A 56223-nucleotide genomic window follows, 5' to 3' on the forward strand; every position below is an offset into this window, starting at 1 on the left:
GTGTCGACCCTGTCTCCCCTCACGCTCGCCCTGGCCAACCTGGTGGCGACCGAGGCCGAGCACCGGGAAGAGGCGCTGGAGACCCTGGAGAACCGCCCGGCGCGGGAGTTGCGCGAGGTCATCGAGACGTTCGCCGCCGGACGGGCCGCCACCCCGCGCGCACTCGGCCGTGCGGCCAAGAAGGACCTCGTCCGGCGACTGCACCGTGACGGCTACTTCGACACCCGGGGTTCCACCGAGGCCATCGCCGACCTGCTGGGAATTTCGCGGAGCACCGTCTACAACTACGCCAGGCGGCCCTGACGGCCCGTCAGGCTCACTTCGCGGGGGAGAACCTGCCGCACCCTTCGTGAGCCGGGCGTCACCCGTTTCCCGCGGACCCCTCCAGGTGGCGCAGCGTGAACTGGGCGGACGCGAAGTCGCCGCCCTGCGGAACGCCGTCGCCGACGAACGTGTCGGGGATGCCGTAGGAGGCGGCGTCGTCGTGGGGCGCGTAGCCGAGCCGCTCGTCGAGCTCCCAGAACCGGCGCGCGTTGGCCGACACCGCGTACGCCGCGAGGAACCCCGGCGACGGGACGGTCAGCGCCGCGAGGACGAAGCCCGCGCAGTCGCGGTGGCTCAGCCAGGTCGCGAGGTGGCGCGGCTCGGTCGGGTGCAGTTCGAGGCTGCCGATGCGCAGGCACACCACGTCCATGCCGAACTTGTCGGCGTAGAGCCGGCCGAGCGCCTCGACCGCGACCTTGCTTACCCCGTACAGGCCGTCGGGCCGCGGCGGCATGGCGGGCGACACGGTCTCCGTGGACGGGTAGCAGCCGGTCAGCCGGTTGCTGCTGGCGAGGACGACGCGCGGCACCCCGGCCACGCGGGCGGCCTCCAGGATCCGCTGGGTGCCGAGGATGTTGCCCTCGACCAGGTCGGGGAACGGCGCCTCGTCCGGGACGCCGGCCAGGTGGACGATCGCGTCCGCGCCCCGCACGATCCGCGCCGTGTCCGAGAGGTCGCCGCGGTGCACGACCTCGTTCGGCGCCTCGACGTGCATCGGCGCGAGATCGGCCAGCACGAGCCGCTCCGCCTCGTCGCGCAGCGGCGTCCGCAGTGCGGTGCCGACCCGTCCGGCGGCGCCGGTCAGCACGATCGTCCCGAGAGTCATGCGCACAGTGTTCCATCCGCCGGTGTCCCCCGCGCCGGTGCCAGGGGACGGGTCCCGCCACCGTCTGCAACTACGCCAGGCGGCCCTGGGGGCCCGTCGGGCTCACTTGGCGGGGGAGAACATCGGGCGGAAGCCCGCGACGAGCTGGCGGATCACCGGCCGCTGCTGGGCCGGGGTGCGGCCGCGCAGGTCGTGGATCGGGTCGAGACCGTCGTAGTAGGGGGCGAGCGCCAGGAACGGCAGGATCATCATCAGCCAGGTGGCGAGGACCTCCAGGTCGGCGTCCTCCCCGATGGCGCCCTGCCCCTTCCACAGCTCCAGCGTCGGGTGGATGACCAGCAGGTAGTGCTGGTTGGCCGTGTCGCGGACGACGGACCGGACGCCGTTGTCGAGCTCGAAGTTCGTGGCCGCGGTGACGCCGCGCTCCAGCGGGTGGTCGGCCATGTACTCGGTCCAGTCGCACAGGACGTCGACCAGCCACTCGTCGAAGGACTGGTCGAAGTCGATCCGCTCGATGCGGCGCTCCATCTCCTCGCGGATGCGGCGCGACGCCTCGTCGCACACGAACGCGAAGAACTCCAGCTTGTCGCTGAAGTACTGGAACAGCGAGCCCTTGGCGATGCCGGCCTCGCGCGCGATCGTGTTGAGGCTGCCCGTCGAGTACCCGTGTTCCCCGAACTCGCGCATCGCCACTTCGAGCACGCGCTCACGCTTGGCGACGTTGAGGCGGAACCAGGTCGACGTCGGCATGGACCCCTTCGACTTTCCGTCAGGAACCGGTAACCAGGAGGTCAGGATAACGGCCTCCGGCACCCCCTGTGACCCGAACGTCACCCGCGCCCCTGGCGGATCCCGGTCACCGTGCGCCGGGCCGGCCCCGGCGGGCGCGCCGGCGACTGTACAGACTCGCGGCGCGGAGGGTGGCGTCGAGGGAGAAGCGGGCGTCGGCGTTCTCGAGGCTGTCGCCGAGGTAGCCCTCCAACTGGCGGAGCCGGTACCGGACGGTCTGCGGGTGGATCTTCAGGCGCTCGCCGATGTCGACGGCGGTCGCCCGGGTGGTGACGGATTCGGTGAGCGTCTCGACGAGGCGCTTGCGCTGCCCGTCCGACACGTCCCGCAGCGGTTCCAGGTGCCGGCGGGTGAGCTCCTCGACCAGCGGCGGATCGGACAGCAGCCACATGGTCATCAGGTGGTCCTCGCAGGGGATGAGGGAGCCGTCCGGGATGACGCCCTCCTCGGCGAGGTCGAGGACGCGGCGGGCCCAGCGCACCGAGTGGGCGGCCCGTTCCAGCGGCAGGGTGAGGCCGAGGACGCAGCTGGCGTCCGGCAGCGCGGCGCGCAGCATGGTCCGCCGGTCGGCGGTGAGCGGCCCGGGGACGAGCAGGCACGGTTCCGCCGAGTCGAGGTCGGTGAGGATGTCGGTGTCGAGCGCGGAGCGGGTGCAGGGCGCCTCGGGGTGGACGGCGACGAGGGTGGCCTCGGCCGGCAGCGGCCACCAGCCGGTGGACTTGGCGAGGTCCTCGATGGCCTCGGGGACGACGGCGGGCCGCTGCAGGATCAGGTGCAGCAGCCGTCGCCGCTCCTCACGGCGGCGCAGGTCGGCGTGCCCGGTGGCCTGCTGGTAGCCGAGGCGGGCCTGGGCGACGGACTCCTCGAGGTAGACGAGCATGGCGTCGACGGCGGCGGACACGACGAAGGTGGGGACCTGCGCGCGCTCGGCGAGGACGGCGGTCCGGCGCCACGCGACGTGGAAGGCGATCCGGGCCGCGGCCTGGAGGTGGTCGAGGCTGCGCCCCTCGATGGCCTCGAAGCGGCCGAGGGAGCGGCAGGTCTCGTCGCGCTGGTCGGTGGAGGCGTCCGGATCGGAGATCCGGTCCAGGAAGGTCGGCAGCAGGATGTCGGCGCAGAGCCGGAGGGTCTGGTCGTAGGCGGGATCCGTCCGGTCGTACTCCGGGACGCTCCGCTTGATCTCGGTGATGATCTCGTTCGTGACGTCGGACAGTTCCGCGCGCAGCAGGCCGAGGAATTCTTGGAAGTCAGTCTGACTCCGGTCTTGTTCAGACAATTCTAATGCCTGCGACATGGGAAAGCGAACCTCCACATCGAGTCGGCCGGGCGCCGTGGCGCCGTCCTGCCGGCGGCGCTGGACGGGGTGTGCCCGGACGGGAGGCGAACACCCTGGAATGAGATCGATAACACCGTGAACATAAAGTCGCCAGTCGAAGGTGGCAAGGGTCTTCGGCTCGATCGGCCGCATGGCGCCGCATCTTTGCGCGCGATGTGACAAGAACGACGTTCGGTTGCTGGGCGGGTGACAAAACCGCTTGCCTGGAAGGGGGATCGCGCCGCCCGCCCGCTCCATGTTACCGACCGGTAGGCAGGTGGTGACGGTTTCGGGGAAGGGGAAGGCTAAGTCGGTGACAAATTTCTGAGGCCATTTACCGAATTGTGCCGAAGAGCCTGCGATCACCTATTGAATACTGTGTCTAGTGCGCCGTAACGTCCTCGAAACCTCCTTCCTAGCGCGAGCGGTGGTGTCGTGGGAATTGAAGTGGTCGTCGAGGGGCTGACGAAAGTCTTCGGCCGTCAGACGATCTGGCGCGATGTCACGCTCACTCTCCCGCCCGGTGAGGTGAGCGTGCTGCTGGGCCCCTCAGGCACCGGCAAGACGGTCTTCCTCAAGTCGCTCGTCGGGTTGCTCAAGCCGGAGGAGGGCCGCGTCCTCATCGGCGGGGTCGACATGGTCAACGACCGCGACCGCGACGTGTTCGAGGCGCGCAAGCGGTTCGGGCTGATGTTCCAGGACGGCGCGCTCTTCGGCTCGCTGCCGCTGTTCGACAACATCGCGTTCCCGCTCCGCGAGCACACCCGCAAGAAGGAGCCCGAGATCCGGCGGATCGTGATGGAGCGGATGGAGATGGTCGGCCTCGCCGGCGAGGAGCGCAAACTGCCCGGCCAGATCTCCGGCGGCATGCGCAAGCGCGCCGGCCTCGCCCGCGCGCTCGTCCTCGACCCGGAGATCATTCTGTGCGACGAGCCCGACTCCGGCCTGGACCCCGTCCGCACGGCGCACATCTCCCAGTTGCTGATCGACGTCAACGCGCGGATCGACGCGACGATGCTGATCGTCACGCACAACATCGACATCGCCGCGACCGTCCCGGACAACATCGGCATGCTGTACCGCCGCGACCTCATCGCGTTCGGCCCCCGCGAGGCGCTGCTGACCAGCGACGAGCCGGCCGTCCTGCAGTTCCTGCACGGCGACACGCGCGGACCGATCGGCATGTCGGAGGAGAAGGACGCCGCGCTGCTCGCCGCCGAGGCCGCCGGCCCCGTGCCCCTCCAGCGCACCCTGGAGATCCCGCCGCAGCTGCGTCCCACGCCCGGGGCGCCGCCCCGGCAGGGCGAGCTGCGGCACGCGCGGCGCCTCGACGAGATGATGCCGCGCCTCTCCCGCCGCGCGCAGGAGGCGATCCACGCCAACCGCAGGCACGCGCCGGAGGGCGGCGTCCCCGATGCGAACTGACCGCCCTCGAACCGACGAGCCGACCGCACCGCGCGGCGACGCGCGCGTGCCCGAGGAAGGAGACGCGCGTGGCGGCACCTGACTCCGCCGTTCCCGGCGCCGGTGCGCTGCGCCAGACCGGGCGGCTCTTCGCGCTCGCCGCGACGGTACTGGCGCTGTCGTTCCGGCGCCCGTTCCAGCTTCGCGAGCTGGTCCAGCAGTTCTGGTTCATCGCGTCGGTGTCGATCCTGCCGACCGCGCTCGTGTCCATCCCGTTCGGCGCGGTCATCTCGCTCCAGGTCGGGTCGCTGGCCAAGCAGCTCGGCGCGCAGTCGCTCACCGGCGGGGCGAGCGTCCTCGCCGTCGTGCAGCAGGCCAGCCCGCTGATCGTGGCGCTGCTGATCTCCGGCGCGGCCGGGTCGGCGATCTGCGCGGACCTCGGGTCCCGGACGATCCGCGAGGAGATGGACGCGATGGAGGTGATGGGCGTCTCGCCCATTCAGCGCCTCGTGGTCCCGCGCGTCCTCGCCTGCATGGCGGTCGCGGTGCTGCTGAACGGCCTGGTCTCCGTCGTCGGGGTCGCGGGCGGCTACTTCTTCAACGTGCTGCTGCAGGACGGGACGCCCGGCGCCTACCTCGCCTCGTTCTCCGCGCTCGCGCAGCTGCCCGACCTGTACATCGGCGAGTTCAAGGCGCTGATCTTCGGATTCATCGCCGGCGTGGTGGCCGCCTACCGCGGCCTGAACCCGAACCCCGGCCCGAAGGGCGTCGGGGACGCGGTCAACCAGTCGGTCGTCATCACGTTCCTGATGCTGTTCTTCGTCAACCTCGTGCTGACCGCCATCTACCTGCAGGTCGTCCCCCCGAAGGGAGCGTGACATGGCGGTCCCCGGGGTTCGCCGCCTCCGCCCGGTGAAGCTGGTCTCCTGGCTGGACCAGCCCGGCGACCAGCTCGGCTTCTACGTCCGGGCGCTGCTGTGGACGCCGCGCGCGCTGCGCCGGTACCTGCGCGAGTCGCTGCGGCTGCTCGGCGAGGTCGCGTTCGGCAGCGGCGCGCTCGCCGTCATCGGCGGCACCGTCGGCGTGATGATCGGCATGACGGTGTTCACGGGAGTCGTCGTCGGCCTGTCCGGCTACGCCGCGCTCGACCAGATCGGGTCGGCGGCGTTCACCGGCTTCGTGTCGGCGTACTTCAACACCCGCGAGATCGCCCCCCTGGTGTCCGGGCTGGCCCTGTCGGCGACGGTCGGCGCCGGGTTCACCGCGCAGCTCGGCGCGATGCGGATCAACGAGGAGATCGACGCGCTGGAGGGCATGGGCATCCAGTCGGTGCCCTACCTGGTCACCACCCGGATCATCGCGGGGACCGTCGCGATCGTCCCGCTGTACGGCATCGGGCTGCTCAGCTCCTATCTGGCCTCCAGACAGGTGACGCTCTGGTTCAACGGGCAGTCGGCCGGCACCTATGACCACTACTTCGACATCTTCCTCGCTCCGGAGGACGTGCTGCTCTCGTTCGCCAAGGTGCTGATCTTCAGCGTGATGGTGGTGCTCGCGCACTGCTACTACGGCTACCGCGCGGTCGGCGGCCCCGCCGGCGTGGGCGTCGCCGTCGGCCGGGCGGTCCGCACCGCGATCGTGCTGATCAGCGTGACGGACTTCTTCGCCAGCCTCGCCATCTGGGGTGCCACGACCACCGTGAAGGTGACGGGCTGACATGGGGCCGAACTGACATGGGGTGGATCTGACATGGGGTGGATCTGACATGGCTCGGCGTACCACCCGGCACGTGGTCGGGCAGCGCCTCACCGGGGTGGTGTTCCTGCTCGTCCCGGCGCTGCTGGTCTGGTTGTCGATCGCGATCTACGACAAGCGGTTCACCGACGCGACGATGGTGACGCTGCGCACCTCGACGGCCGGGCACGAGATGCACGCGATGGCGGACGTGAAGGTCCGCGGCGTCGTCGTCGGCGAGGTCCGGTCCATCACGGCAAACGGGGCCGGCGCGAAGCTGGAGCTGGCGCTGAAACCGGGAATGACCGACCGGATCCCGGCGGACGTCCAGGCGCGGCTGCTGCCGACGACGGTGTTCGGCGCCCGGTTCGTCTCGCTCGTCCCGCCGCCCGGGTCGGCGGGACGGCCGATCGCCGACGGCGACGTGATCTCCGAGGACCGCAGCCGGAACGCGGTGGAGCTGTCGGAGGTCCTCAACCACACGATGGACCTGCTCGACACCGTCCAGCCGGCGAAGCTCTCCGCGACGCTGAACGCCATGGCGCGGGCGCTGGAAGGGCGCGGCGACCAGATCGGCCGCAACTTCGAGCAGCTCGACGCGTTCCTGACCAGGCTGAACCCGGAGGTCCCGGCGCTCGCCCGCAACCTCCAGGAGCTGGCGACGTTCACCCGGCACGCCTCCGACGCGGCGCCCGACCTGCTCCAGGCGCTCACGGACTTCACGGTCACCAGCCGGACGATCGTCGACCAGCGCACCGCCCTCGCGACCCTGTACGACGCGGTGTCGGGATCGTCCACCGACCTCGAGGACTTCCTGCGTGCCAACTCCGGCAACATCATCGCGCTGGCGACCGAGAGCCGGGGGAGCCTGGACCTGATGCGCCGCTACGCCCCGGCCGCGCCCTGCACGTTCCGCGCGCTCGCCGGCTTCATCCCGACGATGAACAAGGTCCTCGGCAAGGGGACGAACGAGCACGGCGTCCACGGTGTGGTCGTGCCGGTCACGAGCAAGGGCCGCTACGTCCCGGGCAAGGACGCCCCCCGCTACGACGGCGGCGGCGGCCCGCGCTGCCCGGGCGTCCCCTACCTCGGGACCGGGGACGGGGTGCGGGTGCTGCCCGCCGGCGGCGCGCCGGGCCAGGGCGGCGCGGCCGGCAGCGGCCTCGGCCCCGCGAACTCGGCGTCGGAGAACGACCTGGTCAACGAGCTCGCCGGGGCGCCGCTGGACGAGGTCCCCGAGGAGCTGCCGGACTGGTCCAGCGTGCTGGTCGGGCCGATCTACCGGGGCACGGAGGTGACGGTGAAGTGAGGCTCACCGGTCAGGGGATCAAGGGCATGGGCTTCCCGCTCGTCAGCTCGCTGATCTTCATCGTGGTCACGGTGCTGGCGACCGCGCTGCTGGCGTCCAGCATCACCGGCGCCACCAGCGGCGACCGCGTCACCTACTACGCCAAGTTCACCGACGTGGCCGGGCTCCATCCGGGGCACGGCGTGCGGATCGCGGGCGTCGAGGTCGGCCAGGTCGAGGAGATCGAGGTCAGCGACCGCCGGCTCGCCCGGGTGAAGATCTCCGTCGACCGGGACCGGCGGATCCCCGCGTCGGCGACCGCCGCCGTCAAGTACCTGAACCTGGTCGGCGGCCGGTACGTCTCCCTCGGTCAGGGCACAGGCTCGCCCGGCCAGGTACTGAGGCCCGGTGGGACGATCCCGGTCGAGCACACCGCCGGGACGCTCAACCTCACCCAGCTGTTCCAGGGGTTCCAGCCGCTCATGCAGGCGCTGTCGCCCGGGGACGCCAACAAGCTCTCGGAGTCGGTCGTCAGGGTGCTCCAGGGCGAGAGCGGCACCGTGGAGAGCCTGCTGCGCACCGTCGGTGAGCTGACGAGCACGCTCGCCGCCAAGGACAAGGTGATCGGCCAGCTCATCGCGAACCTCGACAGCGTCGTCCAGACCATCAACGGGCGGGACCGGCAGCTCGTCGACCTGGTCACCACGCTGCGCCGGTTCACCTCCGGCCTCGCCGCCGACCGCGTCCCGATCGGCGAGGCGCTCGGGTCGGTCGCCGACCTGACCACCGCCACCGCCGGGCTGCTCCAGGTCTCGCGGGACCCGCTGAAGGACGACATCGTCCAGCTCGGCCGGCTCAGCGACAACCTCAACCGCGACGAGCCGCTGCTGACGCGCTTCCTCCAGCGCTCGCCCGGGAAGATGGCGACCTTCGGCCGCCTGGCCTCCTACGGCTCGTGGGTGAACTTCTACCAGTGCGAGGTGAAGTTGATCGGCGTCAGCTACGCGGGCTCCGACCTGTCGGACCAGCCGCCTCCGACCGGCCTGCCGATCAAGGACGCGAGGTGCCGCGGATGACGCCCCCGACCCCGCCCCCCGGCGGCCCGCCCCCCGTCCCCCCGGCGGGCGGGCCGCCCCGGCCGCTGCCGCGCGCCCTGCCGCGCCCGAAGCGGGGCCGGCCGCGGCTGAAGCCGTTGCGCGACCGGAACCCGATCGGGGTGGCGGTCGTCGGCATCGTGATCCTGCTCGTCCTCGGCACGCTCGCCTACCGCGCCGACCGGCTGCCGATCGTCGGCGGCGGGACGACGTACAGCGCGTACTTCTCCGAGGCCGCCGGGCTGGACCCCGGCCAGGAGGTCCGTGTCGCCGGGGTGAAGGTCGGCAAGGTCACCGGCGTCTCGCTCAAGGGGAACAAGGTCGAGGTCACGTTCCGGGTGAAGGACACCTGGGTCGGGAACGCGACCCGCGCCACCATCATGATCAAGACGCTGCTGGGGTCGAAGTACCTCCAGCTGGACCCGCTCGGCTACCGCGGGCAGAACCCGAAGGAGCCGATCCCGCTCGACCGGACCGTGGCCCCCTACGACGTCACGACGGCGTTCCAGGACCTCGGCCGGACGTTCGAGCAGCTCGACACGACCAAGCTCGCGCAGAGCCTGGAGACGATCTCCACGACGTTCGAGGACACCCCGGCCGACGTCCGGGTCGCGCTGCGCGGCCTGTCGGCGCTGTCCACCACGATCGCCTCGCGGGACGCCGAGCTGTCCCGGCTGCTCGCCGGGACCAAGCGGCTGTCCGGCACGATCGCCGCGCAGAACTCCCAGTTCGAGACGCTCTTCAAGGACGGCAACCTGCTGCTCGGCGAGCTGCGCCGGCGGCGCGACGCCATCCACGCGCTGCTCGTCGGCACGCAGCGGCTCGGCGGGGAGCTGGTCGGCCTCGTCGACGACAACCGCCGCACGCTGGGCCCGACGCTCGCGTCCCTGGAGCGGGTCGTCGGCGTCCTCCAACGCAACCAGAAGAACCTGGAGCGCGTCCTGACGACCGCCACGCCCTACATCCGCGTCCTCGGCAACGCGACGGGCAACGGCCGCTGGGTGGACGGCTACCTGTGCGGGACCGTCCCCGACGAGTACCTGAAGAACGGCAGGTGGCAACCGGAGGACCCGGACCGCTGCAAGCCGCCGCACCTGACGGGAGGACGGTGACATGGCGTCCCCCTCGACGCGCCCGGTGAAGCTGCCGAAGCTCGGCTCGCCGATCCGCGACCACCGGACGCGGGTGCTGCAAGCGCTCATCACGGTCTTCGTCCTGCTGGTCGCGATCGCGCTGGTCCCCTTCCTGGCCGGCGGGCCGACGCACCGGATCACCGCGTACTTCGCCACCGCGATCGGCGTCTACCCCGGCTCCGACATCCGCGTCCTCGGCGTGAAGGTCGGCTCGATCGACTCCGTCGAACCGCTCGGCGACAAGGTCAAGGTCGAGATGCGGGTGGACGGCGACGTCGACGTCCCCGCCGGCGCCCGCGCCGTCGTCATCGCGCCGAACCTGGTGTCGGACCGGTACGTCCAGCTCGACCCCGCCTACGACGGCGGCCCGAAGATGGCCGACGGCGCGTCGATCGGTGTGAGCAACACCGCGACCCCACTGGAACTAGACCAGCTCTACGCCGCGGTCCGGAAGATCTCGGGCGACCTCGGCCCGCGGGGGGTGAACGCGCAGGGCGCCCTGTCGGACGTCATCCGGGTCGGCGCCGCCAACCTCGGCGGCAACGGGCAGGCGCTCAACACCATGATCTCGGGCCTCGGCAAGGCGTCGCAGACCCTCGCCGACAACAGCGGCGACCTGTACGCGACCGTCGCCAACCTCAACAGGTTCAGCGAGATGCTCCGCGCCAACGACGGGCAGATCCGCCTCGCCGAGAACCAGCTCGCCGAGGTGAGCGGGTTCCTCGCCGCCGACCGCGACGAACTCGGCGCGGCCCTGCGCGACCTCGCGCGGGCGCTCGCCGAGGTGAAGGGGTTCATCCAGGACAACCGCGCGGCGCTGAAACGGAACGTCGGCAAGCTCACGGACGTCACCCAGGTCCTGGTCGACCAGCGGGCGTCGCTCGCCGAACTCCTCGACACCGCGCCGCTGGTGACGCAGAACGCCCTGAGCGCCTACGACCCGAAGACCCGGACGCTGATGGCGCGCGGCAACCTCCTGGAGATCACCAAGGCGTTCGGCAGCCTGGACCAGCCGGGCGTCGACCCGATCGCCGCCGACCAGCGGCCGGTGTGCGCCGCGGCGGCGTCCGCCACGCGGACGCTCCGCGAGCAGTGCGACCGGCTGAAGAGGGGCGGGCTGGTCGCGGTGGCGCCGGCCCGGGAGACAGGCCTGCCGGCGCTGCCGCTGCCGCCCGCGGGCAAGATCTACGCCGGCACCGGCGGGAAGGCGGACCGCTGATGCGCACGCCCAAGCTCGTCGCGGCCCTCGCCGCCGGTGTCCTCCTGACGGCGGGCTGCTCGGTGCGGCTGGAGGACGTCCCGCTGCCCGGCGGCGCCGACCTCGGCGACCACCCCTACACGGTGAAGGTGCGGTTCGAGGACGTGCTGAACCTGGTCCCGCAGGCCGCCGTCCGTGTCAACGACGTCCCGGTCGGGCGGGTGAAGAAGGTGTCGCTGCCGGCGGGGGCGTGGCAGGCGGAGGTGACACTCGTCGTGAACGGCGACGTGCACCTGCCCGCGAACGCGACCGCCAACCTGGAGCAGTCGAGCCTGCTGGGGGAGAAGTACGTCAGGCTCGCCGCGCCGACGGCGGCGCCGTCCCCGCAGCGGCTCTCCGACGGCGCCGTGATCCCGGCGTCCCGGACGACGCGCAACGCCGACACCGAGGAGGTGTTCGGCGCGCTGTCGCTGCTGCTGTCGGGAGGCGGGCTCCCGCAGATCCGGACCATCAACCGGGAACTGAACCAGGCGCTGGGCGGGCGCGAGGACAAGGTCCGGTCCGCGCTGCGGAACCTCGACACCTTCACCGGCACGCTCAACCGGAACCGGCGGTCGATCGTGAACGCGCTCGACGGGCTGAACCGGCTGTCGTCCACGGTCAGAGCCCGCAACGGGCAGGTCGGGACCGTCCTGGACGACCTGTCGCCCGGCCTGAAGGTGCTGGAGGAGCAGCGCGGGCAGCTCGTCGAGATGCTGCGCCGGCTGGAGAGGCTCTCGGACGTCGCCGTCAAGACGATCAACGCCAGTAAGGAGGACACGGCCGCGAACCTGCGCTCTCTGGCGGTCGTCCTGCGCAAGCTCGCCGACTCCGGCCGCGACCTGCCGAAGTCCCTGGAGATCCTGCTGACCTACCCGTTCACCGACGAGGCGCTCAAGGCGATCAAGGGCGACTACCTCAACGCCTACGTCACCGTCATCGCCGCCGACGGCTTCGAGTGCGTCGTCCCGCCGGTGAAGGAGGAGGGCCCCTTCGACGGCCTCGACGACGAGGAGGGGGCGCGGGCGCGCGCCCTCGCCGCGACGCCCACGGTCCCCGGCCCGCAGCCGGCGCCCTGCCCGGACACGGCGGCGGGCCGCGGCTCCGGAGCCGCCGTGCCCGGCGCCGGGACTCCCACCGCGGGGACTCCGGCCACCGGGGCCCCCGCCACGGGGACACCGCGACCGGTGACGCCGAGCCGGGCACCCGGGAACGAGAGTCCGAGCAGCGAGCCCGCCCTTCCGCTGCCGACGCTCGGGGAGGGGAACTGACATGCTGACCCTGGTCACCCGCATCAAGATCGCCGCGTTCGTCGTGATCGCGATCGTCGTGGTGTCCTACATCGGCGTCAACTACGCCGACGTGGGCCGCTACGTCGGGCTGCGCGGGTACTACACCGTCCGGCTCGATCTGCCCAGCACCGGCGGCCTCTTCGAAGGGTCCGCGGTGTCGTACCGGGGCGTCACGGTCGGCAAGGTCGGCAAGCTCGACCTGACGCGGGACGGCGTCATCGCCGAACTCCGGATCGACGACTCGGCGCCGCACATCCCGCGCGACCTCCAGGCGATCGTCGCGAACCGCTCCGCGGTCGGCGAGCAGTACGTCGACCTGCGGCCCCGCGCCGACGCCGGGCCCTATCTGGCCCAGGGCACCACGATCCCGCGCAGCGTCACCACCACCCCGGCGCCGGTCGACGAGACGCTCAAGAGCGTCAACGACTTCACCGCCTCACTCCCGCTGAACGACACCAAGATCCTCATTGACGAGCTGGGGCTGGCGTTCGCCGGGCAGGGCCCGCACCTCCAGCAGCTCCTCGACACGAGCTCCCGGTTCATCTCGGCGTCCGACGCGGCGTTCCCCGAATCGCGCGCTCTGATCCACAACGGGGAGGCGGTGCTGCGGACGCAGAACGAGATGTCGGGGGCCTTCAAGGCGTTCGCGACCGACTCCAGCCTGCTCGCGCGGCGGCTCCGCGACTCCGACACCGATCTGCGCGAGCTGATCTCGGCCGGCCCCGGCGCGGCGGCCGAGCTGTCCGGCCTGCTCCACGACCTGGACCCGAGCCTCGGCGTGCTGCTGGCGAACCTCCTCACGACCGCCCGCGTGGCCGAGCCGCGCCAGGCCGCCATCGAGGAGATGCTGGCCAATCTCCCGCGGGTCGCGGCGATCGGCCCCAGCATCGTGGACGGGGGCAAGCTCCGGATGGGCCTGGTCACCACGTTCTTCAACCCGCAGCCCTGCACGCGCGGTTACGGCAAGACCAGGTACCGCGACGGCCTCACCCTGTCGCCCGCCCCGTTCAACACCGAGGCGCACTGCGCGGAGAGCCCGAGCAGCGGCATCAACGTGCGCGGCACCGCAAACGCGCCGCGCAAGGGCGTCCCGGCGCCGGCCAAGCCGGGCACGCTGAGCGGCCCTGAGGCGACCGGCCTGCTCGCCTCGCTGGGCCTGGCCGGGCTGGCGCGGCAGCAGGCGCCGCCCGGCGACCTCGCCGCCCTGCTCGGGCTCGGGGGTGTGCGGTGACCTTCGCGGCGACCGTGCTGCGCAAGCCGACCGGGATGATCCGGTGGATCCGTCCGGCCGGCCACGCCCTCACGGCCGCCGCCGCCGTCCTCCTGCTGCTGTCGTTCTGGTCGCTGATCCAGTCCGGACGGGGCGCCGACCACGACCTCGCCACCGCGCGGGACGAGGTGAGCCGGACCGCCGTCCGCGATCTGGCGCTGATCAACAGCATCGACCCCAAGGTGGCGGAGCTGGACATGACGCACTGGCTGGACGTCGCCACCGGCCCGTTCGCCGACGCGCTGAAACGCGACATCCCGGGCGCACGCGCGAGGTTCGCCGGGCAGAAGGCCCCCTCGCACGGACGGGTCACCGCACTCGCCGTCACCGCTCTCGACCGGTCGGCGGGCGAGGCGACCGTCCTCGCCTCCGTCCGGATCTTCACCGAGGCGGTCGGTGACGCCGCCCAGGGCACCGAGCAGCGCAAACGCTACGAGGTCGGGATGCGGAGGGTCGGTGGCGTGTGGAAGATCAGCTCGCTGAAGGCGCCGGCGCCCGGGGGGAACGGCCCGTGAGCATCACCGAGGAGCGCCCCGCGCGCCGCGACCCCGCCCCGCGGAAGAAGAGCGGGACGGCCCGGCGCCCGCTCGTCTCCCGACTCAAGCGGGCTGCCGGGCTCGGGTGGCCGGTGGCCCTCGCGCTGGCGCTGTGCCTGTCCGCCCTCGCCGTCGACGGCTGGGCCGGCAGGCGAAGCGAGCGGTCACCGGCCGCCAACCGCGCACTCGTCGACAAGGCCCGGACCGGTGCGGTCGTCGCCGACGTCTCGGCGAAGGTCGCGCGGATCTTCACCTACTCCTACACCGACCCGGCGGCCACCGAACGCGCCGCGAACGACGTCCTCACCGGCCGCGCCGTCGGCGACTACCGCAAACTGTTCGGCCTCGTGAAGCAGAACGCGCCGGTCATGAAGCTCGCCCTCACCACGAAGGTCGCGAGGGCCGGGCTGATCAGACTCTCCCGTGACGGGACGGCGGTCCTGCTGGTCCTGCTCGACCAGCAGGCCACCCGGGCCGGGAAGCCGACCGGTTCGCCGGTCGCGGCCCAGCTCATCGTCACGGCCCGCGACGAGCACGGCTGGCGCATCAGCGACCTCCGGGCCGCCTGAACGAAGGGTGGAAATTCAGGTGACCAAGACCAGGACGAAGACCGCCGACCCGGCGGCCGACGAGCCCGAGGCCCCGGCCGACGAGGCGTCCGAGCCCGAGACCCCGGCCGGCGAGCCGCTCGAACCGGAACCGTCCGCGGACCAGGCGGCCGGGACCCCGGAGCCTGCGGGGGAGGAGGCCGCCGAGGACCCGGAGCCGTCGCCGCCCGAGAAGGAGACCGGTGAGGCGCCGGCCGCGGGGCCGGCGGCGAAGAACGCGGCCGACGGGTCCCGGCGCCGCCTCTCCAAGGATCCGCTGATCCAGGTCGCGTCGCTCGTGACGCTGATCGCGGCCGGTGCCGCCGCGTGGTTCGGCTGGTCGTACCACGCCGCGTCCGGCGACGACGCGATCGGCTACGCCGCCGAACGCGACCAGGTGCTCGCCGTCGCGGGGCAGGAGATCGTCAACCTCAACACCCTCGACCACCGCCGGATCGACGAGGGCCTCAAGGTATGGCAGGACTCGGCGACCGCACAGCTCTACGACCAGATCGTCCAGGGGCAGGCCCGGCTGAGGACCGAGGTGCAGGAGGCGAAGACGACCAGCACCGCGAAGATCCTCGAATCCGGGCTGACCGAACTCGACTCCCGCGCGGGCAAGGCGGCCGTCATCGCCGCCGTCCGCATCACCATCACCGGTGCCGACGGCAGGCCGGTCGACAACACCCGCCGGTTCGCCGGCCAGCTCACCCGGACCTCGGACGGCTGGAAACTGTCGGCGCTCGGCCAGGCCCCCACCGGTACGCCCTGATCGGGGAGGAGAGAACGACATGGCAGCGATCACTTCGGCCGGACGGTTCGTCCCCGGCACCGCGCGCACCCGGCTGGTCATCCTCCTCGGGGCGCTGACCATAGCGCTCGGCGGAGCGGCCGCCTGGTCGAACGCCCAGGAGCGCGACCTGACGGGCGCGGCATCCGCGCAGAACGACGCCCTGAGCGACAACGGCCGTACCGCCGAGGTCAAGGGCCAGGTGACCACGGCGGTCAACACGGTGTTCTCCTACAACTACGCCGACGTGGCCAAGACGGAGAAGGCGGCGCAGGAACTGCTCACCGGAAAGGCCGTCCAGCAGTACAACCAGCTCTTCGCCCTGGTACGCAAGCAGGCTCCGCAGCAGAAGCAGGTACTCACCACGGCCGTCACCGACTCGGCGGTGAAATCCCTGGCCGGCGACCGCGCCCGCCTCCTCGTCTTCGCCGACCAGCGCAACACTCGCACCGACACGGGCAAGACGAGCTACTCCGCGGCGGTCTTCGCCGTCGACGCCCTGTACGCCGACGGCAAATGGAAGATCTCCGCCATCGACACCCTCGGCGCGTGACAGGAGCAGCATGCTACTGACAGGTGTTCGCCGATTAAAGAATCGGTAGGACTGGGTGATTTGAATGGAGTCAACGGTGTTACTCGGAAAGATCGCCAGAATGGCCCTGACCGTCACCGCGGTCACGGCCACCGCCGCCGCTCTCACCGCGACCCCCGCCTGGGCGGACGGTCACAGGGTCTTCATGCCCGGCGTGCTCTCGCCCTCCACCCAGCCCGTCACTGGAAAGAGCAGCGGTTCCATCGCGCTTGCCACCAGTAGCGGCGGGGTCATGACCTGCGTCGACACGGGCCCTTCGAAGGCCTTGACGACCACCGGGACGGTGAGGGTCGGCACCGTCGTCCCGGACCCCCCGCCCACCGGCTGGGTGACCGGTCAGTTCTTCAGCAACTGCACGATCTCCGGCCTGGCCGCCACGGTGACGCCTCAGCCGTGGTCCCTCTCCCTCCCGGGCCCGACCTTTTCCGGAGTCACGGCCGCTCAGTTGGGCAACGTCAAGTTCACGGTGAACATCCCCGCCATCCCGTGCTCCGCGACGTTCCAGGGCTGGGCCAATTCCGACGGATACATCAACGGTAAGCACACCAACCCGACGAGCGCGGGAGCCGCCAGCACCCTCACGCTGCCGGTGGGGTCCACCAACAATCTCGTCGCGACCGCCGTCTCCGCGACGTGCCCCCCCAACATCGTCAAGGGGGGTGACCTGGTCGCGCTCGGCGTCGTGATCGAACTGAGGGGTGTCAACTCCACCGCGAACGAGGGCCCGACCATCACGTGAGAGCACGCCGCCGGCCGAATGAGTGCGAGCGAGGGGGACGCCGCGATCGGCCGCGAGTCCTGAATCGTCACCGGACCCGAATCCGGTGATAAATCTGGCTTGATCGAAGACTAATCCGATGACAAATCTCGCAAGGACCGCCGGCGTGCTTTAAGGGGAAGTCGAACAGTCTCTTGAGAAGTTCACTACTGGCGGGTATATTTCGATTTTAGTACGGCAGGACTGGGTGGTCTTGTGGTGAAGTCGACGGAGTTCGGCTTTCGGGGTTCTGCTCTCGTCAACCTGGAGGAGTTCGACCTGTAGAACGCGGTCAGTGTCCCTACGAGAAGAAGAAACCACCCCCGTGAAGGGAAAACGAACTGACATGCGAAAGATCACGAGAATGGCCCTGACCGTCACCGCGGTCTCGGCCACCGCCGCCGCGCTCACCACGACCCCCGCCTGGGCGGCCGGTATCAACGTCACCATGCCCGGCGTGCCCACGCCCTCCACCCAGGCCGTCACCGGAGAGAACAGCGGTTCCGTCGCGGCCGCCAGTAGCAGCGGCGGGGTCCTGACCTGCGTCGACACGGGCGCTGCGAAGGCCCTGACGGCCACCGGATCGGTGAAGGTCGGCACCGGAGTCCTGGACCCCATCGGCTCGGTGACCGGTCTGACGTTCAGCAACTGCACGGTCTCCAGCCAGATCGCCACGGTGACGCCCCAGAACCTGCCGTGGTCCCTCTCCACCACGGGCGTGACCGCTTCGGGAGTCACCCCCGGCCGGCTGAGCGGCGTCAGGATCGTGGTGAACATCCCCAGCATCCCGTGCTCCGCGACGTTCCAGGGCTCGACCAGCACCAACGGATTCATCAACGGCACGCACACCAACCCGACGAGCGCCGGAGCCGCCAGCACCCTCTCGCTGCCGTTCGGGTCCACCAACAACCTCGTCGCGACCAGCGTCTCCGCGACGTGCCCCACCAACATCGTCAAGAACGGTGACACGGCCACGCTCGCCGGCGTGATCAAGCTGAGGGGCGTCAACTCCACCGCCAAGGAGGGCCCGACCGTCGTCCGCACGTGACGTGAGAGCACGCCTCTGACCGAAGCCGCACCCGGGCGCTCGCCGCCCGGGTGCGGTTCCCCGTCGATCAAGGATGTGAAATGCATCGGATGTTCCGAGGCGCCGCCCGGCTCGCCGCGGTCGCGGGCCTTGCCGTGAGCGGCGGCGCATTGGTGGCGGTCCCGCCGGCGATCGCGGGCATCGGCTTCGACACGGGGCTCGTCTGCTCCGGCAAGTCCGGAACGCACGATGTGGCACTGCGGATCGAAACGACCGTCCCGTCGGCCGGGGCCGTCGGCCAGCCGGTCCAGCTGGGCACCATCAAGATCGACGTCGGTCTCCCGCCCGAGTTGGTGAAAGAGGTCTCGGCGGCTTCCCCCGCCTGGGCGTCGACACCACCGGCGACGAGCGCCTCCCCCTCGTCCACGCCTTCCCCCGCGCTCGGAGGCGTCGCGGAGATCCAGGTCGCGCTCCACGGGCCAGGGGGCGACCGGCGCGCCGGGTGGCCGGCCTTCGCTCTGGCGGCCACGCCGTCACGGGGTGAGGGGGCCGTGCACCTGACCGGCAGCGGGGTGGCGCCGCCGGTGGTCCCCGAAGCGCCGGGCGAGCTCTCATGGTCCGCCGGGGCGGTCGACTTGTCGCTGGTGCCGGGTGACGCGGCGACGGGGAAGGAGGCGCCCGAACTGGCGCTGCATTGCGCGGCGGAGAAGGCTCCGGTGCTCGGAAGCCTGCGGGTGCGGCGCGCGAACGAGCCGGTGATCCCCGGCGCGTCGAGCGCGGCCCCCCGTCAGCCCACCGCCTTCCCGGAGGGATTGTGCAAGCTGATCCCTGCGCGGGGGCAGGATCCGCGGTACGCCATCAGCGACGATCCCGAACTAGCGAAGATCTTCGAATCCCCGACAAATCCGGACGGCCTGAACGCCGACACCGGTGATGGACTGATGTACTGCGTCAAGGCGACGGGGTTCTTCAACATCAAGAAAGTTGGAAACGCCGCTCCCGTTGCTTTCGAGAACAATGTTCGGGCACTGACCGAAAGCTATATGGGGAACATATTCTTCGGACCGAACTGGACGGATTTTCGCGGATACTTCATCAACCGAACCTATCCGACCCCCGCCACGATGCTGGGTTTCGGCTTCATGCCGACACGCGCGGTGGCAGAAGCTGTTCAGGTCGGCTCCCCGCGGGGCGGCGGGACCGGTCCGATCACCGGCAACATGCGGATTCTCCAGCAGCTTTCGACTGAACTTGATATCTCGGGTCCGACTGTCGACAGGCAACAGCTCAAAGCCAGTGCATACGTGCGCATCAAAGCGGGTAAGGCCGAGGTCAACGGAGTTCCCCTCGATCTCGGCACCAAATGCATGACCAGCCCCACCTCGCTTTCCGCGACTGGATTCATGGGGACGCTGAGAACAGGGACGACTCAGTACGAGAGCGGGCAGCCGCTTATCGCCCAGAACGTCACGATCCCTTCCTTCTCCGGCTGCGGAGTGACCGAAGATCTCAGCCCGATCCTTACCGCGAGTGTCTCCGGAGCGGGAAACTATGCGAATCTCGAATCGGGACTCTGGTGCGAGGTCACCACTGGCAACCGTTGCGTGGACGGCGCCGGGGCGTTTCCTCAGACCTTCACCGTGGCGCCGGGCGGGGTCGTCACCGCGGTCGCGAAGCCGTTCACCCTGGGATACGCCGGGGACAACGCGGAGTTCAGGTGCGAGTCGGCGACCATGCGGCTCGATCTCGAACGGGGACGGTGGCAGTCGCGCTTCAGGCTGGGCAAGGGCGACATGTCCCTCCACGGCTGCGAGGTGGAGGCGTCGGACGGCACCGTCCACCCGGTGAGGGGCGAGGTCACGCAGGACGGCTCGTTGTGGCTGAACATGACCATCGATGCGGCGACCGGGCGACCGGCGATGAGGATCAACGGCGTCGTGCTCGACGCGACCGTGGACGTCGGCGGAGGGGGGCGGTGCACGCTGCGGATATCCCACAACCTGGGGGGAATCTTCCTCCCGGGGCAGCGTGAGGTTCCCGGGCTTCTCGAAGGCTCCTATGACAACGGGACCTTCTCCATGAACTCGCACACGTTGAAGCCGTCGGGGAAGTCGACGTGCGAGATCCCGGGGTTCACGGACTTCCTCAGCGTCTTCAATTCATACAAGGGCGATTTCGTCTTCCATCCGACTCAGCGGATCACCTCGCCCTGACCGGACCTTCCCCTCGCCATGGGCCTCTCGTTCCGGCGCGATCTGATGTCGTTCCGGAAGCCTCCGGGGCCCTCCAGGACTGGTCGCATCGTTGCCCGCACCACCCCGGGCGACGGCAGGGCCAGGCCGGCTCGCTGCAGGCCGTCGCCGGCCTGCGGCGAGTACGGTGGCTCCTCTCGCTCCCCGCCATATGAAGCAGGCGGGCGAAGGGTCCGGGCGGAGGGGCCGGCGCTCCCAGTGATATGCGGTCGATGACAATACCGGCTACTCCCGGGCCGCCGTCATTGATATTCGCTTACAAGGCGAGAAAATCTCCATGCTCGTGCGTTGTGGTGTATTGAAACGGCATTGTTTCAGTATTATTCTCCGATTGGGAATCGAGGATCTGTCTCGTTGGGGATCCGCTTCACGGTTCCGCGTCGGCTGGGATCACACTGTGGCTGTCCGGCGCTCTGTGTCCGTTTCTCCCAGCAAGAAGAAAGGACGAACTGGTGAAGTCCATTCGTTTCCGGAGAAGCAGTTCCCGGCTGGCGCTTCCCGCCGTGCTCGGTGCTGCGCTGCTCAGCCTCGGCCTGGCCTCCCCCGCTTCGGCGGCCAACCCGGACCCGATTCCGTCGAGCTTCAGCTTCTCCGACTGCCCGCCCCTCCCGGACGGTGCGTCGCCGGACTACTCGCAGTGCTGGGTGGGTGTCGTCACCAGCGGCACGTTCAAGGTCGGCAGCTTCGACCAGAAGATCGAGGAGCCGATCAGGATCACCTGGGCGAACACCTTCAACCCCAGCACCTTCGAGACCAAGACGGTCTTCGGCGCGATCAACGCCCCGAAGATGCTCGTCCAGCCCGGGCCTGTTCGGTGACCCGCTCCTGTCGGCCGTGTACGCCAAGGTCGAGTACGCCGGCGTCTTCGAGATGCCGGTCAGCAGCAGCTTCGAGATCAACATCGGGCTGAAGGTCCGGCTCATCAACCCGTTCCTCGGAAGCAACTGCACGGTCGGCACCAACAGCAACCCGATCAGGGTGGCCCTCACCACCGGGACCACCAGCCCTCCGGCCCCCAACACGCCCATCACCGGCGAGGGTCTCTCGATCGCGCGGCCGGACTCGACGCCGCCGGTGCTGCAGGCCAAGCACGTCGGCAACTCGTTCGCGGTGCCCGGCGCCAAGGGCTGCCTGTTCGGCGGCGGCGTCGCCGACTGGCTGGTCAACCAGGTGGGTGGATTCCCCTCGGCGGCCGGCAAGAACACGATGATCCAGAACGAGTACCTCGTGTCGAAGAACTACAGCCAGCTCTGAGGCCGAGCCCGTTCGACCGGTACCGTGCCCGCGGCGATCCCGCGGGCACGGTACCGCCGTGATGTCGTCCCGTCCTTGAAGCACTCCGATCCGAGCGAGATGTATTCGTCTTCGGGGTTTTGATGCGGCGACGCCGGGGCGCGGTGCTTCTCCGGATTGTCTCCGACTGATCATTCGATCCGGCCATTTTTGTTCGCCGGTGAGTTTCGCGGCCATTCAGGTGCGAGATCTCCTCCGTAATGATGTGCGGCGGCCGTGGTGTGAGTTACATTCTGTCGAGGCTTTTCTTGAGAACGGTGCGCGGGAGGAATGAATGACGAGGGCCCTCGTTGGGGGAGGGAAGCGTCCCGGAGCTCTCCCGCCACAGGTCATCGCCATTCTGAGTGCCGAGCTGCCCTCGCTGGCCGAGGAGATCCTCGAGGAGGTCCAGCGGTCGGTGCCCGAGTACGCGCGGCAGGAGGGGAGGCCCGAACCGGCCGCGTACCGGATCACCGTCGAGCAGGCCATGGCGGCCTTCGTCGACCAGGTCTCCGGCGGCGTCGACGGCTACGAGCGGCGCGACGAGCTGTGCCGGGAACTCGGTCGCGGCGAGGCCTACCAGGGGCGCACGCTGGACGCCCTGCAGGCGGCCTACCGGGTCGGGGTGCAGGTCGCGTGGCGGCGGGTGGCGGCCGTGGCGCGGACGCGGCGGCTGCCCGCGGAGGTGACGACGCGGCTGGCCGAGGCGCTGTTCGCCTACATCGACGAGCTGGCCTCCCTGTCGGTCGAGGGCTACCTGGAGGTCCGGTCGTCGGCCGACGAGCTGCCCGGCGACCACCGGCGGCTGCTGCGCATGGTGCTCGGGCCCGGCGCGGCGAGCGGTGCGCTCGCCGAGGCCGCCGAGGCCGCCGGCTGGGCGGTGCCGCGCACGGTGACGATGGTCGCGATGCCGGCGCGCGCGCGGTGCGTCCGGGAGGCGATGGACCGCGACGTGCTCGTCAACCTCGCGGACACCGAGCCCCACCTGCTCATCCCCGGCGGATACGGCGCGGAGCGCGCGGCGATGCTGAGCCGCGCCCTGCCCGAGCGCCGCCACGCGGTGGGGCTGACCGTCCCGCTGGGGGAGGCGGCCGACTCGCTGCGCTGGGCGCGCCGGGCGCTGGCGCTCGTGGAGGCGGGCTGTCTGGAGGACGGCGGCCCCACGCTGTGCGAGCGGCACCTGCTGGAGCTGTGGCTGCTCTCGGACGGACCGCTGCTCGAGCAGCTCGCCCGCCGGGAACTGGGCGCGCTGGCGGAAATGCCGCGGACCCGGCGTAAGCGCGTGACCGAAACCCTGTGCGCGTGGCTGGACGCGCAAGGGAACGCGGTGGAGGCGGCGCAGCGGCTCCGGCTGCACCCGCAGACCGTCCGGTACCGGATGCGGCAGATCAGCACGGAATTCGACCGGCAGCTCGCCGACCCGGCGGCGCGTTTCGTGCTGGACGCGGTGCTGCGCGCGTACCGGTTGCGGGAGCGCGACCCCGCGCTGAAATGAACCCGCCCCTATTGGGCGCTGAAAGTGACGACAGGGCCACAGCCTGCCGAATTTGCCTTCCCTTTACCTTCCCGGATTTCGTATGATCTAAGTTCAACGTGTTTCAGCTCACGGAATGCGGAGGGTGCGCAGGGTCCCCGCTCGGCGTGCCCTCGGTCTTGACGCCATATGGCCGATCATCCGTACGAACGGGTGCCCCGCCCGGAATTCCCCTCGTTCGCGATGGCGGTGTCTGGAGGTGTGCCGACCCCATGGCACAGCGGACGTTGACGCGGGAGGCGGCGAGTCGCCCGAGCCGGCTGCCGCGCCGGCTCGCCCTGCTGATGCGGCCGGAACTGCCCAGCCTGGCTGGGGAGATCATCGACGAGGTGCGCCGGTCGATCCCCGAGTACGGGCGGCCCCTCAAGGGCCCCTACGTCGAGGCACTGCGCATCGGGGTCGACCGTGCCCTGACGGACTTCGTCGACCGGATCGCCAACCCGCTGGAACCGAGCGCGCGCCACCGGGAGACCTACCGCAGGCTCGGCCGCTTCGAGGCCCAGGAGGGCCGGACGCTCGACACCCTCCAGGCCGCGCTGCGCATCGGCGTCCAGGTCGCGTGGCGGCGCATCATGAAGGTCGGGCCGCGCCGGCGACTGTCGCCCGAGGTGATGGCCCAGCTCGCCGACGCGCTCTTCGCCTACATCGACGAACTGGCCGCGCTCGCGCTGGAGGGTTACCTGGACGCCCGCCCGGACGGCGAGGCCGAGGCGCACCGCCGCCGCCTGCTGGAGCTCCTGCTCCGCCGCGACGTGTCGTCCCGCGTCCTGGCCGAGGCCGCCGAACGGGCGGGATGGCCGCTGCCGGACGAGGCGACCGCCGTCGTGGCCCCTCCCGGCGCCCGGTACGTCCGGACCGTCCTGGACGAGGACGTGCTCGCCGACCTCAGCGCCACCCAGCCGTTCCTGGTCGTTCCCGGAAGGCCGACCCCGGAGCGCCGGCGATCCCTGCTCCGCGTCCTGCCCGACGGGCAGCTCGTCATGGGCCTCACCGTGCCGATCGCGGGCGTCGCCGACTCGCTGCGCTGGGCGCGGTGCGCCCTCGGCCTGGTGGAGACCGGTGTGATCGAGGACGCCCCGGTGACCGACTGCGAGGAGCACCTCATCACCCTCTGGCTGCTCTCCGACCAGGCCCTCATCGACCAGCTCGCGCACCGCCACCTCGGTGAGATGGGCGGCTTCAGTCAACGGCAGCGCGACCGCCTGCTGGAGACCCTGTACGCCTGGCTGGTGACCCGCGGCACCGCCAACGACATCGCCAGGGAGCTCGGCATCCACCCACAGACCGTCCGCTACCGGATGCGGCAGGTCGAAGGAGTCCTGGGCGACCGGCTGACCGACCGCGAGGCGCGCTTCGCGATCGAGGCCGTGCTGCGTGCGACGCGGTTGCGCGAACGCGCCGCCCCGCCGCCCGGCACGGGTGTCGCATGGAATGGCGCCGTCGCGCGGGAACGAGCACCGATTGATAATCGCCCAATATCCGATCGGCGCGATATGAGCACCTGAAGCGAACCTTGACCTGCGGGGTTGATTCCCCGAATCGCTGCATGCTTCCATCCAATCCAGCGCAATTCGGTGGAGTAGTCGCAATGCGGTGGAGGTGCGTTCGGGGTGCGTTCACGATCGGCTTCGCTCCTGGCCGGATTCGGAGCGGTGACGCTCATCGGCATGGCGGGCGTCCATCCGGTACTCGCGGACGAGCCGGCCCCCACGCCGACCACCACCGTCACCGAAACGCCGACGGATCCGCCGACGGATCCGCCGACCGATCCGCCCACCGATCCACCGACCGATCCGCCCACCGATCCGCCCACCGATCCACCGACCGATCCGCCCACCGATCCGCCCACCGACCCGCCGACGGACCCGCCCACCGATCCGCCGACCGACCCGCCGACGAATCCGCCGACCGATCCCCCCACGAAGCCGCCCACTCATCCGCCGACGAGTCCGCCGACCGGCCCGGGCAAGCCCAGGACGCCGGTACTGTCCCTGGGGCTGACGGTGTCGGCGGCGACGATGCGGCCCGGCGGCTCGGTAACCGCGACCGTGCGGGTGGCGTCGGCGAACGCCACCGCGAACGGGATCGTCCTGCGGATGTCGGCCTCGGGTGCCACGGTCGGTCCCCGGACGCAGTCCCTCGGCAGTGCCGGATCCGGCGGCGCCTCCGCGATCGCGACCGTGCGGGCCCCGTCCGGTGCGGAGCCCGGCGTGATCACCCTGCGTGCGGCGGTCTCGGCGGCCAATGCCAGGAGCGTGTTCCGCAGCTACAAGCTGATCATCACATCCGCGTCCGGGGCGCTGCCGCCGGGGCTCGGCCCGACGACGCCCGGCGTCCCGCCGCTGACCCCGCCCGACTTCGACCCGCTGGCCGGCATGACCGGGCCGCAGGTGGCGCTGCCGCCGATCGTGCCCGCCGAGTCCCCGCAGATCGCGCCGGACTCCGGGCCCCTCGTCCCGGTGTCGAATCTGCGCGAGCTTCCCCCCGAGCCGTTCACCGTCGAGGAGCTGACCGCGCTCCAGGCGGGGTTCCTCGCCGCCCTGGGGGCCGGGGTGGTGCTCCTGCTGCTCCGGATGCGGCTGATCCGGCGCTCCGGCGGCCGCGTCCCGCTCGCCGCGCGCCGCCGCCTGCGCGCCGCCGGCTCGCGAGTCGCCGACAAGCGCCCCACCGCGGCCCGGCTCCGCACGCTCCCGCCGCAGCCCGCCCGTGCCCGGCATCCGCGCCCGCTCCAGCCGGTCCCCCCGATCCGGCTCTCCGTCCGCCGGGTCCACACCGCCCGCCCCTGACCGCCGCGTCCGCCGGGACACGGCTTCCGGAGTCCGCCATGGCGCCGGCGGAGGCCCCGCGCCCAGGAGGTCAGCGGGCCAGCCGGATCAGGATGCGGCACACCTCGTCGATGATCTCGGCGGCCTCCGCCTCGTTCTCGGCGGTGGCGATCTCCCGTCCGGCCTCGCCGATCACCGTGGTGAGCACGAGGCTCAGCACCTGCTCGGGACGCCCGGCGGGCGCGTCGCCGGACGGGCCGCGCAGCAGCTTGGTGTTCTGCGCGATCCAGTGCTGGGCGCGGCTGCGGCGCATCAGCGACGACCCGGACGGGCCCTCCCCGGCGAGGAACAGCCGGGCCGCCTCGCGCCGCTCCCAGCACACCCGCAGGTAGGCGCGGGCGCCCGCGATGAACAGCGCGATCGGGTCGGACTCGCCGTCCTTGCGGGCGGCCGACACCGCCTGCGCGGCGCTCGCCTCCTGCTCGGCGGTGAGGTCCTCCCACAGCGCCACGTACAGCCCGGCCTTGCCGCCGTAGTGGTGATAGAGGCTGCCGACGCTGATGCCGGACCGCTCCACGATCTCGGCGATGCCCGCGTCGGCGTAGCCCCGGTCGGCGAAGACCCGCAGCGCCGCGGTCAGCAGCGCCTGGCGGGTCGCGTCGGCGCGTGCCCACTGGCGGCCTCCGCCGCCCTCGCCGCCGGCGCCCTCACCCGTGCCGTTCGCCCGCTCGTCGCCGGCGCGGCGTGCCCTGCTCGTCCGCATCCCCCCATGGTGCCAGGCCGGGCCGCCCCGCCGGGCTCAGTACCAGTTGTGCGCCTGCCACCAGGACCAGGCGCCGCACGGGTCCTTGTAGCGCGCCTTGATGTAGCCGAGGCCCCACGCGATCTGGGTGGGGGAGCTGGTGCGCCAGTCGGGGCCCGAGCTGGCCAGCTTGGAGCCGGGCAGCGCCTGCGGGATGCCGTAGGCGCCGCTGGACGGGTTCTCGGCCCGCTCGTTCCAGCCGCTCTCGTGGTTCCACAGCGTCAGCAGGGACGGCCAGCAGCGGCCCCATCCCTTGAGCTCGTTCATCTTCTTGCCGTACGCCTTGTTCTGGCCGGCGCTCGGGTTCGACTTGGCGAGCCGCTCGCGCTCCTGCTGGGCCTTGAGCTTCTTGCGCGCCGCCGCGTCCCGCTTGGCCTTCTCCTTGAGGCGCTTGAGCTCCCGCTGGTGCTCCTTGTAGGCGCGCTCCTTGGCGACGGCGACCGCGTCGGCCGCGACCTTGTCCATGTCGGACGCCGAGGTCAGCTTCGCGAGCATGTCGTTGGTGGACAGTCCCGCGCTCGCGGCCTTGGGCGGCTTGCTGGCGTCGTCGACGAAGCTGCCGAGGTCGACCACCGTCAGCGCGCCGCCGACCACGCCGATCGCCGCGATCGTGATGGTGACGTTGCTCGTGAGGACCCGCCGCACGCGCCGCCCGCCACCGCGCGCCTTCGGCTCCTCGTACGCGGCGGGGGAGTCGTCAGGCCCCGGCGGTTCCGGACCGTAGGGTCCTCCCGGGCCGTGGCCGTCGGACGACTCGCGGGGCTCCGGCACGCGCGTGGCGCGCCTCGTGCCGGCCCTCCTGGAGCCGCGACGACCCCCGGCGCCCCCCGTAGCGCCTCCGGCTTCCTCGGCGGGACGTCTGCGTGTGCCGTGACTCTGTGGCATAGGAGAAGACTGCCTTATCGCCCGGGTGTGGTGCTCTCGAAGAGCAAGTACGCAGGCCGGACGATACCCGGTTCACCCGGCCCGTCGTCCACGGCCGCGTCCCCCGCCGGGGTTCAGCAGTTCCACGTCGCCCGCGGCCAGGCGCGCGGGCTGCAGCGCCTCGAACAGCTCGCGGTGCATCCCGTCGAACGCCGCGAGCGCGCCGCCGGGCGCTTCCAGCGCCAGGCTCACCTCGTTGGCCCGCTGGCGCCCCGTCGCGGTGATCTCGACGAGCGTGGCGCGCCGGTCGCGGGGATGCGGGGTCCGGCCGACGAGCCCGGCCGCCTCCAGCTGGTCCACGGTGAGCTTCACCGTCGTGGGGTGCATCATCAGGATCCGGCCGAGCGTGCTCAGCCGGGCCCGCCCGTGGACGGTGAGGGCGAGCGTGGTCAGCAGGAACCAGCCGGTCTGGCTGAGATCCAGCCGCTTCAGCTCCACGTCCAGGGCCTTCTTGAGCAGCTGGTTGAGCCGCCCGACCGAACAGATCGCCAGGAACGGCCACGGATCGCCGAGCAGGCCCTGGCCCTCCCAGCGGTCGCGCACGCCCATGACCAGCGGGTCCACGCCGTCGTCCATCTCGTCTTCTACGCCTCGTCGCGCCTCGGTCTGCACCGGCTGATCGTAGCTTCGGACAAAACCAGATGTAAGTACTCGCTTCTTAGACCTTCTTCCAATAGAGTGCCTCAAATCACAGGCGGAGCCCGTGTGCTCTGGAGGGTGCGCGGAGTCGCCTGTGGTACCGGTCTCGGCCGAGACCGCTGTGGCGCGCGAACGAGCATGACGAGGGCGCCTCCGCGGTACCGGCAGGATCCGGTGTTTCGGATGGGCGCCGACGTCCGAGCACGAAGGAGGCTGGAGTGACCCTTCTCAACCCCGCCCCGGGGGAGGGCACCGGCTGATGGCCCTGAGCCTGAACAAGGCCCCGGACCTGGCACGCAGACGCGTCGGGAGAGCACTCGACGAGACAGGACTGCTGTGCGTGACCCTTCTCGAAGGGCTGCGCCGCACCTGGGACCTGCGCCAGTGGTGGGGCGAATTCGTCGAGCAGTGCTGGTTCCTCGCACGCGTCACGAGCGTGCCGGTCATGCTCATCGCCGTGCCGCTCGGCGCGACCATCTCGCTCCAGGTGGGCGACATCGCCCGGCAGCTCGGCGCGCAGTCGGGCACCGGGGCGCTGCTCACCGCGGCGATGATCCAGCAGGTGGCGCCGCTGGCCGCGGCGCTGCTGGTCTCCGGCGTGGGCGGGTCGGCCATCACCTCCGACATGGGGGCCCGCAACATCCGCGACGAACTCGCGGCGATGGAGGTCATGGGCATCAACCCGATCCACCGCCTGGTCACCCCCAGGCTGTGGGCGGCGAGCACGGTGTCCGGACTGCTCTGCTCGGTGGTGATCCTCGCGGGCGTCATCGGCGGGTACTACTTCAACGTCATCCAGCAGGGCGTCAGCCCCGGCGCGTTCTTCGACGGCGCCACCACCCTGCTGCAGTTCTCGGACCTGATGATCACGCTGTTCAAGGCGTGGGTGTTCGGATTCATCGCCGCCGCAGTCGCCTGCTACATGGGCATGAACTGCGACTACGGCCCCGTCGGCGTCGGCCGCGCGGTGAACCGGGCCGTGGTCGTCACCTCGATCGTGGTGTTCGCGACGAACTACATCCTCACCATGATCTACCAGGTCCTCTTCCCCCCGAGGTTCTGATGGTCGCCATATCCCCCGTCCGCAAGCTGGGCCGCGCCGTCCGGGGCCGCACCGCGGGCCTGGCCGCGTCGGCCGACCTGCCGGTGTTCCTCGGCCGCGTCCTGTACCACCTGCTGTTCGACATCATCATCCGGCGCAAGTACGGCAAGACCCTCGCCAAGCAGGTCAGCGACATCACCGTCGGCGTGGGCGCGCTGGTCATCGGCGGCGGCATGATCTTCGTGATCGCGACGATGTCGCTCGCGACCGGCGCCATGGTCGGCCTGCAGGGCTACCCCGGGCTGGAGCGCATCGGCGCCGAGGCGTTCACCGGACTGGTCGCGAGCTACTCCAACGTCCGCGAGGTCACCCCGATCATCGCGGGCGTCGCGCTGGTCGCGCAGGTCGGCACCGGGTTCACCGCCGAGATCGGCGCGATGCGGATCTCCGAGGAGATCGACGCGCTGGAGGTCATGGGCATCAACTCGCTGGCCTACCTGGTGTGCACCCGGGTCGCCGCCGGCGTCATCGCCCTGGTGCCGCTGTACCTGGTCTCGCTGTTCATGGCGTTCTTCGCCACGAGGTTCATCACGATCCAGTACTTCGGCCTCTCGCCCGGCATCTACGACTACTACTTCCACCTCTACCTGCCGCCGATCGACGTGTTCTACAGCGTCATCAAGGTCGCGGTGTTCGCCTTCATCATCATGTTCATCCACTGCTACCGCGGCTACTACGCGGCGGGCGGCCCGGTCGGCGTCGGCGTCGCCGCCGGCCGCGCCATCCGGGAGTCGACCATCCTGATGATCCTCATGAACCTGGTCCTGTCGTACATCTTCTGGGGCCACGGCAGCACGGTGAGGCTGACCGGATGAGCGACGAGTCACTGTCCACCCGCCGCCGGACGATGTTCGGGCTGGTCGGCGCCGGCGTCATCGCGGCGGCCGCGGTGTTCGTCGCGGTCGGGTCCACGCCGTCCCACGCGGGCTCCACCTACTACGACGCGACGTTCGGCCGCGCCGGGCAGGGCCTCGACCCGGGCAAGTCGGAGGTGAAGGTCCGCGGGATCGCGGTCGGCGACGTCCAGGAGGTCAAGCTCGACGGCAACGGCAGGGTCACCGTCCGGATCCGGGTCGACAAGGGCGTCAAGGTGGCCGACACGGCCATCGCGACGGTCGAGCCGGTCTCGGTGTTCGGCCCGAAGGACCTCGCCCTCGACCTCGGCGCGCACGAGCTCTCCGGCCCCTACATCGACGACGGCGGCCGGATCGCGAAGACCAACGACCCGAAGGAGCTGTCGGACACGGCCTGGCCCACCTACCGGCTCACGCGGGCGATCAACCCCGACGACGTGGCGACGATCCTGCACACGTTCGGGGCCGGGCTCTCCGGGCAGGGGCCGGCGCTGCGCCGGACGATCGACAACGGCGCGATCGTCGTCGACGCGACCTACCGGGACCGGGGCCGCGATCCAGTCGCTGCTGAACGACGTCAACGGCCTGTCCGGGACCTTCGCGTCGCGCGGCGACACCCTCACCCGGTTCGCCGGGGACTTCAACCGGCTCGCCCAGGTCGTCAACGAGCGGCCCGACAAGGTCACCCAGCTGCTGGACGAGTCGGCGCGGCTCGGCCAGACGGTCGGCACGAACCTGGAGCAGCACGGCCGCAACCTCGGCAGGATCATCGACTCGGGCGGCGAGGTGGTGCGCGTGTTCAACGGGCAGCGCCGCAACGTCCCGGTGCTGCTCGACAGCCTGACCGGGTTCTTCGGCCTGCTGGCGCAGATCATCCGCATCCCCGGCCCGGAGGGCACCCTGATCGCCCAGGCGCGCGACGACCTTCCGCTGGACATCTGCCAGATCCTCATCGACGTCTGCTCGGTCAAGCCCAAGGCGACCGCGTTCGACGTCCCGCTCCCGGGCGCGGGCGGGCCGGGCCGCACGGCGACGGGAACGCGGCCGTGAGCCCGCTGCTGCGCGGCAAGACCGCGCGCGGGCCCGAGTACTCCACGATCCTGAAGTTCCTGGTGTTCGTGGCGCTGACGGGTCTGCTCACGTTCTACATCGGCCAGCAGATCCTCGGCACGAGCTTCAAGTCCCGCTACCGGCTGTCCGCCACGTTCGACGACGTCACCGGCCTGCTGGAGGGCGACGCCGTGAAGGTGGCGGGCACGCCCGTCGGACAGGTCGAGGGCATCAAGGTGGTGCGCGGCAAGGCCGTGGTGAAGATGGCGGTCGACAAGGAGGTCCGGCTGCCGTCGGACTCCACCGCCGCGATCCGCTGGCGCAACGTGATGGGGCAGCGGGTCGTCTACCTGGAGCCCGGGTCGAGCCAGGGGAGGCTGGGCGACGGCGACCGCGTCCCGCGCACCAGGTCGGTGGTGGACCTCGGCGACATCGTCAACAGCCTCGGCCCGCTCACCCGCAACCTGGACCCGAACCAGCTCAACAAGATCCTGTTCGCCTTCTCCCAGGCGCTGGACGGCAACGAGCAGAACATCTCGCTGCTGACCGAGAACCTGGACATGCTGCTCCAGACGTTCGCGGCCCGGAAGAAGACGATCAAGGGGATGATCGACGACTACGAGACGGTGAGCGACGCCATCGCCACCCGGGACCGGCAGATCGCGGCCAGCGCCGACAACCTGGAGTCGCTGACCCGGGTGTTCGCGGGCAACCGCAAGCTGCTGGAGAGCGCGGTCGTGGAGATCTCGGGCGTCACCACCAACCTCAACCAGGTGCTCGGCGGCAACGACGCGCAGCTCGCCCGCATCATCGCCAACCTCGGCAGGTTCAGCGAGACGTTCCGGCTGAACGTCGACCAGCTGGAGAAGATGGTGCAGCAGCTCCCGCTGACCCTCCGGCAGCTGTTCGCGTCCGCGAACGGCGGCCACTACCTGCGCACCAACGCGCTCTGCCTGAACGTGGTGCAGGGCCCCTGCCCGTTCCCGATGGAGCTGCCGAAGTCGCCTGGGGCGGGCCAGCCGAGCAAGGACGATCTCACCAAGCTCAGGAAGATGCTGCTGGGGGGTGGCGGCTGATGGCGCTCAAGTCGCTCCGCGACGTCAACCAGAAGGTCGTCGCGATCGTCACCCTGACCGCGCTCGGCGCGGCCTGCGTGTTCGCGTTCGCCCTCGGCCAGCTGCACCTGCTCGACCGCGGCTACACGATGAGCGGGGAGTTCAGCGACACCGCCGGGCTGAAGAAGGGCCAGGACGTGCGGGTCGCCGGGGTGAAGTCCGGCCGGATCACCGCCGTGGAGCCCGACTTCGCCCACGGCAGGGTCATCGTCTCCTGGCACGTGAACGCCGGCATCGACCTCGGCCCGAAGACCCGCGCCGAGATCCAGACGACGACCCTGCTCGGCGGCCGGTACCTGCGGCTGTCCGGCCCGGTCTCCAAGCCCTACCTGGCGGACGTGCCGGAGTCGCGGCGGCGGATCCCGCTGTCGCGCACCAGCGTCCCGTTCACCGTGCCGGAGGCCCTGGAGGGCGCGCAGAACATCGTCGGCAAGCTCGACCAGCGCAGCGTCGACAAGCTGCTCACCGAGATCACCAAGATCAAGTCGCCGGGCGCGGTGAAGCTGCGCCGCATCCTGGTCAACATCCAGGAGCTGTCCCGGACGCTGAACGACTCCTATCCGCAGATCCAGCGGCTGATCGAGAACAGCAAGACGATCACCGGGACGCTGGCGGGCAAGGACGAGGAGCTGCGCCAGATCATCGACGCCAGCCAGGTGCTGCTCCAGTCCCTGGTGCGGCGCCGCAACGAGCTGGCGGCGGCGATCGGGCAGGGCAGCCAGACCGTCCGGACGCTGTCCAACGTGATCTCCAGGAACCAGAAGGAGCTCGACACCCTGCTGGACAACCTGCACCTGCTGACGACCAGGCTCGCGCCCAACATGGACGCGCTGAACACCGACTTCTCGCTGCTCGGCCCGACGTTCCAGCAGGTCGCCAACCTCAAGGGCAACGGCCAGTACATCGAGGGCCTCCTCACCGGGCTCGGCCCGCTGCAGCCGGCCGGTCCGATCTCCACGCGGCGACCGCAGGGAGGCAACTGATGAGCGGCGACGCCACGGGGGGACGGCCCCCCGGAGACTCCGGCTCCGCCCCCGGGCGCGGCCGGCTGCGCGGCGTGGCCGTCGCGCTCGGCCTCGCCATGACGGCCTCGCTCGGCGGCTGCTCGCTCGCCCCGTCCGCGGGCGGCGAGCGCACGATGGTCGTCTACGTCCCGAAGGCCCGCTCCTTCTACGAGGAGTCCAAGGTCAAGGTGATGGGCGCCGACGTGGGGCTCGTCGACAAGGTCGAGAACCAGGGCGACCGGGTGAAGGTCACGTTCCACCTGCGCCGGGACGTCCCGCTGCCGAAGGGCGTGCAGGCCTCGATCGTCCCGCTGAACCTGATCGGCGAGCGCAACCTCGTCCTGCACCCGGCCTGGAGGCCGGGGGAGGCCAAGGAGACCGCGGACGTCATCCCGATCGAGCGCACCCACGTGCCCGTCGAGGTGGACGACGCGCTCAGCTCGTTCACCAACCTGGCCAACGCGCTCGACCCGACCAAGATGCAGAGCGCGCTCGGCACGGCCGCCGACACGGTGAAGGGCAACGGCAAGGAGTTCAACGCGACCCTGGAGCAGAGCGCCCGCCTCGTCGAGAACGTCGCCGGGCAGGACCAGGAGCTCATCGAGGTCGCGCGGAACCTCAGCCGGCTGGCCGGGGTGGTGCGCGGGCGCGAGCAGATCCTCGGCACGATGATCCGCGACTTCGGCACCGCGAGCCAGGTGCTGAGCTCCGAGCGCGGCGAGCTGCAGCAGCTGATCAGCGGCATCCTGGAGCTGGCGCGCAACGGCGACAAGCTGCTGCGCAAGTACAAGGGGAACCTGCCCTACGACCTGGCGGTCCTCACCCGGACGGCCCTGATCCTCAAGGGCAACGCCAGGGAGCTGGCGCAGCTCATCCGCGTGCTGCCGGGCATCAGCGACGCGCTCATCGGCGGCTACAACCCGAAGAACAAGTCGCTGCAGATCCGGTTCGCCACGGACGCGTTCCTGCGGACCTGGCTCAAGGGCCTGATGAACTCCGACGACGTCGAATGCCCGCTGCCCGCACCCAACTCCAACTGTCCCTGGCAGAACGGAGGCAACTGATGGGCAGGCTCGCCATCACGGGACGGCGCCGCGCGGCCGCCGGCGGCAGGCTGCTGCTGGTGCTCGTCGCCGCCGCGGCCCTCGCCGTCTCCGGCTGCTCCTACAAGACGGCGGGCGCGCCGAAGGGCGGCCTGAAGCTGACCGCCACGTTCGACGACGCGCAGGGCCTCGTCGCGGGGCACAGCGTGAAGATGTCCGACATCACGATCGGCACCGTCACGAAGGTCGAGCTCGCCGGCTACCGGTCGAAGGCGACGCTGTCCATCGAGGACGACGTCAGGATCCCGCGGGGCACCCGGGCCGAGATCAAGGTGACCTCGCTGCTCGGCGAGAACTACGTCGACCTGCAGATGCCGCCCGGCGCGAGCATGGACCGCGGCCCGTTCCTGGCCACCGGCACGGCGATCACCGACACCGGCGTCCAGCCGGCGTTCGAGCAGGTCGTCGGGCAGGCCGGGCCGCTGATCCAGGCCCTGGCCGGCGACGACGTCGCGACGGTCGTGAACGCGGGCGCCACCGCCCTGGACGGCAACGGGGAGAAGCTCAACAAGACGATCGCGAAGGCGGGCGCGCTGCTGGGGTTGTTCGCCAGGCAGCGCGCCGAGCTCGGCGAGTCGGTCGACCGGTTCGCCCGGCTGGGCCGGTCGCTCGCCAAGGGCAGCGACGCTCTGGGCGAGACGCCCGAGCAGCTCGAACGCACCACCCGGCTGCTCGACAAGGACAAGTACAAGATCATCCAGATGGTCGACAAGCTCACCATGACGGCGCGCGAGCTGAACGACAAGGTGCTGGAGGGGCGCATCCAGCGGTTCCGGGCGCTGCTGCGCGACCTGGACCCCGTCCTGGAGCAGCTCGGCAGCAACCGCAAGCGGCTCACGGCGCTGGTGGACGGCCTGGTCGAGTTCACCGACAAGCTGCCCCGGGCCACCTATGACGGCCAGCTGCTGCTCTACCCGCTGCTGCGGATCGTGTGGCCGGACGGGACGCCGATCTTCCCGGGCCTCGGCCAGAGCCCCAAGAAGAAGAAGGCCGCGGCGCCGGAGATCCCCAAGCAGCTCCAGGGCGCCCTGCCGGACCTCGACAAGATCCTGGAGCCGCGCGGATGAACAGACGGCTGACGATCAACCTGGCGGCGTTCGGCGTGCTCGCCGCGGTGATGGTCGTGTGGGCGTTCAACAACGTCGTCCGCTTCGACTTCATCGACCGGCCGTACCACATCACCGTGGAGTTCGAGTCCTCCCCGGGCCTGCACCCGAACTTCGAGGTCGACTACCTCGGCCTGCGGGTCGGCAAGATCGACTCGGTGCGGCTGGAGAAGGACAAGGTCGTCGTCCGGCTGGACATGGAGCGCGGCGTCAGGATCCCGCAGGGGGTCACCGCCGCCGCGGCCCGCAAGTCCGCGGTGGGCGAGCCGGTGGTCGAGCTGACGCCGGGGCCCGGCAGGTCCGGCGCCCCGCCGATGAAGCCCGGCACCGTCATCCCGGTGTCGCAGACGAAGGTCCCGCCGAAGTACGGCGACCTGTTCGGCGCCGTCATCGACACCCTGAAGGCGATCGACCCCGACGACGCCAAGGTGCTCACCCAGGAGCTCGCCGCCGGATGGGCCGGACGCGAGGACTCGCTCCGCCAGATCGTCAACGGCAGCGACGACCTCACCCAGACGTTCGCGCAGAACACCGAGCTGCTGGACGGGCTGACCAACGACCTCGGCCGCATCACCCACGTGCTGAACCAGAACCGCGGCTCGCTCGGCGCCGGGATCGACAACCTCGCCGCCCTCACCGCCGCGCTCAGCCAGGTCCGCGGGCAGATCGCCGAACTGCGCGACCGCGGCCCCGGCCTGCTCGCCACCGTCAACGACCTGCTCGACAAGACCGGCCCCGACTTCGGCTGCACCGTGGACATGCTCGGCAACCTGGGCATCGGGAGCTACGACCCCAACTATCTCGACGACCTGCGCAGGACGCTCGCGGTGGCGCCGCAGCTCAAGGTCGTCCTGGACAACGTGATCGGAAGGGACCAGGGCCAGCCCGTCCTGAACGTCGTCTTCCAGGTCACGCTGAAGAGGCTCGCCACGCTGGAGTACAAGTACCCGCGCGCGCAGCCGGCGGTGAACCGGATCCCGGCCTGCCCCGGCGGCCGGACCCCGGCGGTGACCAAGCAGAAGCCCTACAAGGCGAAGAACCCGGGTGAGACGATCCCCACCCACGATCCCGCCTTGCAGCGGAACGTGCAGGCCAGGAAGGCCGCGAACACCGGCGACTCTTCCGGCGGACCGCCGATCTGGCTGGTGTACGTTCCCCCGATCATCGCCCTTCTGGTGCTGATCAGGGTCATGATGGGCTCGGTGCCCGTGGTGTCCCGCCTTACCCGACTGCGTCGGGGCAAGGACTGACCCCAATCCCGAGGAGTATCCGAAGTGACAGCCAAGACCACCAAGGGCGAGTCCGACGAGGTCGAGGCGGTCCCGGCCGAGGAGGCGCCCGAGGAGACCGAGGCCGCCGAGCCGGAGGCCGCGCGGCGGCCCGCCCGGCCCGCCGCCAAGCGCAAGCGCCGGGTACGGGTCATCGAGGTCATCGACGACGAGGACCTCGACGAGGTCCTGGAGGCGCTCGACGCCGAAGACGAGGAGGCCCCGGACGAGGAGGCCCCCGCCCGTCCGGCGGCGAAGCCCGCGGCCAAGGCGCCCGCCAAGCCGGCGGCCAAGCCCAGGCCGCGCCCGACCCGCCTCGAACCGCCGGAGGGCGAGGCGGAGGAAGAGGTCGAGGCGCCGAAGAAGGCTCCGGCCCGTCCGAACGCCGCGGCGTCCTCGGAGGCCCGGCCGGGGATCTTCGGTCTCACCGTGGTGCAGGCGGTCGTGGTGGTCGTCCTGGTCGCCCTGCTGGCGAGCCTGGCGATCTGGCAGTGGACGAGCGCGAGCTCCCTGTCGTCCAAGCAGGACGAGCGGGACGCGGTGAGCAAGGTCGCGTCCGCCTACGGCGACGTGGCCCTCAACTACAACGCGCAGAACTACCAGACGCAGATGGGCAAGGCCCAGAAGCTCATGGGCGGCGACCTGCTGGAGAGCTTCAAGAGCACCACGCTCCCGAGCCTCGGCGAGACGTTCAAGAACAACCCCGAGCTGTCGCTGACGTCCAAGACGAACCAGGTCTTCGTGGGCACCGTGGACGGCAGGTTCGCCACGGCCGTCGTCATGGTCGACATCGACGTCCGGACCAAGGACGGCGCGACCGCGGCTCCCGCTACGCTGCTCCGCCTCGCCCTCGCCAAGATCGACGGGACGTGGAAGGTCACCAAGCAGTACGCGTCGGGCGTCAACGACCAGAACCAGAACCAGCAGAACCAGCTGCCGACGGTTCCGAGCGGCGGCGCGTCGAAGTCGCCCGCGGCGGAGAAGACCGGCAAGCCGAAGAACTGAGGCCGCGAGGTCCGGCCTCGCCGGCGGCGACGCGAACGCCCCGCACGGAAGCCGTGCGGGGCGTTCGCGCGTTATGCCGGTGACCGCGTCGTGCCGATGACGGGGCCACGGGGACGGAGGCGGGGCATCATGTCGATCGTGACGGAGCAGGATGGGCAGGGCACGGCCGTCCCGGACGCGCTGGTGCACGAGTTCGGCGCGCTGCTGGGCGCGGCGTCGGTGCTGGAGCGGATCGCGGGCCGCGAGCTGGAGCGCCGCTGCGGCATTCGGCACGCGGTCTTCGAGGTGCTGCTCAGGCTGTCGAGTGCGGGCGGGGAGTGCGCGGTGTCGATGGGCGGGCTGGCCGGCGAGCTGATCCTGACCAGCGGCGGTATGACCCGCATCATCGACCGCATGGAGGAGGCCGGGCTCGTCCGCCGCGAGCCGGCACCGGACGACCGGCGCCGGCAGAACGTGGCGCTGACCCCGGCCGGGACGGCGAAGCTGGACGAGGCCCTGCGCGTGCACGCCGAGACGCTCCGCGCGCACTTCGCGGGCCCCCTCACCGAGGAGCAGCGCCGCGTCCTCGTGGACGCGCTGCGCCTCCTGCGCACCACCGCCCGCGAGGAACTCGGTGACCTGCGCTAGCGGGAGTAGTACTCGACGACGAGCTGCTCGTCGCAGATGATCGGGATCTCCGCGCGCTCGGGCAGCCGGGCGAGCCGGGCGGCGAGGGCGTCGTGCCGGACCTCCAGGTAGGGCGGGACCTCCGCGGCGTGCCCGCCGGCCGCCGCGACCTGGAACGGGACCATCGCGCGGCTCCGTTCGGCGACCGTGATGACGTCGCCGGGCCGCAGCCGGTAGGACGGGCGGTCGACGCGGCGGCCGTTCACCAGCACGTGGCGGTGCACCACGAACTGGCGGGCCTGGTAGATCGTCCGGGCGAACCCGGCGCGCAGGACGAGCGCGTCCAGCCGGCGTTCGAGGTCGACGAGCAGGGCCTCGCCGGTCTTGCCGCCGGTCCGGGCGGCCTTGTCGAAGGCGTTGCGGAGCTGCGCCTCGCGGATGTCGTACTGCGCGCGGAGCCGCTGCTTCTCGCGGAGCCGGACCTTGTAGTCGCTCTCCTGCTTGCGGGCGCGGCCGTGCACGCCGGGCGGGTAGGGGCGGGCCTCGAAGTACTTCACGCACTTCGGCGTCAGGGGGATGCCGAGGGCCCGCGAGAGCCGCACCTTGGGACGGGGGTTGTTCATCACGCTCCTTGATGATTAGGTAAGCCTAAGTTAGGTAAGCCTAACCTGATACGTCAAGGAGGCACGGTGCCGCGAGCGGAGACCACGCAGTCCAGGCAGACCATCCAGGGCCCCACGGCGGCGGAGCGCGCGCGGACCCTCGCCTACGGCGTCGCGGACGGCGTGCTCGTCGCACCCGGCGTCCCCTACGCCCCCGTCCCGGCGCACACCACCGACCGGGACGGCAGGCCGCTGCTGCTCGTCCGGGCGGACGCGCCGATCGCGGCGGCCCTGGCCGGCGAGGACGACGTGCCCGCCACGCTGCGGATCAGCGACGTCGCCCCGGTGCCGCTGCCGGACCGCGTCCGGGGCCGGGCCTGGCTGCACGGCTGGCTGAGCGAGGTGCCGGACGGCGAGACGCGCGCCGCCGCGCTGCGCCTCTCGCACGCGCACCCGCGTCCCGAACTGCTCGACCTCGGCGCCGAGCGGGACGGCCGGCGCGAATGGACGATCCTCGCCCTCGAAGCCGCCCAGGTCGAGGTCGAGGACGCCTGGGGGAGCGCCACCCTGGAGCCCGAGGAGTACGCGGCCGCCGCGCCCGACCCGTTCGTCGCCGTCGAGGCGGGCATACTGACGCATCTGGACTCCGCCCACCGCGGCGAGCTGCCGCGCCTGCTGCCGCGGTCGGTCCCGCCCGGGCCGGTCCGGCCGCTCGGGCTCGACCGGTACGGCATGTGGCTGCGCTGCTCCGCGCCCCCGCCGGACGCGCCGTCGTCGTTCGACGTGCGGCTCCCGTTCGCCGAGCCCGTCAGTGATCTCCACGGTCTGCGGCGCGTGTACCGGAGGCTGTTCGCCCGGGCCACCCCGTAGGACGACGGGCGGCGGGTACGTGGTGCCCCCGCGAAATGCCAGTGATCCCCCGGATGGCGGGCGGGCCCCTCCGCGGGCGATGATCGTGTCTCCGGTCGAGGGACGCCGCTCTCTGTTCCCCGGTTCGGACGGCTTCGACCGCCGGTTCGCCCCTGCGGGGTGGGCGAGCCGGCGGGCGATACCGTACCGGCCGACCCGGGAGCCGGTCCTCCGGCCGGATCGGTGGTCCGGCGCGGTGCGAGCACGAGCATGAGCCGGGGGGCGCACCGGGCCACTGGTCGCGATTGGCCGTTTCCGCCGGGCCGATCCCGCCGCACGCTGGGACCATGACCGCACATCACCCGCAGACCCGAGCCGTCCACCCGCCCGTGATCGTCCCCGAGGGCAGCCGCCCGCTCGGCGTCCCGATCTACCAGGGCCACCTGTTCTCCTTCGACGCCTCCGACGCGCTGGCCGCCGCGTTCCAGGGCCCCGACGAGGCGTTCTTCTACGCCCGGATGGCCAACCCGACCGTCCGCGCCCTGGAGCAGTCGCTCACCGAACTCGAAGGCGGCTCCGGAACGCTCGCCACCGGGTCCGGCATGGGTGCGATCAACGCGGTCCTGATGGGACTGCTCCGCAGCGGCGACCACGTCATCGCGCAGGCCGCCCTCTACGGCGGCACCCACGCGCTGCTCCAGGACCTCGCCGCGCGCTGGGGCGTGGAGGTCACCTTCGTCTCCGGCGACGACCCGGCCGAGGTGCGCGACGCCCTGCGCGACACCACGAAGATCCTCTATCTGGAGACGGTCGCCAACCCCACCACCCACGTGACGGACCTGCCCGCGTTCACCGAGGCCGTCCGCGGGACGGGCGTGCTGACCGTCGTCGACAACACCTTCGCCCCGCTCCTGTGCAGGCCCATCGAGCACGGGGCCGACATCGTCGTCCACTCCACGACGAAGTACCTCGGCGGGCACGGCGACACGATCGGCGGCGCCGCCGTCTTCGCCGACTCGTCCGTCCACCGGCGGGTCTGGGAGCACGCCGTCGAGCTGGGCTCCACCCCCGACCCGTTCGCGTCCTGGCTGACCGTCCGGGGCCTCGCGACCATGCCGCTGCGCGTGGCCAGGCAGAGCGAGTCCGCGCTCGACATCGCCCGCCGCCTGGACGGCCACCCGTCGGTGACCCGCGTCCACTACCCGGGGCTGGAGGACCACCCGCAGCACGAGATCGCCCGGAGGCTGCTGCCGGACGGCGCCGGCGGCGTTCTGGCGTTCGAGCTGAACGGCGGCCGCGACGCCGGCCGGACCTTCTCCGAGGCCGTCGAGCTGGTCTCGCTCGGCCCGTCGCTCGGCGACATCGCGACCCTCGTCATGCACCCGGCCAGCACGTCCCACCGGCAGCTGGACGCCGCGTCCCTCGCCGCCGCCGGGATCGGCGAGGGAACGGTGCGCCTGTCGGTCGGCCTCGAACACCCGGACGACCTCTGGGCCGACATCGAACAGGCCCTGCGGAAGGCGTCCTAGAGGTAGAAGCCGGTGGCGGTGGAAGGAGCGTCCTGACCTTCGGGACGCTTCTCGCCCTTGCGCAGCGCCGCGAGCTCGGCGAGCGTCGCGCCGTCGGCGCCGATCTCCGCGGCGGGCACGCCCGTGCCGTCCAGCCAGGACAGCGACTCCGCGCGGGTGAGCCGGCCCACCTCGATCTGGGCGAGGCAGCGGCCGGGGCGGACCACCGCCGGGTGCAGCATGGCGAGGTCCTCGTTGGTGGTGATGGCCACCAGCACGTCCCGGCCCTGGCCGAGCATCCCGTCGGTGAGGTTGAGCAGCCGCGACAGGCCCTGGCCCGTCGACTGCTTGGCCTCGCCGCGGATCAGCTCGTCGCAGTCCTCCAGGATGAGCAGCCGCCAGCGGCGGTTCTCGTCCTCGTCGTCGCCGACCGCGACCTCCATCAGGTAGCTCGGCGTGCCGAACAGCGCCTCGGGGTCGAGGACGCAGTCGGACTGGCACCAGTCGTTCCAGGAGCGCGCGAGGGCGCGCAGCGCCGTGGTCTTGCCGGTGCCGGGCGGGCCGTGCAGGAGCAGCAGCCGCCCGGAGACCTCCTCGCGGGTGAGCTTCATCACCGAGTCGAGCGCCTCGGCGACCGGCGCGGTGTAGTTGCGCCGGATGTCCTCCCACGCGTCGGCGGTGATGGCGCGCTCGCTGCGGACGGGGCCGTGCGACCCCATGTGCCAGAAGCCCATCTCGACGCTGGTCTCGTCCACCTTCGGCGGCTCGGTCGCGTCCTTCACCGACGCCGCGAGGACGGTCTCGGCCAGCTCGTCGGTCACGGCGGACACCGCGACGTAGGCGATGCCGCTCTTCCACCGGTTGCTCAGCAGCGTCCAGCCGTCGCCCTCGGCCAGCACCGACTCCTTGCCCTTCTCGTGCGCGACCCGCACGAGCCTGGCGTCGCCGGGGCGCAGCGGCGCCTCCGCCCGGACGTTCTCCAGCCGCGTCGACCGCGACCAGGGCTGCTCGCCCGACGCGAACGGGCGCAGCGACAGGACGTCCATGACGTCGGCGGGGGAGTTGTTGTCGGACAGGTTGAAGACCACGGGCAGCGCGGGCTCCGGCGCGTCGGCGCCTTCCCGGGGCTCGATCAGATGCAGGACCTCCTGCGGCCTCTCCTGCGACATGGTCATGGCATCGATGATCACGCCCGGCGGCGCCCCGCGTCCACCGAATTAGCAGGGCACGCGGGGGCCGGGCCCGCGGGTCAGGAGCCGCCGCCCTCCTTGGCCTCGCGCGTCGCCTCGCGCTCCGCGTGGGCGGCCTTGCGCGCCTCGGCCTCCTCCAGGTCGAGCTTCTCGGCCTCCTCCGGCGTCGGCGCCGAGCCGCCGAGGTAGGCGGGCTGCCACCACGTCTCGTCCGAGCGCGGGACGTCGGGGTACTCGCGCTGCGCCTTCTCCAGCAGCTCCGCCATCCGGGCGTGCAGGTCACGGGTGACCTGCTCGTAGTCGTCGCCGCGCTTGGGGTACATGGGCTCGCCGACGATGATCGTCACCGGCACGTTGCGCTGCAGGAGCCGGCGCTTGCGTCCCTTGGTCCACATCCGCTGCGGGCCCCAGAGCGCGACCGGGATGAGCGGCGTCTTGGACGCCACCGCCATCCGCACCGCGCCGCTCTTGATGTCCTTCACCGTGAACGAGCGGCTGATCGTCGCCTCGGCGAACACCCCGACGATCTCGCCGCCGCGCAGCGCCTTGAGCGCCGCCGCGTAGGAGGAGGCGCCCGCGTCGCGGTCGACCGGGATGTGGTGCATGCCGCGCATCAGCGGCCCGCCGATCCGGTTGTCGAAGATCTCCTTCTTCGCCATGAACCGCACCAGCCGGCCCGCGGGGTGCGCGGCGAGGCCCGCGAAGATGAAGTCGAGGTAGCTGACGTGGTTGCTGACGAGCACCGCGCCGCCGGTGGCGGGGATCTGGTCGGTCCCTTCCAGACGGATTCTGATGTTCAGGGCCTTGAACACGCCGAGAGCCGTCTTGATCACCGGTGGGTACACGAGTTCGCGCATGTAGGCACCGTACTTGAGCAACTCCTGATCAGCGAGTGTGAGGCGGGGATCGCGATGCATCGCACAACCGGGCCCAACTCTGAGAAGGTGGGTGTGCAACTGATCCGCCGAAGGCTGAGGGAGGATGAGCCCCATGGAACCGTTGGACGCGGCGGCGGACGTGCACGCGCTCATCCGCGACGTGCTGCCCGCCCTGGCGCCCAGCGCCTGGTTCGATCACGGCACCTCCGAGGTGGTGCTGCCCGTGGGCCGGTCGGAGGCCCGCGCCTCCAGCTGGACGGTGCTGGAGCGCTGCGCCCGCGAGCCGCGTTCGACGTGGCCGCAGGTGGTGGACGAGTGGGTCCGCGAGGTCGGCGACCGCGCGTTCCTCGCCGTCGGCGAGATGGAGCTGTTCGGCGACGTCCGCGAGCTGCTGCGCCTGCGCATCGTGCCGAAGCTCGACCCCCGCGACCGCGAGGGCCTCGTCGTCGTCCCCGCCGGCGACCACTTCGACGCCATGGTGATGATCGAGCACCCCCGCTACGGCGGCCCCCTCACCAAGGCCCGCGCGGGCCTGCTCGGCCTGCACAAGCTCGGCTACGTGATGACGAACACCCACGACCGCGAGCTGGCCGACGTGTCCGTGCACGACCAGCCGCTCCTGCCGGGCCGCAACGTCCGCGTCGTCGGCAAGCCGGGCAGCCGCTACGTGTCGGCGCTGCTCAGCGAGGTCCACCAGTTCGTGCCGAGGCAGAACGAGCACGGCGCACTGGTCGGCGTCCCCTGCCACAGCACGCTGCTGCTCTACCCGATCACCTCCACGGCCGTCCGCGAGGTCCTGCCGATATTCGCCGACGTCGTCCGCGAGATGCACGCCAACGCCGACGACCCCTGCGCTCCCGGCGTCTACTGGAGCCACGGCGAGCGCCGCCTCACCCCCCTCTCCCCGGACGCCGCGACCGAGGGCGCCGGCGAATTCGCCCTCTTCCTCCGAAAGCTCCCCCAGGAGTGAAGTAGGCCTCAGTCACGAGCGCGGGTCGGGTGGCCGGAAGGCGCTCTGGCGCCTGGAGGTCGCACGACCCGTCGAGCCGGGCGACCGCAGCGACACGACACCAGCCCGCACGGGCACGGAAACCCGCACCGTGGCGTGAGGATCGCCCGGCTCGCAACGGGGGTTCCAGGGGGTCGCCCCCCTGGGCTAACACAGCTTCCAGTCGACCGGGGCGGCGCCTTGCTGTTCCAGGAGATGGTTGGCGCGGGAGAAGGGGCGGGAGCCGAAGAAGCCGCGGTCGGCCGACATGGGGCTCGGGTGTGCGGACTCGACGCAGGGCACGCGGCCGAGCAGCGGCTTGAGGTTGCGGGCGTCGCGGCCCCAGAGGATGGCGACGAGGGGGCGGTCACGGGCGGCGAGGGCCCGGATGGCCTGCTCGGTGACCTCCTCCCAGCCCTTGCCGCGGTGCGAGCCCGGTTTGCCCGGCATGACGGTCAGCGACCTGTTGAGCAGGCACACGCCCTGCTGCGTCCACGGGGTGAGGTCGCCGTTGGACGGCTGCGGGTGGCCGAGGTCGTCGCAGTACTCGCGGAAGATGTTGACGAGGCTGCCGGGCAGCGGCCGGACGTCGGGGGCGACCGAGAAGCTGAGGCCGACGGGGTGGCCGGGCGTCGGGTAGGGGTCCTGCCCCATGATGAGGACGCGCACGTCGTCGAAGGGCTGGGTGAAGGCGCGCAGGACGTGGTTCCCGGCGGGCAGGTAGCGGCGCCCGGCGGCGACCTCGGCGCGCAGCCAGTCGCCCGCGGCGGCGATCGTCCCGGCGACGGGGGCCAGCGCGGCCGCCCATCCCGCTTCGACGATCTCCGAGAGTGGTCGTGCCGTCATGGGGTACGAGCCTAGTGCGATGATCTTTGCGTCGGTGGATGATTGCCTGCTTGATCAGCCTTGTGAAGTTTTCTGACCACATCAGGTCGGGACGCGGGCAAATGTTCTCCAGCGCCGAGAAAAGTGGTCGATGAACTGGGTGAAACGTCCCGTTAAGTCGCTGTTACTTCCTGGCGGCCTTCATTGACCTGCGGACTTCCAGCGCATAACTCCTAGAGAGTAAGCCGGCGCAGGACGAGCGGACGGACGAGAGAGCATGACCCAGCTGACCACCGTGGACGCCACCTTCCTCCATGCCGAGAACGCGACGACCCATGCCCACATCGCCGGGCTCGGCATCGTCGACCCCGGGACGTGCCCCGGCGGCCGGCTCACCGTCCCGCACGTCGCCGAGCTGATCCGCTCCCGTGCGCACCTCGCGGCACGGCCGCTGCGGCAGCGGCTCGTCCAGGTGCCGCTCGGCCTGGACAACCCGTACTGGGAGGACGACCCCGACTTCGAGCCCGAGCGGCACATCTCCGAGTTCGGGCTGCCCGAGCCCGGCAGCGACCGGCAGCTCGCCAACCTGGTCGCGATGCTGCACGAGCAGCCGCTCGACCGGTCCCGCCCGCTGTGGGAGATGGTCCTCATCCAGGGCCTCGCCGGCGGCCGGACCGCCGTCTACGTGAAGGTGCACCACGCGGCCATCGACGGCGTGATGGCCGCCGAGACGCTCGCCGCCCTGCTCGACCTGACGCCCGAGCCCCGCGACCTGCCCGCCGACGAGACCGTCCCGGCCCGCGCGCCCGGCATGGCGAGCATGCTCGGCACGGGACTGCTCCGCACCGTGCTGCATCCGGTGCGGTCGGCGGTGTCGGCGGTGCGCACCGCCCCCTACCTGGACGAGGTCCCGGGCCTGTCGTCCCTCCCGGGCGTCGGGCGGATGTCGTCGTGGATGCAGGGGGCGCTGGGCCGTCCGGAGGTGCCGAGGGCGCCGCGGGTCAGCGCGCCGCCGACGCCGTTCAACCATCCGATCGGCCGGCGCCGCGCGGTCGCGTGCGGCGAGCTGCCGCTCGCCGACATCAAGGAGATCCGCCGGGCCCTCGGCGGCAGCGTCAACGACGTGGTCATGGCGCTGTGCGCGACGGCGCTGCGGCAGTGGCTCGACAAGCGCGGCGAGCTGCCCGAGCGCCCGCTGGTCGCGGCCGTGCCGGTGTCGCTGCGGCGCGGCGCGGGCGCCTCCGCGGAGCCGGGCAACCAGGTCTCGATCATGACCACGCCGCTCGCCACGCACCTGCCCGACCCCGCCGACCGGTACACCGCCGTCCAGCGCGACTTGGACGTGGCGAAGCGGCGGTTCACCGGCTCGTCGGGCAGCTGGGTGCGGGAGATGAGCGGGCTGCTCCCGGCGCCGTTCGCCGCGGCGGTCACGCGGCTCGCGCTGCAGGCCGCGCCGGTGGTGTCGCTGCGCCCGATCAACCTGGTCATCTCCAACGTGCCGGGCCCGCAGTTCCCGCTGTACCTGTGCGGCGCGAAGGTGCTCGGCTACTACCCGATCTCGGTCATCACCGACGTCAGCGGCGGCCTGAACATCACCGTGTTCTCCTACGACGGGAAGGTGGACGTCGGCATCGTCGCCTGCCGCGACCTCATCCCCGACCCCTCGGAGATCATCGACCACCTGGTGGACGCGCTCGACGAGCTGCGCTCGCTCTGCCGCGAATGAGGCCGCTACAGCCCGAGGGCCGCCCGGTGCCGCCGCGCCAGGCCCAGCGCGGCGGCTCCCGCCGGCTGCATCGGCCGGGGCACGGGCCCGCCGAACGGCGCCATCGACACCTCGCCCTCGTCGTTGACCGCGACGAGGTCCCCGAAGAGCCCGCCGAACAGCGCGTCGTCGACGACGACGACGGTCAGCAGGTCGAGCGCGAACGTCAGCGGGTCCACACCGAGCCCCAGGAAGTGCGCCCGGAGGCGTCCCTCGTCGCGGGCGGAGGTCATCGCCTGGTGAAAAGGCCAGTCGTCCTGGACGAAGTCGTCGCCGTAGTCCTCGTCGGCGCCGAGAAACTCCTCGGCGTACTCGCGGACCATGCACTGCCACAGATCAGGCGGCTCGTCGCCGAGCGGCTGGAACACCCCGACCGGCATCACCTGGTAGAGCCCGCCGGCGTGCGCCACCTTCGCGGCGTCGCGCCGGTGCAGGACGTACCGCCCGGACGTGGTCACGGTGACCGTGGTGACGGCGGGCAGCGCGGGCCTGCGTGACAGGTCGCACGGGTCGCCGATCTGGTCGCGCAGCGGTAGCCCGGCCACCCCGGCGGCCAGCTCGTGTGCCACGGACTCGCCCACGTTGACGGCGTCGAAGTAGCGGGCGGGGCCGAGCCGGAGCACCGGCGGTTCGGCCGCGACCAGCCGGTAGCTCGGACGGTCCTCGAACACCTTCGGCGGGGCGAGGGCGGCGACGGCCTCCGCGTACGTCCGGTACCCGTCCGGGAGCCCGTCGTCCGGGTCGGCGATCGCGGGCGGGACGGGGTGGGCCTCCCACTCCAGCCGGATCTCCTCCAACGGGATCGGCGCCGCGGGGATCCAGGCGTCCCGGCAGAGCAGCGGCGTGCCCGCCACGCGCGGCACGTCCGGGTACAGCCCGTCCGCGACCTCGCCGAACCGCCCGCGCCCGGCATTCAGCACCGCCCGCTCCCGCCGCCACGCTCCCTCATCCGTCACACCCCGAGCCTAGGACGGGTTTCGAAGTGGCCTCGGCCATGCGCGCGAACGCGTGACCTGGCCGGTGCCGCGAAGCCGGAGGCGAGCGGCACCGGCCAGATCGCGAAGCGATGCCGCGTTCGCCCAGGCACGGTCACGTAGCGAGCCGCCAGGCGAGCGAAGTGGGCCGGGACGTGGAAACACAGCCGCTAGGCGAGCGAAGTGGGCCGGGACTTCGAGACGCTGAGCTCGCGCGCGACCTCCTCCTCGACCAGGTCGGCGTTGATCATCGCGGCGGCCATCGCCCCGGCCGCGGCCGCCATGATGACCTGGCCGGACGGGACGACGACGTTGCCCGCCGCCCACACGCCGGGGACGCTGGTCCGCCCGGTGGGGTCGGTCTTCACGAAGCCGTCCTCGCCGGTCTCGCAGCCGAGGTCGGTCAGCGGCCCGGCCTTGGGAACCCACGTCGGCGCGAGGAACACGGCGTCGCAGCCGAGCACCGAACCGTCCGCCAACTCCAGCCCGGTGAGCCGGTCGTCCTCGACGACGACGCGCCGCACCCCGCCCGGCGCGACGGGGATGCCGCGCGCGGCCAGGCGCGCCGCGTCCTCGCCCGCCGGCGGGGTGTCCGCGACGAACGTCACGTCGGGCGACCACTGGCGCAGCAGCAGCGCCTGGTGGACGGAGTTCGGCGACGTCCCCAGCACGGCGATCCGCTGGTCGCGGACCTCCCAGCCATGGCAGTAGGGGCACATCTGCGCCTCGCGGCCCCACCGCTCCCGCAGGCCGGGGACGTCCGGCAGGACGTCGGTCACGCCCGTGGTGACCAGCAGGCGGCGGCCCCGCAACCGGGCGCCGTCGCCGAGGGTGAGGACGAAGCCCTCCTCGGCGCGGGCGACCGTCCCCTCGACGATCTCGCCGCCGTAGCCGCGCACCTCGGTGCGGCCGGTCTCCAGCAGGCGGGCGGGCGGCATCCCGTCCCGGGTGAGGAAGCCGTGCATGTGGTCGACCCCGGCGTTGCGCGGCTCGCCCGCGTCGACGACGGTGACGGAGCGGCGGGCGCGGGCGAGGACGAGGGCGCCGCTCAGCCCGGCCGGCCCGCCGCCGATGATCAGTACGTCTCGTTCGGTCATGCCCCGAGCGTGCGCGACGCCTTCCGGATTTGACAAACCTCTTTGCCGATCCTGCAATGAGGGCATGGAGACGACCGAGGAGGTCCTGGCCGGGGTCGGGCCGAGGCTCCGCAGGCTGCGGCAGGAGCGGAACGTCACGCTCACCGCGCTCGCGGAGGCCACCGGCATCTCGGTCAGCACGCTGTCGCGGCTGGAGTCGGGCAAGCGGCGGCCGAGCCTGGAACTGCTGCTCCCGCTCGCCCAGGCCCACCAGGTCCCGCTGGACGAGCTGGTCGGCGCCCCGGCCGTCGGCGACCCGCGGATCAGGCCGCGGCCGCTGCGGATGCACGACATGGTCGTGCTGCCGCTGACCCGGCGGCCCGGCGGCGTCCAGGCGTTCAAGATGGTCGTGCCCGAGCGGATCCCGCCGCCCGAGCCGCGCACCCACGGGGGCTACGAGTGGCTCTACGTGCTGAACGGGCGCCTGCGCCTGCACCTCGCCGGCCGCGAGATGGTGCTGGAGCCGGGGGAGGCGGCCGAGTTCGACACCCGGCTCCCGCACTGGTTCGGCGGCGCGGGCGGGCCGGTCGAGGTGCTCAGCCTGTTCGGCCCGCAGGGTGAGCGAATGCACCTGCGCGCTAAGCCCCGCCGGTCATGACGCCCACGGGCGTGACATACATTGGGTGAACGTGCAGACCGCCCAAACTCCCCAGAAAACCCCTGCCCGTCAGAAGCCCGCCCCCATGGCGTGGGTGCTGTGGAGCGTCGGCGTCCTCGCCTACGCCGTGGCGGTACTGCACCGGACGTCCTTCGGCGTCGCCGGCCTGGACGCGGTGCACCGGTTCGACGCGTCCGCCGGGATCCTCGCGTCCTTCACCGTCCTGCAACTGCTCGTGTACGCGGGCCTGCAGATCCCCGTCGGACTCCTGCTCGACCGCGTCGGCCCGCGCTGGATGGTCGCCGGCGGCGCGCTGCTCATGGCCGGCGGCCAGGCGCTCATGGCCGTCTCCACCGGCGTCGGGACGGCCGTCGCCGCCCGCGTGATGGTCGGCGCCGGAGACGCCATGACGTTCATCAGCGTCCTCGGCATCGTCGCGACCTGGTTCCCGGGACGCTACGTCCCGGTCGTGACGCAGCTCACCGGGCAGCTCGGACAGCTCGGCCAGGTGCTCAGCGCGATCCCCCTGGTCGCCCTCCTGCACGGCCCCGGCTGGGGCACCGCGTTCGGCTCCGCCGCAGCGCTCGGCGCCCTCATGGCAGTGCTCGCCGTCGCCGTCCTGCGCGGCGGCCCCGGCCGCGCGGACGTCCCGTCCCTGCGCGAGACCGGCACCAACCTCGTCGAGGCGTTCCGCCACCCCGGCACGCGCCTCGGCTTCTGGTCGCACTTCGTCACGCAGTTCTCGTCCAACACCTTCGCGCTGATGTGGGGCTTCCCGTACCTGGTGTCCGGGCAGGGCCTGCGCCCCGCGACCGCCTCGACCCTGCTGACGCTGTTCGTGCTGGTCAACGTCGTGTCCGGCCCGTTCATCGGACGTCTCGTCGCCCGCTACCCGCTGCGCCGCTCCTGGCTCGTCCTCGGCATCGTCGCCCTCAACGCGACGGCGTGGGCGGCCGTCCTCGCCGTGCCGCCTCCCGCGCCGCCCTGGCTGCTGGTCCTGCTCGTGCTGTGCGTCGCGCCCGGCAGCCCCGGCTCGATGATCGGCTTCGACTACGCCCGGACGTTCAACCCGCCCGGACGGCAGGGCACCGCCACCGGCATCGTCAACATCGGCGGCTTCGTCGCCTCGCTCGTCACGATCCTGCTGATCGGATTCGTCCTGGACGCCCTGTCACCCGGGGGCGAGTTCACCCCTGGAGCGTTCCGGGCGGCCTGGACCGTCCAGATCGGCATCTGGGCGATCGGCGTGGCAGGCGTCCTCCGCACCCGCACCCTCGCCCGGCGCCGCCTCGCCCTCGCCGACTAGGAGGGCGAATCGTTGATTCGTCAGCCACTGGCATGGTCACGCCATGAGCTTGTCTCGGTGCTCAGAGTAGTCGGATCGTGGGAGCGAAAGCCAACGCCCCGCGTCACGACCGCTCGGAGACAGGAGACGACCCTTGAGGAAGACAGTCAGCGTTCTGGCCGTCGCTTTGGCCACGACCTCTGCGGCGGTGGTGCCTGCCGCGGCATCCCGCACACCGTCGGCTCCGGCCGTGCCTCAGCAGGCGTCCCCCGCCGACTGCGCCGGCTGGTGGAAGCCCGGTGCGGCCTTCGATTTCGCCCCGCTGTGGTACAGAGTGGGGGAACGCAGCGCTCGCCGGGTGCAGTTGCGCGTCGGCAGGATCAACGGCATCCAGCACGGCTGGGCGCACATCGGCCGTGAGACCAAGCGGGGGGACGCCGTCTGGCTGGACGTCACCCGAGGCGGCGGCCGGTGGCTGCAGTGCGGCCCGTTCGTGGTCGGCGCCGACGGCCAGGAGGTCTCCACCCCGGCCGCCCGCACGGAGAAGAACTCACCCCTGCGGTTCCGCGCCTGCTCGCGAACCGATGACCGGTCGGAGTGCACCGCCTGGTGGTGACCGGACCCCGTGCTGAACAGCCGCCGGGCCGGGCGGCCCTGGTCGACAGGGCCGCCCGGCCCGGCGCATCGTCGTCGCAGGCGAGCGCTCTGTCGCTCCATCCATCGGGAGGAAGCGCCTGACGCTCAGGAGCGCAGCTCCCCGCCGGTCAGGAGCGGAGTTCCAGGGTGCAGCACTTCGGGCCGCCGCCCGCCTTGCGCAGCTCCGACAGGTCGACCGGCAGCGGCTCGTACCCGTGCACCCGCAGCGTGTTGATCAGCCCGAGCGCCTCGGCGTTGATGACGACGTTGCGCCCGTCGCATACGGCGTTGAGCCCGAGCACCGCCGCGTCCGCCTCGTCCGCGAGGACCGCGTCCGGGAACAGCCGCTCCAGCACCGCCCGGCTCCCGGGGGAGAACGCGCCGGGGAAGTACGCCACGTTGTCGCCGCCGAGGGGGAACAGCGCCGTGTCCAGGTGGTAGAAGCGCGGGTCGACGAGCCGCAGCGTCACCACCGGGCGGCCGAGGAACTCCTGCGCCTCCTGGTGTGCGGCGATCTCCGTCCGGAACCCCGTCCCGGCCAGGATGACGTGGTCGAGCGTGAGGAAGTCGCCCTCGCCCTCGTTCGTGTGCTGCGGCTCCAGCAGCTCGGAGAACCCGTTTGCCAGCATCCACTTCGCGTAGGCGGGCCCTTCGGCGTACCGCTCCGGATGCGTGAACTTCGCCCCGTACACACGCCCGCCGACCACCAGCGCCCCGTTGGCCGCGAACACCATGTCGGGCAACCCCTCGATGGGGTCGATGAGGCTCACCTCGTGCCCGAGCGCGACGTACGCCGCCCGCAGCTCCTCCCACTGCGCCACGGCCTTCGCCGCCTCGGCACCGGCCACCGGGTCCATCCACGGGTTGATCGCGTAGGTGACGGCGAAGTGGTCCGGACGGCACATCAGGTAGTGCCGCCGCAGCGCGGTCCGGACGGCGGTCGGCTCCATCGCCGGCATGACGGTCATGGATGTCTCCAGGGACAGAAGAGGAACAGGCTCAGCGAAAGCCTAAGAACCCCGGGCCTGCAATCCAATGCGTCAATCTTGCTCTGACCTGGCATTTCGTTGCGTGTTTTCGTCTCGTGGAGGCTATTCGTTGCGCGCCTTCGCGGCTTCGTCTCGGCCCGGGACCGCCGATCCCCGGCGCTCCAGGACCTGCGCCCACCACACCGTCTTGCCGCCCCCCGGCCCCGGATGCCAGCCCCACCGATCGGCGGACGCGGCGACGATGGCCATGCCCCGATGCCCCTCGTCGGTGTCGGACGCCGCCACGACCCGAGGCAGACCCGGCTCCGGATCGGTCACGTCCACGCGCAGCAGCCCGTCCATCACCCGCACCCGGACCTTGACCACCCCGCCGGCCCGCAGATCGTCCCGCACATGCCGCACGGCGTTCGTCACGGCCTCGGACGTCAGCAGCACCGCCACATCGATGTCGGTCTCGGCGACGCCCCACCCGCCCAACACGTCCCGCACCGCCCGCCGGGCCGCCCCCGGCGACCGCTCCTCCAACTTCCACACGTACGTCCGCGCCACCCGGCTCGCCCGCGTGACGCCGCCCCGCCGCAGCAGTGCGCTTCTCAGCCCGTCCATCGCCTCCACCTCCGGTCTCTCGCGGGCCGCGCATGGCCCCGCATAACTCAGTGAAACCGTGCGCGCACGGAACGAGAAAGGCGACAATGGGGCTGTAGGAGGGACACAAGTCCCCTGGTCGAAGGGTGCCCGCCCGAATGACTGATCAGCCGCGCCCGCAATGGGCGGTACGCCTGGAAACCGAACGCCGCGCCCGCGGCTGGGGCCCGTTCAAGGCCGCCCGCCGCCTCTACGCCGCCGCCGGAATCGACCACCCCGACACGAGCCAGGTCAAGAACCTCTCCCGGCAGATCAACCGCCACGAGAAGGGCGAGGTCTTCCCGGCCGACTGGGGCTCCGCCTACGCCACCGCGTTCGGTCTGGAGGAGAAGGACCTCTTCGGCCATGAATCCCCCGACACCCCGGCGGGTACCAAAGAGCCGAGCGCCACTCCCGACGATGGGACCGACGACGTGAAACGCCGCGCAGCACTCCAGTTACTCGCCGCCCTGGGCGCCGGAACAGCGATCCCGCCGGGCACCATCGAAGAAATCCTCGCGGACATCGACCGCGCGACCGGTCACGGCCCGAACGTGGACGAATGGGAACGGGCTGTGCACGACTACGGACAGCGGCTCGTGCTCCGGCCACCCGGAGCATTGGTCGGTGACCTGACGGCCGACATCATCACTGTGGGACGGCAACTGAAACGAACGCACGACCCCCACATACGGGTCGGGCTTCTGCGGGTCAGCGCGAGCCTGTCCGGCCTGCTGGCGATCGGCTTGGGCGACGCCGGTGAACAACGTTCCGCCCGTGTCTCTTGGGCCACCGCACGCCGCGCCGCGGACGCGTCCGGCGATCGCGATCTCCGCGTATGGACCCGCGGCCGGGCGGCGCAAGACGCCTTCTGGAGCCCAGGTTCGGACGAATTCGTGTCCGACCTGGTGAACGAGGCCGTCCAGATCGCTGATGGCGTCCCCTCTCCCGGCCTGGCCCGCGCCTACGCCGCGCGTTCCTACCTGGCCGCAGACCGAGGAGACCAGCGCACCGCCCTCGCCTCGCTGAACAAGGTGAAGGAAACAGCTGGTCGACTGCCCGACGGAGCCCAGACCGCTCTGGCATTCCGCGAGAGCCAACTCCGCTGGACGGAGTCATACGTACTGACCCGTACCGGCGATTCTCGGGCAGCTGTCGTCCTGGAGCGGGCGATATCTCTCTACCCGCCCGGCTCCCTCGTTCCGCGCAAAAACCTCGTGCTGATGCAAGCCGAAGCTCTCGTCCGCAGGCGAGAAATCGCAGAGGGCTTGCAGCAGGCGATAAAGACACTCCACGACCACCCTGACTTCGTGGCCGCCGGCACCCTCCCTCTGGGAGTCCGCGTGCTGGACGCTCTCCCCGAGCGGGCGCGTGTCCTACCGGCGGCGCGAGAACTGCGTGCGCTGACCGCCACCTGAGCGACCGCATTTCCAGGACGTCGCTCGTTGTGGGGCGATACGCCGATGTCGTCCCAGTCCACACGCGTTGCTGGTTTATCCAGGTCAGCGACCTGTCCATTGCGTGGGCGCCGTGTGCCAGGTGAAGATTTCGCGGGCGGCCCACGGTATAAAGATTCGGCTGATCGACGGCAGGACGAAGGCAACCGGGGGCGGCCCTATGCGGCGCAACCGCAGCGCGCGGGTGCGGCAAGACAACGGCGGCGACGAGTCGCGCAGCGCTCACGGCGGTGCTTCGCTCACCGGGGTGCGGGAGCGGTTGGGGCACGTCTTCTGGATCGGCGGCGGTAGCGGGAGTGGTAAGTCCACCATCGCCAGGAGGCTCGCCGACCGGCATGGGATGCGCCTGTTCGACACGGACGCGGCCATGCCCGGCCATGCACGCCGCATGCCGCCGAGGCAGTCGCCCTACCTGCGCGAGTTCGCGGCCATGACCATGGATCAGCGATGGGTGGACCGGAGTCCCCGCGCGATGCTCGACAACTTCCACTGGTACCGGGGGGAGGGGTTCGAGCTGATCGTCGAGGATCTTCTGGGGCTTCCCGCCGACCAGCCTGTGGTGGTCGAGGGCTTCCGGCTGCTGCCCGGCCTCGTCCTGCCGCTTCTGGCAAGGGAGAGCCAGGCGGTGTGGCTGCTGCCCACGCCCGAGTTCCGCAAGGCGGTGTTCGACGCCCGCGGCGGTCGCGAATGGGGATTCATCGCCAAGACCGGCGACCCGGAGCGAGCCCTTCAGAACGTCCTGGAGCGCGACGCGATGTTCACCGACCGGCTCACCGAACAGACCCGCCACCTGGGCCTGCACGTGCTGGAGGTGGATTCCTCGGTCACTGAGGAAAACCTGGTGCGGCGGGTGTCCGCGCTGTTCGGCCTGGATGACTAGAGGATTTGCGGGATGGCAGAGCCGACATCGCCCCCTCCACGGATCGGGACTCCCCGGTGGGACCGGGAACTCGCGGGCATCGGGCTGAACCGGCTCTCTGTCGACACCGATGTGGGTCTCGCGCTGGAGTTCGCGGACGTCCACGCCGAGTTCGACCCGCACGCGCTGGATTTCGGAACGGATGCCGAGGCTGCCGCGATCTGGGTCCTGCTGCACCAGAGATTCCCGTCCTACGGGATCCTGATGTACCTGCGAATGTGCTGGTCAAACGGTGACCACGTCCTCCAGGACTGGATCGTGCGCCAGTTCGCCGCGATGCTGGTGCACGGTCCAGGCCCCGTGGCGGAGTCGGCCGAGTACGGGCTCTGGGTCGACTACTTCGAATCGTCCGAGGCGGCGCAGGTCTTCACGGCGCTGACCCTCCAGATGCCGCGATCCCACTGGGACCGTCTGATCAGCGGCGCGGGCCCGGTGCCCTGGGAAGCCAAGCACCACGTGTTCCAGGAGGCGGCCGAGGACCCGGCGCTGCATCCCGCGCTCGCCAAGGGCCTCGCGGGTTCCTTCTACGACGTGTACGGCCAGGTGGACGCCGTGGAAGCGGCAGCGCTCGTCGAGCGGATCACGGTGGCGGATGAGGACCTGC

General features: G+C 71.2%; 55 protein-coding genes and 2 pseudogenes (2 of these 57 cut by a window edge). 43 read left to right on the forward strand and 14 right to left on the reverse strand.

The features are described 5' to 3' along the window. Positions 1–303, forward strand: the 3' portion of a protein-coding gene (locus BJY14_RS29060) for a helix-turn-helix transcriptional regulator (protein ID WP_179846512.1). The gene continues 363 nt to the left of window position 1, outside the view; 303 of the gene's 666 nt are visible here — the last part of the coding sequence; its start codon lies beyond the left edge, outside the window; its stop codon occupies positions 301–303. Positions 304–361: 58 nt separating this feature from the next. Here BJY14_RS29060 and BJY14_RS29065 read toward each other — a convergent pair whose 3' ends face one another. From BJY14_RS29065 to BJY14_RS29075, 3 genes are all read right to left on the reverse strand, one after another. Then, a complete protein-coding gene (locus tag BJY14_RS29065; RefSeq protein WP_179846513.1) occupies positions 362–1150 on the reverse strand; it encodes an NAD-dependent epimerase/dehydratase family protein in 789 nt (262 codons plus the stop codon). 102 nt (positions 1151–1252) lie between these two features. Further along, complete coding sequence (locus BJY14_RS29070) at positions 1253–1900, reverse strand: TetR/AcrR family transcriptional regulator (RefSeq protein ID WP_179846514.1); 648 nt, start codon at positions 1898–1900, stop codon at positions 1253–1255. A 106-nt stretch (positions 1901–2006) separates the two neighbouring features. Continuing rightward, on the reverse strand, positions 2007–3215 hold the full coding sequence (locus tag BJY14_RS29075; protein WP_179846515.1) for a PucR family transcriptional regulator: 1209 nt from the start codon (positions 3213–3215) through the stop codon (positions 2007–2009). A gap of 474 nt (positions 3216–3689) precedes the next feature. On the opposite strand from BJY14_RS29075, the gene BJY14_RS29080 reads away from it, so the two are divergent. The 21 genes from BJY14_RS29080 to BJY14_RS29175 all read left to right on the forward strand — a co-directional run bounded on the left by BJY14_RS29080 (position 3690) and on the right by BJY14_RS29175 (position 25839). After that, positions 3690–4679, forward strand: a complete 990-nt coding sequence (locus BJY14_RS29080; protein WP_179846516.1) for an ABC transporter ATP-binding protein — start codon at positions 3690–3692, stop codon at positions 4677–4679. Positions 4680–4747: 68 nt separating this feature from the next. Further along, positions 4748–5536 (forward strand): MlaE family ABC transporter permease, encoded by a 789-nt coding sequence (locus tag BJY14_RS29085; protein WP_179846517.1) that lies wholly within the window; start codon positions 4748–4750, stop codon positions 5534–5536. Between the two features lies 1 nt (position 5537). Next, positions 5538–6374 carry an MlaE family ABC transporter permease gene (locus BJY14_RS29090; protein ID WP_179846518.1) on the forward strand — a complete coding sequence of 279 codons (837 nt, stop codon included), beginning with the start codon at positions 5538–5540 and terminating at the stop codon, positions 6372–6374. 49 nt (positions 6375–6423) lie between these two features. After that, on the forward strand, positions 6424–7701 hold the full coding sequence (locus BJY14_RS29095) for an MCE family protein (RefSeq protein WP_179846519.1): 1278 nt from the start codon (positions 6424–6426) through the stop codon (positions 7699–7701). Next, positions 7698–8756 (forward strand): MCE family protein, encoded by a 1059-nt coding sequence (locus BJY14_RS29100; RefSeq protein WP_312879461.1) that lies wholly within the window; start codon positions 7698–7700, stop codon positions 8754–8756. The genes BJY14_RS29095 and BJY14_RS29100 overlap by 4 nt, the downstream gene beginning before the upstream one ends. Continuing rightward, on the forward strand, positions 8753–9886 hold the full coding sequence (locus BJY14_RS29105) for an MCE family protein (RefSeq protein ID WP_179846520.1): 1134 nt from the start codon (positions 8753–8755) through the stop codon (positions 9884–9886). Before BJY14_RS29100 ends, BJY14_RS29105 begins: the two co-directional genes overlap by 4 nt. Before the next feature lies 1 nt (position 9887). Beyond that, positions 9888–11126 carry an MCE family protein gene (locus tag BJY14_RS29110; protein WP_179846521.1) on the forward strand — a complete coding sequence of 413 codons (1239 nt, stop codon included), beginning with the start codon at positions 9888–9890 and terminating at the stop codon, positions 11124–11126. Beyond that, a complete protein-coding gene (locus tag BJY14_RS29115; RefSeq protein WP_179846522.1) occupies positions 11126–12415 on the forward strand; it encodes an MCE family protein in 1290 nt (429 codons plus the stop codon). The genes BJY14_RS29110 and BJY14_RS29115 overlap by 1 nt, the downstream gene beginning before the upstream one ends. Position 12416: 1 nt before the next feature. Next, positions 12417–13667, forward strand: coding sequence for an MCE family protein (locus BJY14_RS29120; RefSeq protein WP_179846523.1), 1251 nt, complete (start codon positions 12417–12419; stop codon positions 13665–13667). Further along, complete coding sequence (locus BJY14_RS29125) at positions 13664–14221, forward strand: hypothetical protein (RefSeq protein WP_179846524.1); 558 nt, start codon at positions 13664–13666, stop codon at positions 14219–14221. Before BJY14_RS29120 ends, BJY14_RS29125 begins: the two co-directional genes overlap by 4 nt. Next, positions 14218–14811: a hypothetical protein gene (locus BJY14_RS29130; RefSeq protein ID WP_179846525.1), complete on the forward strand. Its 594-nt coding sequence runs from the start codon at positions 14218–14220 to the stop codon at positions 14809–14811. Before BJY14_RS29125 ends, BJY14_RS29130 begins: the two co-directional genes overlap by 4 nt. A 19-nt stretch (positions 14812–14830) precedes the next feature. Beyond that, positions 14831–15601 carry a hypothetical protein gene (locus BJY14_RS44570; RefSeq protein WP_218905628.1) on the forward strand — a complete coding sequence of 257 codons (771 nt, stop codon included), beginning with the start codon at positions 14831–14833 and terminating at the stop codon, positions 15599–15601. Between the two features lie 19 nt (positions 15602–15620). Further along, positions 15621–16172 carry a hypothetical protein gene (locus BJY14_RS29140; RefSeq protein WP_179846526.1) on the forward strand — a complete coding sequence of 184 codons (552 nt, stop codon included), beginning with the start codon at positions 15621–15623 and terminating at the stop codon, positions 16170–16172. Between the two features lie 100 nt (positions 16173–16272). Further along, a complete protein-coding gene (locus tag BJY14_RS29145) occupies positions 16273–16950 on the forward strand; it encodes a hypothetical protein (RefSeq protein ID WP_179846527.1) in 678 nt (225 codons plus the stop codon). 382 nt (positions 16951–17332) lie between these two features. Then, positions 17333–18016, forward strand: a complete 684-nt coding sequence (locus tag BJY14_RS29150) for a hypothetical protein (RefSeq protein WP_179846528.1) — start codon at positions 17333–17335, stop codon at positions 18014–18016. 80 nt (positions 18017–18096) lie between these two features. Continuing rightward, positions 18097–20208, forward strand: a complete 2112-nt coding sequence (locus tag BJY14_RS29155; protein WP_179846529.1) for a DUF6801 domain-containing protein — start codon at positions 18097–18099, stop codon at positions 20206–20208. Positions 20209–20699: 491 nt separating this feature from the next. Beyond that, complete coding sequence (locus BJY14_RS45730; RefSeq protein WP_246396148.1) at positions 20700–21065, forward strand: hypothetical protein; 366 nt, start codon at positions 20700–20702, stop codon at positions 21063–21065. A gap of 16 nt (positions 21066–21081) precedes the next feature. Beyond that, positions 21082–21501 (forward strand): hypothetical protein, encoded by a 420-nt coding sequence (locus BJY14_RS45735; protein WP_246396150.1) that lies wholly within the window; start codon positions 21082–21084, stop codon positions 21499–21501. 313 nt (positions 21502–21814) lie between these two features. Next, positions 21815–23014, forward strand: a complete 1200-nt coding sequence (locus BJY14_RS29165) for a PucR family transcriptional regulator (RefSeq protein ID WP_179846530.1) — start codon at positions 21815–21817, stop codon at positions 23012–23014. Positions 23015–23265: 251 nt separating this feature from the next. After that, positions 23266–24558 carry a PucR family transcriptional regulator gene (locus BJY14_RS29170; RefSeq protein ID WP_179846531.1) on the forward strand — a complete coding sequence of 431 codons (1293 nt, stop codon included), beginning with the start codon at positions 23266–23268 and terminating at the stop codon, positions 24556–24558. Positions 24559–24663: 105 nt separating this feature from the next. After that, complete coding sequence (locus BJY14_RS29175) at positions 24664–25839, forward strand: hypothetical protein (RefSeq protein WP_179846532.1); 1176 nt, start codon at positions 24664–24666, stop codon at positions 25837–25839. A gap of 70 nt (positions 25840–25909) precedes the next feature. On the opposite strand, the gene BJY14_RS29180 is transcribed toward BJY14_RS29175, so the two are convergent. The 3 genes from BJY14_RS29180 to BJY14_RS29190 form a co-directional block, all read right to left on the reverse strand. Then, positions 25910–26581, reverse strand: coding sequence for a TetR/AcrR family transcriptional regulator (locus tag BJY14_RS29180; protein ID WP_179846533.1), 672 nt, complete (start codon positions 26579–26581; stop codon positions 25910–25912). Positions 26582–26617: 36 nt separating this feature from the next. Then, entirely contained in the window at positions 26618–27391 is a 774-nt protein-coding gene (locus BJY14_RS29185; protein ID WP_312879462.1) for an aggregation-promoting factor C-terminal-like domain-containing protein, read from the reverse strand. A gap of 186 nt (positions 27392–27577) precedes the next feature. Continuing rightward, a complete protein-coding gene (locus BJY14_RS29190; RefSeq protein WP_179849706.1) occupies positions 27578–28120 on the reverse strand; it encodes a MarR family winged helix-turn-helix transcriptional regulator in 543 nt (180 codons plus the stop codon). A gap of 322 nt (positions 28121–28442) precedes the next feature. On the opposite strand from BJY14_RS29190, the gene BJY14_RS29195 reads away from it, so the two are divergent. The 11 genes and pseudogenes from BJY14_RS29195 to BJY14_RS29240 all read left to right on the forward strand — a co-directional run bounded on the left by BJY14_RS29195 (position 28443) and on the right by BJY14_RS29240 (position 38417). Continuing rightward, the gene (locus BJY14_RS29195; RefSeq protein ID WP_179846535.1) at positions 28443–29246 is read left to right on the forward strand and encodes an MlaE family ABC transporter permease; all 804 of its coding nucleotides are present in this window, start codon (positions 28443–28445) and stop codon (positions 29244–29246) included. Then, positions 29246–30100, forward strand: coding sequence for an ABC transporter permease (locus BJY14_RS29200; RefSeq protein ID WP_179846536.1), 855 nt, complete (start codon positions 29246–29248; stop codon positions 30098–30100). The genes BJY14_RS29195 and BJY14_RS29200 overlap by 1 nt, the downstream gene beginning before the upstream one ends. Before the next feature lie 32 nt (positions 30101–30132). Further along, a pseudogene (locus BJY14_RS45740) lies at positions 30133–30384 on the forward strand (MlaD family protein); the annotation flags it as partial. 550 nt (positions 30385–30934) lie between these two features. After that, on the forward strand, positions 30935–31189 hold the full coding sequence (locus BJY14_RS45745; protein ID WP_246397878.1) for a hypothetical protein: 255 nt from the start codon (positions 30935–30937) through the stop codon (positions 31187–31189). 71 nt (positions 31190–31260) lie between these two features. Next, a pseudogene (locus BJY14_RS29210) lies at positions 31261–32265 on the forward strand (MCE family protein); the annotation flags it as partial. After that, positions 32265–33287 carry an MCE family protein gene (locus BJY14_RS29215; protein ID WP_179846537.1) on the forward strand — a complete coding sequence of 341 codons (1023 nt, stop codon included), beginning with the start codon at positions 32265–32267 and terminating at the stop codon, positions 33285–33287. The pseudogene BJY14_RS29210 and the gene BJY14_RS29215, both read left to right, overlap by 1 nt. Then, positions 33287–34372 (forward strand): MCE family protein, encoded by a 1086-nt coding sequence (locus BJY14_RS29220; RefSeq protein WP_179846538.1) that lies wholly within the window; start codon positions 33287–33289, stop codon positions 34370–34372. Before BJY14_RS29215 ends, BJY14_RS29220 begins: the two co-directional genes overlap by 1 nt. Further along, a complete protein-coding gene (locus BJY14_RS29225) occupies positions 34372–35478 on the forward strand; it encodes an MlaD family protein (RefSeq protein ID WP_179846539.1) in 1107 nt (368 codons plus the stop codon). Before BJY14_RS29220 ends, BJY14_RS29225 begins: the two co-directional genes overlap by 1 nt. Then, a complete protein-coding gene (locus BJY14_RS29230) occupies positions 35475–36767 on the forward strand; it encodes an MCE family protein (RefSeq protein ID WP_179846540.1) in 1293 nt (430 codons plus the stop codon). Before BJY14_RS29225 ends, BJY14_RS29230 begins: the two co-directional genes overlap by 4 nt. A gap of 24 nt (positions 36768–36791) precedes the next feature. Continuing rightward, a complete protein-coding gene (locus BJY14_RS29235; RefSeq protein WP_179846541.1) occupies positions 36792–37790 on the forward strand; it encodes a hypothetical protein in 999 nt (332 codons plus the stop codon). Between the two features lie 138 nt (positions 37791–37928). Then, positions 37929–38417, forward strand: a complete 489-nt coding sequence (locus BJY14_RS29240) for a MarR family winged helix-turn-helix transcriptional regulator (protein ID WP_312879463.1) — start codon at positions 37929–37931, stop codon at positions 38415–38417. Here the strand turns inward: BJY14_RS29240 and rpsD are convergent. After that, positions 38414–39019 (reverse strand): 30S ribosomal protein S4, encoded by a 606-nt coding sequence (gene rpsD, locus BJY14_RS29245; protein WP_179846543.1) that lies wholly within the window; start codon positions 39017–39019, stop codon positions 38414–38416. The two genes, BJY14_RS29240 and rpsD, sit on opposite strands and share 4 nt — an antisense overlap. A gap of 66 nt (positions 39020–39085) precedes the next feature. Here rpsD and BJY14_RS29250 point away from each other — a divergent pair, with 66 nt between their 5' ends. Together BJY14_RS29250 and BJY14_RS29255 are read left to right on the forward strand one after the other, a co-directional pair. Next, the gene (locus BJY14_RS29250; RefSeq protein WP_179846544.1) at positions 39086–39868 is read left to right on the forward strand and encodes a DUF2470 domain-containing protein; all 783 of its coding nucleotides are present in this window, start codon (positions 39086–39088) and stop codon (positions 39866–39868) included. Positions 39869–40194: 326 nt separating this feature from the next. Then, entirely contained in the window at positions 40195–41376 is a 1182-nt protein-coding gene (locus BJY14_RS29255) for a trans-sulfuration enzyme family protein (protein ID WP_179846545.1), read from the forward strand. On the opposite strand, the gene BJY14_RS29260 is transcribed toward BJY14_RS29255, so the two are convergent. Together BJY14_RS29260 and BJY14_RS29265 are read right to left on the reverse strand one after the other, a co-directional pair. Then, on the reverse strand, positions 41373–42530 hold the full coding sequence (locus BJY14_RS29260) for a DUF5925 domain-containing protein (RefSeq protein WP_312879464.1): 1158 nt from the start codon (positions 42528–42530) through the stop codon (positions 41373–41375). The genes BJY14_RS29255 and BJY14_RS29260 overlap by 4 nt on opposite strands. 74 nt (positions 42531–42604) lie before the next feature. After that, positions 42605–43402, reverse strand: a complete 798-nt coding sequence (locus BJY14_RS29265) for a lysophospholipid acyltransferase family protein (RefSeq protein WP_179846546.1) — start codon at positions 43400–43402, stop codon at positions 42605–42607. Between the two features lie 133 nt (positions 43403–43535). Between BJY14_RS29265 and BJY14_RS29270 the strand changes: the two genes are divergently transcribed. Then, positions 43536–44393: a hypothetical protein gene (locus tag BJY14_RS29270; RefSeq protein ID WP_179846547.1), complete on the forward strand. Its 858-nt coding sequence runs from the start codon at positions 43536–43538 to the stop codon at positions 44391–44393. A gap of 186 nt (positions 44394–44579) precedes the next feature. On the opposite strand, the gene BJY14_RS29275 is transcribed toward BJY14_RS29270, so the two are convergent. After that, positions 44580–45257 carry a uracil-DNA glycosylase gene (locus BJY14_RS29275; RefSeq protein ID WP_179846548.1) on the reverse strand — a complete coding sequence of 226 codons (678 nt, stop codon included), beginning with the start codon at positions 45255–45257 and terminating at the stop codon, positions 44580–44582. A gap of 256 nt (positions 45258–45513) precedes the next feature. On the opposite strand from BJY14_RS29275, the gene BJY14_RS29280 reads away from it, so the two are divergent. Beyond that, positions 45514–46962, forward strand: a complete 1449-nt coding sequence (locus tag BJY14_RS29280; protein WP_179846549.1) for a WS/DGAT/MGAT family O-acyltransferase — start codon at positions 45514–45516, stop codon at positions 46960–46962. A 5-nt stretch (positions 46963–46967) separates the two neighbouring features. On the opposite strand, the gene BJY14_RS29285 is transcribed toward BJY14_RS29280, so the two are convergent. Next, the gene (locus tag BJY14_RS29285) at positions 46968–47957 is read right to left on the reverse strand and encodes a transcriptional regulator (protein WP_179846550.1); all 990 of its coding nucleotides are present in this window, start codon (positions 47955–47957) and stop codon (positions 46968–46970) included. A gap of 188 nt (positions 47958–48145) precedes the next feature. Next, on the reverse strand, positions 48146–49072 hold the full coding sequence (locus BJY14_RS29290) for an NAD(P)/FAD-dependent oxidoreductase (protein WP_179846551.1): 927 nt from the start codon (positions 49070–49072) through the stop codon (positions 48146–48148). 64 nt (positions 49073–49136) lie between these two features. Between BJY14_RS29290 and BJY14_RS29295 the strand changes: the two genes are divergently transcribed. The 3 genes from BJY14_RS29295 to BJY14_RS29305 all read left to right on the forward strand — a co-directional run bounded on the left by BJY14_RS29295 (position 49137) and on the right by BJY14_RS29305 (position 51610). Beyond that, complete coding sequence (locus tag BJY14_RS29295; protein WP_179846552.1) at positions 49137–49709, forward strand: helix-turn-helix domain-containing protein; 573 nt, start codon at positions 49137–49139, stop codon at positions 49707–49709. An 85-nt stretch (positions 49710–49794) separates the two neighbouring features. Further along, entirely contained in the window at positions 49795–51015 is a 1221-nt protein-coding gene (locus tag BJY14_RS29300; RefSeq protein WP_179846553.1) for an MFS transporter, read from the forward strand. A 229-nt stretch (positions 51016–51244) separates the two neighbouring features. Next, positions 51245–51610, forward strand: coding sequence for a hypothetical protein (locus tag BJY14_RS29305; protein WP_179846554.1), 366 nt, complete (start codon positions 51245–51247; stop codon positions 51608–51610). A gap of 148 nt (positions 51611–51758) precedes the next feature. On the opposite strand, the gene ddaH is transcribed toward BJY14_RS29305, so the two are convergent. After that, positions 51759–52598, reverse strand: coding sequence for a dimethylargininase (gene ddaH, locus BJY14_RS29310; RefSeq protein WP_179846555.1), 840 nt, complete (start codon positions 52596–52598; stop codon positions 51759–51761). Between the two features lie 123 nt (positions 52599–52721). Further along, complete coding sequence (locus BJY14_RS29315) at positions 52722–53225, reverse strand: ATP-binding protein (protein ID WP_179846556.1); 504 nt, start codon at positions 53223–53225, stop codon at positions 52722–52724. Positions 53226–53362: 137 nt separating this feature from the next. On the opposite strand from BJY14_RS29315, the gene BJY14_RS29320 reads away from it, so the two are divergent. The 3 genes from BJY14_RS29320 to BJY14_RS29330 form a co-directional block, all read left to right on the forward strand. Further along, on the forward strand, positions 53363–54661 hold the full coding sequence (locus tag BJY14_RS29320; protein WP_246396152.1) for an XRE family transcriptional regulator: 1299 nt from the start codon (positions 53363–53365) through the stop codon (positions 54659–54661). Positions 54662–54860: 199 nt separating this feature from the next. Continuing rightward, a complete protein-coding gene (locus BJY14_RS29325; protein WP_179846557.1) occupies positions 54861–55580 on the forward strand; it encodes a shikimate kinase in 720 nt (239 codons plus the stop codon). 12 nt (positions 55581–55592) lie between these two features. Then, positions 55593–56223, forward strand: the 5' portion of a protein-coding gene (locus BJY14_RS29330) for a hypothetical protein (protein WP_179846558.1). Its footprint extends 371 nt past the window's final position; 631 of the gene's 1002 nt are visible here — the first part of the coding sequence; its start codon is at positions 55593–55595; the stop codon falls past the right edge of the window.

Source organism: Actinomadura luteofluorescens (assembly GCF_013409365.1).
GTDB lineage: Bacteria > Actinomycetota > Actinomycetes > Streptosporangiales > Streptosporangiaceae > Spirillospora > Spirillospora luteofluorescens.

What these genes read in the sequence shown, in the direction of transcription:
- BJY14_RS29065 (WP_179846513.1), bottom strand. Translation starts at nt 1,150, where the DNA reads ATGACTCTCGGGACGATCGTGCTGACCGGCGCCGCCGGACGGGTCGGC.
- BJY14_RS29070 (WP_179846514.1), bottom strand. Translation starts at nt 1,900, where the DNA reads ATGCCGACGTCGACCTGGTTCCGCCTCAACGTCGCCAAGCGTGAGCGC.
- BJY14_RS29090 (WP_179846518.1), top strand. Translation starts at nt 5,538, where the DNA reads ATGGCGGTCCCCGGGGTTCGCCGCCTCCGCCCGGTGAAGCTGGTCTCC.
- BJY14_RS29095 (WP_179846519.1), top strand. Translation starts at nt 6,424, where the DNA reads ATGGCTCGGCGTACCACCCGGCACGTGGTCGGGCAGCGCCTCACCGGG.
- BJY14_RS29105 (WP_179846520.1), top strand. Translation starts at nt 8,753, where the DNA reads ATGACGCCCCCGACCCCGCCCCCCGGCGGCCCGCCCCCCGTCCCCCCG.
- BJY14_RS29110 (WP_179846521.1), top strand. Translation starts at nt 9,888, where the DNA reads ATGGCGTCCCCCTCGACGCGCCCGGTGAAGCTGCCGAAGCTCGGCTCG.
- BJY14_RS29115 (WP_179846522.1), top strand. Translation starts at nt 11,126, where the DNA reads ATGCGCACGCCCAAGCTCGTCGCGGCCCTCGCCGCCGGTGTCCTCCTG.
- BJY14_RS29120 (WP_179846523.1), top strand. Translation starts at nt 12,417, where the DNA reads ATGCTGACCCTGGTCACCCGCATCAAGATCGCCGCGTTCGTCGTGATC.
- BJY14_RS29140 (WP_179846526.1), top strand. Translation starts at nt 15,621, where the DNA reads ATGGCAGCGATCACTTCGGCCGGACGGTTCGTCCCCGGCACCGCGCGC.
- BJY14_RS29145 (WP_179846527.1), top strand. Translation starts at nt 16,273, where the DNA reads ATGGCCCTGACCGTCACCGCGGTCACGGCCACCGCCGCCGCTCTCACC.
- BJY14_RS29150 (WP_179846528.1), top strand. Translation starts at nt 17,333, where the DNA reads ATGGCCCTGACCGTCACCGCGGTCTCGGCCACCGCCGCCGCGCTCACC.
- BJY14_RS29155 (WP_179846529.1), top strand. Translation starts at nt 18,097, where the DNA reads ATGCATCGGATGTTCCGAGGCGCCGCCCGGCTCGCCGCGGTCGCGGGC.
- BJY14_RS29165 (WP_179846530.1), top strand. Translation starts at nt 21,815, where the DNA reads ATGACGAGGGCCCTCGTTGGGGGAGGGAAGCGTCCCGGAGCTCTCCCG.
- BJY14_RS29170 (WP_179846531.1), top strand. Translation starts at nt 23,266, where the DNA reads ATGGCACAGCGGACGTTGACGCGGGAGGCGGCGAGTCGCCCGAGCCGG.
- BJY14_RS29180 (WP_179846533.1), bottom strand. Translation starts at nt 26,581, where the DNA reads ATGCGGACGAGCAGGGCACGCCGCGCCGGCGACGAGCGGGCGAACGGC.
- BJY14_RS29190 (WP_179849706.1), bottom strand. Translation starts at nt 28,120, where the DNA reads ATGGACGACGGCGTGGACCCGCTGGTCATGGGCGTGCGCGACCGCTGG.
- BJY14_RS29195 (WP_179846535.1), top strand. Translation starts at nt 28,443, where the DNA reads ATGGCCCTGAGCCTGAACAAGGCCCCGGACCTGGCACGCAGACGCGTC.
- BJY14_RS29200 (WP_179846536.1), top strand. Translation starts at nt 29,246, where the DNA reads ATGGTCGCCATATCCCCCGTCCGCAAGCTGGGCCGCGCCGTCCGGGGC.
- BJY14_RS29215 (WP_179846537.1), top strand. Translation starts at nt 32,265, where the DNA reads ATGGCGCTCAAGTCGCTCCGCGACGTCAACCAGAAGGTCGTCGCGATC.
- BJY14_RS29220 (WP_179846538.1), top strand. Translation starts at nt 33,287, where the DNA reads ATGAGCGGCGACGCCACGGGGGGACGGCCCCCCGGAGACTCCGGCTCC.
- BJY14_RS29225 (WP_179846539.1), top strand. Translation starts at nt 34,372, where the DNA reads ATGGGCAGGCTCGCCATCACGGGACGGCGCCGCGCGGCCGCCGGCGGC.
- BJY14_RS29230 (WP_179846540.1), top strand. Translation starts at nt 35,475, where the DNA reads ATGAACAGACGGCTGACGATCAACCTGGCGGCGTTCGGCGTGCTCGCC.
- rpsD (WP_179846543.1), bottom strand. Translation starts at nt 39,019, where the DNA reads ATGAACAACCCCCGTCCCAAGGTGCGGCTCTCGCGGGCCCTCGGCATC.
- BJY14_RS29255 (WP_179846545.1), top strand. Translation starts at nt 40,195, where the DNA reads ATGACCGCACATCACCCGCAGACCCGAGCCGTCCACCCGCCCGTGATC.
- BJY14_RS29260 (WP_312879464.1), bottom strand. Translation starts at nt 42,530, where the DNA reads ATGACCATGTCGCAGGAGAGGCCGCAGGAGGTCCTGCATCTGATCGAG.
- BJY14_RS29265 (WP_179846546.1), bottom strand. Translation starts at nt 43,402, where the DNA reads ATGCGCGAACTCGTGTACCCACCGGTGATCAAGACGGCTCTCGGCGTG.
- BJY14_RS29270 (WP_179846547.1), top strand. Translation starts at nt 43,536, where the DNA reads ATGGAACCGTTGGACGCGGCGGCGGACGTGCACGCGCTCATCCGCGAC.
- BJY14_RS29275 (WP_179846548.1), bottom strand. Translation starts at nt 45,257, where the DNA reads ATGACGGCACGACCACTCTCGGAGATCGTCGAAGCGGGATGGGCGGCC.
- BJY14_RS29280 (WP_179846549.1), top strand. Translation starts at nt 45,514, where the DNA reads ATGACCCAGCTGACCACCGTGGACGCCACCTTCCTCCATGCCGAGAAC.
- BJY14_RS29290 (WP_179846551.1), bottom strand. Translation starts at nt 49,072, where the DNA reads ATGACCGAACGAGACGTACTGATCATCGGCGGCGGGCCGGCCGGGCTG.
- BJY14_RS29295 (WP_179846552.1), top strand. Translation starts at nt 49,137, where the DNA reads ATGGAGACGACCGAGGAGGTCCTGGCCGGGGTCGGGCCGAGGCTCCGC.
- BJY14_RS29300 (WP_179846553.1), top strand. Translation starts at nt 49,795, where the DNA reads ATGGCGTGGGTGCTGTGGAGCGTCGGCGTCCTCGCCTACGCCGTGGCG.
- ddaH (WP_179846555.1), bottom strand. Translation starts at nt 52,598, where the DNA reads ATGACCGTCATGCCGGCGATGGAGCCGACCGCCGTCCGGACCGCGCTG.
- BJY14_RS29315 (WP_179846556.1), bottom strand. Translation starts at nt 53,225, where the DNA reads ATGGACGGGCTGAGAAGCGCACTGCTGCGGCGGGGCGGCGTCACGCGG.
- BJY14_RS29320 (WP_246396152.1), top strand. Translation starts at nt 53,363, where the DNA reads ATGACTGATCAGCCGCGCCCGCAATGGGCGGTACGCCTGGAAACCGAA.
- BJY14_RS29325 (WP_179846557.1), top strand. Translation starts at nt 54,861, where the DNA reads ATGCGGCGCAACCGCAGCGCGCGGGTGCGGCAAGACAACGGCGGCGAC.